The sequence below is a fragment of the Streptomyces sp. NPDC017529 genome, from assembly GCF_044329785.1.
Classification (GTDB): domain Bacteria; phylum Actinomycetota; class Actinomycetes; order Streptomycetales; family Streptomycetaceae; genus Streptomyces.
Map to the genome: position 1 here is coordinate 83,857 of NZ_JBIRJY010000002.1, position 52,430 is coordinate 136,286.

Sequence of the window (52,430 nt, forward strand, 5' to 3'; positions counted from 1 at the left end):
AGCTATCTACCCCCCCCCTGGCCCGCGCGGGGGGGGCCGGGGGGGCGGGCCCCCCCCGGGGGGGGGCCCCCCCCCCCCCCGGGGGGGGGGGGCCCCCCCCGCCGGGGCCTTGAAGATCACCGCTTGGCGTGCCGCCCGCGCCGGCCGTCGTGGGCGGGCCGTACCGGCGCCTGCACGGCGCCGACCGGGTCGTACGGCGCCTGGGCCGCGGCCTTCTTGTTCTTGCCGCGGGCGCGCAGGTACTCGATGGCGATCGGGACGACCGAGATCAGCACGATCGCGACGAGGATCAGCTCGATGTGCCGGTGGACGAACTCGATGTTGCCGAGGGCGGCGCCGAGCAGCGTGACACCGGCCCCCCACAGCGCGCCGCCGACGAGGTTGAAGGTGATGAACGAGCGGTAGTTCATCTTGCTGACGCCCGCGATGATGGGCGTGAAGGTCCGCACGACCGGCACGAAGCGGGCCAGGATCAGCGACTTCGGGCCGTGCTTCTCGAAGAACTCGTGCGCCTTCTCCACGTTCTCCTGCTTGAAGAGCCTGGAGTCCGGGCGCTTGAAGAGCGCGGGCCCGACCTTGCGGCCGAAGAGGAATCCGGCCTGGTCGCCGAGGACCGCCGCGATCACGACGAGCAGGCACACCAGCCACAGCGGCGTGTCCAGCTTGTTGGTCGTCACCAGCAGGCCGGTGGTGAACAGGAGCGAGTCGCCCGGCAGGAAGAACCCGATCAGCAGGCCGGACTCCGCGAAGACGATGATCAGCACGCCGATCAGCCCGAACGTGCCGATCAGGTAGTCCGGGTCCAGCCACTGGGGGCCGAGCGCGAGAGTATTCACGGGGTGAAAGCTCCTGGGTCGAGGGCGCCGGATCGTGCGGTGCGACGGGGATACAGGCGCAGTGTGCGGCCCAAAGCTATCAACGCCGGACGGCGGGGCTTGGTTCCAGCCGTCCGGTAACGGTCCACGGGGTCCCGGCACAGCCGCCCCGGCGGGCTCACCGTACAGCGGGTCATCGGCGAGGTCTTCGGCCTGACGGTGCGCTCGCGCCCCCTGGGCAGCCGGGTCGGGGGGCCGGCCTGAAATCGACGGTGGGCGGCGAGCTGAAGGGCCTGACGAAGACGCTCGTGGAGACCCGTAACTCTCTCCTGCCCCGTACGACTCAGCTGTCGCGGGCCGCGTTGGCGACGATCGCGTCCCGCAGGTAGCCGGCCAGCCCCGGCCGGATGGCCTCGTAGGTGGCGGTGAAGCGCTCGTCCGCGACGTACATCTCGCCGAGACAGGTGTGCAGCTCGTGCGAGCAGTCGTAGTAGCCGGACGAGATGAACCGGCGGTGCTCCTCGGCCACGTCCATCGCCTCCGCCGAGTCGGCCGGCACCCCGCGCTCCATCGTCTCCGCCATCTTGCGGTGAACGGCGTCGAGCCGCTCCGTCAGCCGCTTCCAGTCCTCCTTCGTGTACGAGGCCGTCCGGCGCTGCGATTCCTTGTACGCGTCGGTGTGCCCCCACCGCTCGCGCACTTCGTCGGCGTGCTCGTCCGGGTCGAAGTCCCCGAACACGTCGAACTTCTCCTCGGGCGTGAGGTTGATCCCCATCTTGCGTGCCTCCATGGCGTGTTCGACGGCGGCGGCCATCGCCTGGAGCTTGCCGATCCGTTCGCTCAGCAGCGCGTGCTGCCGCCGCAGGTGTTCCTGCGGATCGGCGTCCGGATCGTCCAGGAGAGCCGCCACCTCGTCGAGCGGGAAGCCGAGCTCCCGGTAGAACATGATCTGCTGGAGCCGGTCGAGATCGGCTTCGCCGTAGCGCCGGTGGCCCGCGTGGTTGCGCTCCCCCGGCACCAGCAGCCCGATCTCGTCGTAATGGTGCAAAGTGCGCACCGTCACACCGGCAAACCCGGCGACCTGTCCTACGGAGTAGCTCACTGCCCCCGCCCTCCTTCTCGGTACGCACTACACGGTGAGCCCTCACGCCACGTGAGGTGCAAGTCCGTATACCGGAAACCTCTGGGACTGATGGGACGTGAGTGACATCCTGCCGCCATGCTGGGGATAACCGATCTTCCGACCTATCTGGCGGGCCTCGCGCTCATCGTGCTGCTGCCGGGGCCGAACTCGCTGTACGTCGTCTCCGTCGCGGCCCGACGCGGCCCGCGCACCGCCTACCGCGCCGCGGCCGGCGTCCTGTGCGGCGACACGATCCTGATGACCCTGTCGGCAGGCGGCGTCGCGTCGCTCCTCCAGGCCAGCCCTCTCCTCTTCAGCATCGTGAAATTCGCCGGCGCGGGCTACCTGACCTGGCTGGCCGTGGGCATGCTGCGCGGCGCGTGGTCGCTGTGGCGCGACCGCGAGGCCGCCAAGGCCCTGCGCGCGAAGTCCGCCGAGACCCCGAAACCGGCCAAGGAACGCCCCTACCGCCGCGCCCTGGTCATCAGCCTTCTCAACCCCAAAGCCATCCTTTTCTTCATCTCTTTCTTCGTCCAGTTCGTCGATCCCCAGTACGCCCACCCCGCGCTCTCCTTCCTCGCCCTCGGCGCCTGGGCCCAGCTCTTCAGCCTCACCTACCTCTCCGTCCTGATCTTCAGCGGCACCTACCTGGCCGCCACCTTCCGCCGCCGCAAGCGCCTCACCGCCGGCCTCTCCGCCGCCGCCGGCACGGCGTTCCTGGGCTTCGCGGCGAAGCTGTCCCTGGCCGGCACCGGCTGACCCCTGGACGGGCTGCCGCGGCGGGCGGCGTCGTACGGGCATACCGGCGCCGCCCGGCCGGGCAGGTTGCCGGGCGGCGCCTGGCGGACCGGCCGGCCGGGGCCGGGCCGGTCCGTACCGGCTCAGACCGCCGCGGCCTCGATGAGGACGTACGGGTCCGGAACCGGCAGCGGGGTGAGACCGGTGATCTTGAAGCCGGCCGTGGCGCACAGTTCCTCGAAGTCGGCCCGGGTGCGCTCCCGGCCGCCCACGTTGACCAGCATGTTCAGGTCACTCAGGTAGGCCAGGCCGGGCGCGCCGGGCTGCACGGTGTCGGCGAGCACCGGCTCGATGATCAGCAGCCGCCCGTCCACGGGCAGGACGTCCCGGATGTGGCCCAGGATGGCCGCGCACTGCTCGTCGTTCCAGTCGTGGATGACGCTCTTCAGTACGTACAGGTCGCCGCCCGGCGGTGCGGCCGCGAAGAAGTCGCCGGTCTCCAGCGTCACGCGGTCGGCGACGCCCTCGGCGGCCAGCTTGGCGGCGGCCTGGGCGTGGCCCTCGGCGGTGTCGTAGATCATGCCGCGCGGTGCCGGGTGGGCCCGCAAGATGGCGGCGAGCAGGGTCCCGTCGCCGCCGCCCACGTCCACGATGGTGGAGAACCGGCCGAAGTCGTAGTGCGACGGCACGTCCTGCGCGGCGATCCTGGTGCCCTGGCCCATGGCCGTGTTGAACACCTCCGACAGCTCCGGCTCGCCCTTGAGGTGGCTGAAGAAGTCCGTACCGAAGATCGCGTCGAAGGCGGGCGCGCCGCTGCGGACGCTGTCCTCCATGCGCTCCCTGGCGCGGGTCATGACCGGCTCGCTGAAGATGCGGGCCAGCGCGGCCATGGAGTCCCGGGTGTCGCTGCGCAGCAGCGCCCCGGCGGCAGTGGCCTCGAAGACGCCCGGTTCGTGTTCGACCAGCAGGTCCAGCCCGGCCAGGGCGCGCAGCAGGCGCAGCGTGGCCTGCGGGTGGGTGCCGGACGCGGCCGCCACGTCGTCCGCCGTACGGGTGCCGTCGCCGAGCCGGTCGAAGACGCCGAGCCGGACGGCGGCGCCGACGGCGTAGGTGGCCAGCTGCCCGAACAGCAACTGGGAGACGGTGCTTCGAGCTGCGCGTGCCGTTGTCGCCCGTTCCTCGTTCGCTTCCACGTCCGCTCCTTCGGGTCGCCTAGGACGCCGTTTCCGCGCCGGTCGGACGGCCCGGAGGACGGCACGGCGGGTCCGGCGGATCCGTACCCCCGTCACCGCATAAGTTAGGTAAGCCTAAGTTCGCGGCCCGGCCCGCGCAATACCTGTACGGAACAGTTGTCAAACCCGCACCCAACCGGGCCGTTGGCGCTCCGTCCACTGTGCGCCCCGGCGGGGCGCGCCACACCTCGTCACCCGCACGAGTGGCGCTACGGTCGTTCACGGGACGCGTGGCCACGAACGCGTACACGATCCGGTACATGGGAGCAGCAATGGCCGCAGAAGCCGAGCGAGGGCGGGGAGAGCGGGCCACCCCGGAGAACTGGATGCACCGGCCGCCGGGCGGCTGGACGTATGGCCAGGTGAAGGATTCGGAGCTGCCGTTCGACTGGGAACTGCTGGATGGGAATATCGTGGTCCGAGGCATGGCCGTGTGGTGGCACAACCGCGTGCGGAACCAGCTGTACTACCAGTTGCAGAGCGCCCGGCGTGAACCGTTCGCCGTGGACTCCGAGCAGTGCGTGGTGATCGATGACCGCAACGCCCCCAAGCCCGACGTGATGGTCTTCGACAAGACGGGGCTCGATATCCGCACGGTGGAACAGATTCCCGTGGACAAGGCCGTACTCGCTGTGGAGGTGGTCTCGGAGGGCTCGCGCCTCGCCGACCGCTTCGCCAAGCCGGCCCTGTACGCCGAAGCCGGCATCGCTTCCTACTGGCGCATCGAACGTGACGAGAACGACCTGCCCATCGTGCACGAGTTCTGGCTGCATCCCGAGTCGCGGGTCTACGCCCCCAGCCCCGAGCGGCACATCCATACGGACAAGCTCGTGACGAGCATCCCGTTTCCCGTGGACATCGACCTCCGGGGACTCACGGAAGCGTAACCCTCCTCGCCTCCCCCTCCTCCCGAACTCCCCCACCGCCGGCGGAAAGAACACCGCGAGCAGCGCCAGCGGCCAGGCCACGGCGAGGAGTTCCGCGTGCTGGGCGGCCCAGCTGTCGTCCGCCCAGCGCGGGTTGCCGAAGAGTTCGCGCACCGCTCCCGCCGTCGCGGACATCGGGTTCCACTCGGCGACCGCGCCCAGCCAGCCGGGCATGGACGCCGGGGAGACGAAGGCGCTGGAGAGGAAGCCGACGGGCCAGACCAGGATCTGTACGGCCTGGACGAGTTCCGGCTTGCCCGCCACCAGGGCCAGGTGGATGCCGATCCACAGCATCGCGAAGCGCAGCAGGAGCAGCAGCCCCACCGCGTACAGCGCGTCACCGAAGCCGCCGTGCCACCGCCAGCCCATCGCCAGTCCGGCGCCGATCATCACCAGCATCATCACGGGGAAGGCCAGGCCCACGACGGCCTGGACGGGCTGCCGGGCCCAGTGCGAAAGCCCCCGGCGGGTCATGGTCCAGGAGTCCGCAACGACCCACCCGGCGGTACGGATGGCGGTACGGGGCGCCGGTGCCGTAGCTGTGCTCATACGGTCGTCTCCTCCTTGGCGGGCCGGTGGGTGAGGTGCAGGAAGACCTCGTCGAGGGTGGGGCGGCGCAGGGCGATGTCCTGCTGCGTACGAGCGTGGTCTTGCCGGCGCCGTTGGGGCCGAGGAGCGCGTGGACGGTGCCGCGGGACACCGCCAGGTCGAGGCCGTTCAGGGCGGCTTTCCCGCCGTATTCCTTGCTCAGTCCTGCTACGAGGACGGCGGGACCGGAGTCGGAGGCGGGAGGTGGCGTGGGGTCGGGCGAGGCGTTCAAGAGGCCCTCCGAAGACAGTAGACAAGTTTGGCTACTGGCTCGAAGCTCAAGCACGCAACCCCTTCCGGTCAAACGTGATCAAGCGGAGTCCGAGGTCTCCCGGCGGCCGCGCTTCGAGCCCGGTCCATCCGCCGCGAACGGGTTCTCCTGGCCCTCCGCGAGGACGCCCACGAACGGCTCCCCCTCGCCCGCGAAGACGTACGCGCCGCCCTCGATCCGGTCGATCAGCCCGCGCGTCCACTCCGCGCCGCCGTCCGCCGAGTGCACCCACATGTTCATGATCTCGCCGATGTGGCCGAGCTGCTCAGGGCCGTCCTCGGGCGTGTAGTACTCGGTGACCGAGTTCCGCCACTCCTCCAGGCCGCGCACCCGCTCCTTCAGGAGGGCCACCGCCTCCTCCCTGGGCAGGTCGACGACGAACCCGATCGCCGCGCTCAGCTCGTCCACCTTGCGGTCGTACTGGGACAGGGACTCGCGCAGCAGCTTGAAATACTCCTCCGAGCCCGCTTCGGTCAGCTCGTACTCCGTACGGGGCGGACCGCCGGCCGGGCTGGGCGCGATGTCGTGCGCGAGCATCAGCCCCTGCTTCGCCATCTGCTTCAGCGCGTGGTAGATCGACCCCGGCTTGGCGTTGGACCACTCGTGGGCGCCCCAGTATTCGAGGTCGTTGCGCACCTGGTAACCGTGCGCCCGCCCGTGCTGGCGCACGGCCCCCAGAACCAACAGCCGGATCGCCGACATCGTTTCCTCGCATCCTTCACACTCGCGCTGCGGCCAGCCTAGACCGCGCCTCTATTCAAGTTTGAATACCCGCCTCGCGCGCTTTAAGCTCCCGGTATGGCCGAGACCGTGATTCCGATCCTCCCGTGCCGCACCATCGACGAGATCCTCGACTTCTACCGGGCCCTCGGTTTCGAGGTGACCTTCTGCCAGAAGAGCCCCAACCCCGCCTGCGGTGTCCGCCTCCGCAGCATCGAGCTGCAGTTCTTCGGAATGAAGGCGCACGACCCCACCGACACGTACAGCACCTGCTACGTCCTGACCGACGACGTGGACGGCCTCTACGAGTCCTTCCGCGCCGGCCTGAAAGCAGCGCTCGGCAAGGTACCGACCCGGGGGCTGCCGCGGATCGGGGCGCTCAAGGACATGTCGTACGGCGTGCGGCAGTTCCTGATGACCGACCCCGGCGGCAACTGCATACGCATCGGCCAGCCGATCTCCGACAGCTTCGAGCACTCGGCCGTCCCCAAGGAGCGGTACGCGCGCGCCCTGCACCAGGCGACGCTGCTCGGCGAGTCCAAGGGCGACCACGCGGCAGCGGCCCGCATCATCGACCGGGCACTGGAGAAGGACGAGGCGCCGGACGCCGGCCCGACCCCGCCCCAGCTCCTGCGACTCCTCGTACTGCGGGCCGAGATGGCGGCGCAGACGGGCGGCCCGGAGGCGGCAGCGCCCTGGCTCGACCGCGCGGAAGCGGTCGAGCTGCCCGACGCGGACCGGGAAGCGGCACGCGACACGCTGCGCCGGGCGGCGGACCTGCGCGCCGAAGAGGACTGACGGAGCGGCCGCCCGGCCGAGGACCCTCCCGCATTCCCAGGCCCGCGCCACCCGGCCGAAGGTCTTTCAGGCCTGCGCGGCCCGCTCCTCGTCGACCAGGGCGAAGGCGGTCTTGCCGTCCAGGGACTCGCGGATGATGTCCGCGTGCCCCGCGTGCCGGGCGACCTCCTCGATCAGGTGCAGGACGAGCCAGCGCATCGACTGCTCGGCCTTCGGCGGGAACCAGGGCGCCTCGGGCAGCGGGAAGGTGGCGTTCAGGTCCGGCAGCCCCTTGATGAACTCCTCGGTCCGGCGCGCCGTCTCCTCCCAGGCGGCGAGTATGGACGCGACCGTCTCCGCGCCCTCCAGCTCGAAGCCGAGGTGCCAGTTGTCCATGCCGCGTACGACGGTCTGCGGCACCTGCCGAGCCGTTTCCAGCCAGTTGAGTTCGACCTCCGCGACGTGCTTGAGCAGGCCGGACAGGGACAGCTCGCTGGCGGACGGCTTGCGCGCGGCCTGCTCGTCGGTCAGCCCGAGGACGGACCGGCGCAGGCCGCCGCGCTGCGCCTCCAGGAAGGCCAGGAGCGCGCCTCGCTCGTCGCCGTGGGCTTCGGCCGATACGTGAGTGGGCATGAGGTCCGCCTTTCGCCTGGGACCGGCAGCGCTGGTGCCGCGGTCCGACACCCATGAACTTACGCAGTAAAGCGGACAGGTACGGTCCTAGATCGAAAAGGTCCGCGGCGGCCTGCCGCCGGACTCAGAACGGGAACTGCGACCGGCCGTGCTGGATGGAGATCCACTTCGTGGTGGTGAAGGACTCCACCATCGCGTCGCCGTTCAGCCGCCCGACCCCCGAGCCCTTCTCGCCGCCGAAGGGCACGATCGGCTCGTCGTGCACGGTTCCGTCGTTGATGTGGATCATTCCGGTCACGACGCGCTTGGCGAAGCGCACGCCCCGCTCGACGTCACCGGTGTGCACGGCGCCACTGAGCCCGTACGGCGACGCGTTGGTGATCCGTACCGCCTCCTCGTCGCCGTCGAACGGGACCAGCGCCACGACAGGGCCGAACATCTCCTGGTTGAGGGCGGCGGAGCCCTCCGGCAGCCCGGTCAGGACGGTCGGCGCTACCAGGGTGCCCCGGACCGTGCCGCGTACGAGCGCGGTGCCGCCGTCGGCGACGGCACGCTCCACCAGCGCCGCGATGGCCTCCGCCTGCCCTTCGTTGATCAGCGGGCCGATGTGGGTGGCCGGGTCGCTGGGGTCGCCGACCTTCAGGCTTTCCACCTTGGCCACGAACTTCTCGGTGAACTCCCGCTCCACCGCGCGGTCCACCAGCACCCGGTTGGCGGCCATGCAGACCTGGCCCTGGTGCACGAAGCGGCTGAAGACGGCGGCGTCCACCGCGTAGTCGACGTCGGCGTCGTCCAGGACGACCAGCGCGCTGTTGCCGCCCAGCTCCAGGACCGTGCGCTTGAAGTGCGAGGCGGCGACGGTGGCGACGTGCCGGCCGACCTTCTCCGAGCCGGTGAAGGAGATCACCTTGGGCACCGGGTGTTCGATGAGCGCGTCACCGATCTCCGCGATGTCGGTCACCACGACGTTGAGCAGGCCCGCCGGCAGCCCGGCCGTCTCGAAGATCTTGGCGACCAGGCCGCCGCCGCAGACCGGGGTGTTCTGATGGGGCTTGAGCACGACGGCGTTGCCGAGCGCGAGCGCGGGCGCCACCGACTTGACCGACAGCAGGAAGGGGAAGTTGAAGGGGCTGATGACGCCCACGACACCGACCGGCAGCCGGTAGAGCCGGTTCTCCTTGCCGTCCACCGGGGACGGCAGGATGCGGCCCTCGGCCCGCAGCGCCAGCTGGATCGCCTCGCGCAGGAACTCCCGCACGAGGTGCAGCTCGAAGGCCGCCTTGGTCTGGGTGCCGCCGACCTCCGCGGTGATCGCCGCGGCGATCTCCCGCTCGCGCTCGTCGATCACCCGCAGCGCGCGCTCGAACACCAGCCGGCGGGTGTACGGGTTGGTGGCCCCCCAGGCCTCCTGCGCGCGTTCGGCGGCGCGGTACGCCTGGTCGATCTCGTCGACCGTGGCCACGGTTATGGACGCCAGCTTCTCCCCGTTGAAGGGGTTGAAATCGACGATGTCCCACGAGCCGCTGCCGGACCGCCACTCGCCGTCGATGTACTGGTACGCCAACTCGTCGAAGAAGGACATGCGAAATCCCAATCTGGAGGACAGGGCGCGGTCGAAGCGCCCTAGCCGGGGGGTGCTGACTCCTGATTGGAACTCATGCTACCTACGGGTTAAGTCAGTTGGAGTAGACCACGTATCAAGTCTCTTGTCTCAGCCGGATTGGGGCTGTCCTCCTGAAGGCGGTCCATGACCCGCGCGTACTGGGCGACCTCGTCCCGCTTGTCGAGATAAAGCGCGCTGGTCAGCTGCTCCAGGTAGACGACGTCGGGCAGGCCGGGCTCCGGGAATCCGAGCGTGGTGAAGGCGCCGCTCTCGCCCGCGTGCCCGCCGAAGCTGAACGGCATCACCTGCAGGCGCACGTTCGGCCGCTCGGACAGTTCGATCAGGTGCCGCAACTGCCCCCGCATCACCTCGCGGTCGCCGTACGGGCGGCGCAGCGCCGCCTCGTCGAGCACGCAGTGGAACTGCGGCGGGCGTTCTGCCAGCAACAACTTCTGCCGCTCCAGGCGCAACGCGACGCGGCGGTCTATGTCGGCCGCACTCGCATCAGGCATCCCGCGGCGGACGACGGCGTGCGCGTACTCCTGCGTTTGCAGAAGCCCGTGCACGAACTGCACCTCGTAGGCGCGGATGAGGGAGGCGGCCCCCTCCAGCCCCACATATGTCTGAAACCAGCCGGGCAGTACGTCACCGTAACTGTGCCACCAGCCCGCCACGTTGGCCTCGCGGGCCAGGACGAGCAGCGCCTCGCGCTCCTGCGGATCGGTCACGCCGTACAGCGTGAGCAGGTCCTCGACGTCTCTCGCCTTGAAGCTGACCCGGCCCAGCTCCATCCGGCTGATCTTCGACTCGGAGGCACGGATGGAGTAGCCGGCCGCTTCGCGGGTGATCCCGCGCGATTCGCGCAACCTGCGGAGCTGCGCCCCCAGCAGGATGCGCCGCACCACAGACCCGCTCGATTCACTTGCGGACACCTTTCAGACCCTCCCGTGGCCCACCCCGTCCAACAGTGGGCCGCAGTCTGCCACGTCCGGGCTTCGTTGAGTGCTCATCCGGTTACCGATATGTGAGGTCCGTGGGGCCTCTCCACAAGAACGCGTAGGAAGAAATACGCGTGAAGTGGCACGGCCGCCCCCAAACCGGTCGCGTGCACGTGCATCTGCCCTTGCATCTGGCGTACGCATTGGGAACCATGGGCAGCGCACGCATGCACGCTCGTGAAAGATCCGCCAGACCAACGGATCCGGCTTGCCCGGCCAGGGTCAGGACGTCCGCGAATGCCAGGAGTGCCTCGCATGGGGACCAAGGTTTTGACCATGCTCCAGCCGTTATGGCAGGGCTTTCCTCCCGTCGACCCCCTGGCCGTCTCCGGTTCCGCCTCCTACTCGCTGCCGCCACGGTACGAATCGGTGCGCGGCGCCCGGCAGTTCACCCGCGAGACGCTCGACCGGTGGGAGCTGGAGGAGATCTTCGACGGCGTCGCACTGGTCGTCTCCGAACTGGTCACCAACGCGCTGCGGCACACCACCTCGGCCGATGCGGCAGGCCCGCACACGGACGACCGCGAGCCCGAGGTCCCGCTCGCCCGGCTGCACCTGATGCGGTGGTCGTCCCGGCTGGTGTGCGCGGTACGGGACTCCAGCGACGCGTCACCCGAGGCCGCAGTGGCCGACTCCTGCGCGGAGTCGGGCCGCGGGCTGCACCTGGTCGACTCCTTCAGCGACGGATGGGGCTGGCACCCCCTGGCCGGCGCCCCGCACGGAAAGATCGTGTGGGCGCAGTTCCGGCTGCCCTGACCGGCGGATGCTTCGGGGCCGCGGGGGCACGGGGCCCGGGGGCCCCGGAGCATTCGCCCGCCCCGCGCACGTCCTGCTAGCCGCCTACCAGGTGGTCGAACTCGCCGTCCTTGACGCCCAGGATCATCGCCTCGACCTCGGCCGGCGTGTAGACGAGCGCCGGGCCGTCCGGGAAACGGGAGTTGCGTACGGCGATCTCCCCGCCCGGCAGCCGCGCGAACTCCACGCAGGAGCCCTGCGAGTTGCTGTGCCGGCTCTTCTGCCAGGCCACACCGTGGAGATCCGTGGCGGCCATGCCGTTGTATGCGTGGGGCACAGGTGTCTCCCGGTGGATGCGGCGGTCAGCGGTGGCGGTGAGTGGCGCGCTGAGCGGTCGGACGTCGGTGATGTTCTGTCAGCGGCAGTCCGGACAGCGGTAACCGGTGTCAACTGCAACTGGTTGGGATCATAGCTGCGTTCATATGCCGATGCATGGTCGGATGCACGTGCACGACGGGCCGTGGCAACCTGATCACAGCTCGTCGAACACCATGCTCACGGGACGTATCACCGGACGCCAGAGTTCCCCGAAACAAGGAAACCGGTCCTCCGCAACACCTGTCGGTGCCCCGGAAGACCGGTCAGGACCCTGGGTTCCCCGTGAACAGCGGCACATCGCCGCCGACCGCCGCCGAGCGGCCCCTCACTTGGAGGAGTACGGCAGCAACGCCATCTCCCGGGCGTTCTTGATCGCACGGGCCAGCTGACGCTGCTGCTGGGCGCTCACCCGCGTCACCCGGCGGCTGCGGATCTTGCCGCGGTCCGAGATGAACTTCCGTAGCAGATCGGTGTCCTTGTAGTCGATGTAGGTGATCCCCGCCGCGTCCAGCGGATTGCGGCGCGGCGCGGGCTTCTTGCGGGGGTCGTGCCGGCGGGGCATGAAACGCTCCTGATGTCATACGGACCGGTCGCGGCCCGTTGGCGGTCTAAGAAACAGGGTCGAGAAGCTCGTCGAACGCCGGCGCCAGCCGCTTCCACGCCTGCGGCCCGCCCGCGTACTCCTCGTCCGTCAGCAGGCAGGACTCCAGCAGCGACGCCAGGCCGTCGCGGTCCAGCCCCGGCGAGGTGAAGACCAGGTGCTGCGCGCGGTCGCCGTGCTCGGCGTGCCAGTCCATGGCGGCCGCGGCGCGGCGCACCGGCGGCACCAGCTCCCAGGCGGCGTCCGGCAGCGCGGCCAGCCACGGGCCCGCGTTCTCGACACACAGGGCACCGCCCGCCGCGTCCCAGGACAGCAGCGTGTCCGGCCGGTCGGCCAGCCAGAACCGGCCGCGGCTGCGGGCCGCGGCACAGCTCAGGTCCTCCAGTGCCGCATACAGCCGTGCCGGGTGGAAGGGCCGGGTACGGTGCCAGACGAGCGTGCCGACACCGTCGGCTTCGGCCTCCTGCGGGAGCAGCGCGCACGCCGGGTGCTGCCGCGCCGCGGCCGCCTCCGCGTCGAAACCGGCGAAGGCCGCGGCGGCCAGCTCCCCCGGGGAGCGGACGTCCACGAGCCGCGCCGTCGGATGAAGTTGGGCGAGGAGCGCCAGGTCGGCCGCGTCACTCTCCTCCTCGCCCGGCACGATGGCGAGCACCGGCGGATACTCCAGCTGCCGGGCCCAAGTGTCCGCGACGGTCCGCTGGTCGGAGGCCGCGGCGGCGAGCCCCGCCTCGGCCAGGTCGTCGCCGCAGCCCAGGTACGGCAGCAGCAGCGCCGGGTCGACCGCGGTGATCACGCCGGTCAGCGCGAGCGCCTCGCCGCCACAGGCCGTGACGACCTCGGCCATGGCCTTGGGCTCCACGGAGTCCCACAGTTCGACGACGGCCAGCCGGCAGGTCCGCCCGTCGGCCAGCCGCTCCAGCTCGGGGACCAGGTCCTCGCGGAGCGCGCAGCAGGCGCAGTCGTTGACCAGCGGCGCCTCGCCCGTATCGAGGACTCCCCCGGCGTCCCGTACGGTCCGCTGAACCGTTCCTTCAGCGGCGGAGGCGAGGTCGTGGTGGAGCGCGACGCTGCCGGGCACGGCGCGCAGCAGGCGCTCCACCACGGCACGGCGGGCATCCGAGTGCAGCCCGCCGACGATCACCACGGACAGCCGGTCGGCGGCGTCGCCCCCGGGGCCGCCTCCGGGCGCCTCGTCCCGCGACGGGCCGCCCATCAGCGGGCCCCGCGCTTCCCGTAACGCCGCTCGAACCGCTCGACGCGGCCGGCGGTGTCCAGCACGCGCGCCGTCCCCGTGTAGAAGGGGTGGCTCGCCGAGGAGATCTCCACGTCGATGACCGGGTACGTGTTGCCGTCCGCCCACTCGATCGTCTTGTCGCTGGTGGCGGTCGATCGGGTCAGGAAGGCGAAGTCGGCGGCCCGGTCGCGGAAGACGACGGGCCCGTACGCGGGGTGGATTCCAGGCTTCATGACGCTGCTCAGCGCTCCTCTCGGAAGTCGACGTGCCGGCCGGCGACCGGGTCGTACTTCTTCAGCACCAGCCGGTCGGGGTCGTTACGGCGGTTCTTGCGGGTGACGTACGTGTAGCCGGTGCCGGCGGTGGACCGGAGCTTGATCACGGGTCGTAGTTCGTTGCGGGCCATGGGCGCTACTATACAGAAATGGTTTCCATTTTCATTAGGAGGTTCTGACCTTGTCCGCCCACTGCCAGCTCACCGGCCGCAAACCCGGCTTCGGCAACTCCGTCTCCCACTCACACCGCCGCACGTCCCGCCGCTTCGACCCCAACATCCAGCGCAAGCGCTACTGGCTGGCGAGCGAGGGCCGGCACGTCCGCCTCACGCTCAGCGCGAAGGGGATCAAGACCGTGGACACGATCGGGATCGAGGCGGCCGTCGCCCGCATCCGCGCACGAGGGGAAAAGGTCTGATGGCGAAGGCAAGCAAGATCGCGAAGAACGAGAAGCGGCGCGCGACGGTGGCGCGCTACGCCGCCCGGCGGGCCCTGCTGAAGTCCGTCATCCGCAACCCGCACACCCCCGAACAGGAGCGCCTCGCCGCCCGGCGCGAACTCGCCCGCCAGCCGCGCGACGCAAGCGCCACCCGCGTACGCAACCGCGACAGCGTCGACGGCCGCCCCCGCGGCTACTTCCGCGCCTTCGGCCTCTCCCGCGTCAAACTCCGCGAACAGGCGCACGCGGGGTTCCTGCCGGGGGTGCGGAAGTCGAGCTGGTAGCGCACGCCGACGGCCCGGCCCGGGGTTGGGGCCCCGGGACGGGCCGTGGCCCGCGGCTTCAGAATTCGCCGGTGTCGATGTCGAAGTCGAACGGGGCGGGAAGAGTGATCGTCTTCGAGAACGCGACCGCGGCCTCGCGGGTGTACCTCTCCCCAGCGGGTTCGGAGTAAAGGACCACCTGGCCCGCAGCCCTGTCGACCAGCAGGTAGAAGGGGATGCCGGCACGCGCGTAGCCCCGCATTTTCGGGCCGCGGTCGTTGTGGGCGGTTGACTCCGAGGTCACCTCACCGACCAGCTTCACCGGTGCCGGGCCGTGGTACTCCAACGTGTCGCCGAAGCTGCCCTTCGGGGCGATCACCAGGTCGGGGACGACCTTCCCGGCGAGGGAGGCGCCCGGCACCCTCAGGCCGAGCCCCGTACGGGTGCGGAGCTTCGAGTCCTTTCGGCGGCCGGCCACCTGGTCCGCGACTTCGGACACGATCTCCTCATGCTCACCGTTGGCAGGTGGCACCACGTGGATTTCCCCCTCGATCAGCTCCACGCGCCACCCTTCAGGGGCTACCGCGCTCAACGCTTCGAAGGCGTCCTCGATCGATGCGACCGTGTCCTCGTCACCGACCGTGTGCGGATTGCGCTCTGGGGCTGCCAATGCCACGGGACCTCCTTCGTGCGGAGCGACACTGCCACCTCAGGCGATACCACGCGGGCGTCCGGGTGACTCTTCACCCGAACGAGCGTGCCCCTCTTTCAGCTGTCGCCGCCCTCGTCGATCAGACGGCGGACTTCACGGCCCACCAGGCCGAGGCGGGCCTCGGCGACCAGGGGGACGGCGCGGCGCTGACGGCGTGCCTCCGAGGGGTCGATGTCCACCGTGACCAGTGCGGGCTCCCACTTCGGCGCCTGCGCCACCACCGTGCCGCGCGGATCCACCACGCGGGAACCGCCCCAGAAGGTGGCGCCGTGCTCGTTGCCCACGCGGTTGACGAAGACGACCCAGCACTGGAGCATGCGCGCCGTGTAGGAGAGCAGGGTGTCCCAGTACAAGCCGGTGTCCATGGCCTCCGGGTCGAGGCTGGCGGCGCTGTTGGTGGGAATGAACAAGACCTCGGCACCGTCCTGGACGGCGAGCCAGGGCAGGACCGGCTGCCAGGCGTCGTTGCAGACCAGCGTCGCGCCGCGGCCGCCGCTGGGCGATTTGGCCAGGTCGTACGCGCGCAGCGACTGGCCGGGGCTGACGTGCTTGCGCTCCTCCCAGGCCAGGTAGTTCGGGAGGTACAGCTTGCGGTGGGTGTGCACGAGGGAGCCGCCCGCGTAGTAGGCGGCCGTGTTGTAGGCGCGCAGCATCGTGTGCTCGTGGAAACCGACGAGGACGTCCGGGCCGAGCACGCTCAGGTCGCGCAGCCGCTGGTCCTGCGACTCGACCGAGGCATCCAGGGACAGCGCGCCCAGGTGGTACCCGTGCAGGCTCAGCTCGGGGAAGACGACGACGTCGGCGCCCTGCTCCGCCGACTTCTCGACCTCCTCCCGCGCGGTGGCGAGGTTCGTGTCCACCTCGCCCAGCGCGCAGTCCGTCTGCGCCAGCGCCACCCGCATGCCCGCACCTCGCTTCGTCGGCCACGTGCCCTTTGTCGCGTTCGCTCCGGTATGGGCGGTACGAAGCCATGCTGGCAGAGGTTGGAGGTACGGGCGCGGCGGGCCCGGTTCCGGCGGGCGGTCAGGCGCGGAGGAACTCCTCCATCGTGGTGACCAGCGCCACCGGGGCCTCGTGCATCGGATAGTGACCCGACCCCTCCAGCGTGACGATCTCGGCCTGCGGATACCACTGCTGCCAGGTCTGCCGCATCAGATCGGCGGTCAGCGCGAGATCGTAGGCGCCGACGACAACCCGTACGGGGACCGGATGCCGCTTGACGACGTCCACGACCGCCTCCGAAAGGTCCAGCAGCTGCCAGCTGGCCAGATAGGCGGCGTGCGCCTCCTCACGGGAGATGTCCAGCGAGTGCCGGACCATACGGTCCAGCCACACCCGGCTCGTGCGGTGGCCGGTCACCAGATCGATGATGGCGCGCCGCTTGGCCGGGTCCGTGGACGCCCCGTAGAACAGCTCGCGCGTCGCCTCGTCCATCGGGTACGAGCCGGCCGGCACGGGCGCGAGACCCAGCAGACGGTTCACCCGATGGGGCGCGCGGACCAGCACCTGCTGCGCGCCTTTCGCCCCCATCGAGTGGCCCACCAGCGAAAACCGCTCCCACCCGAGCTGGTCGGCGAGGGCCAGCGCGTCACCGGCGACCTCCGGCAGGTCGTAGCGGCCCGGGACGTACTTGCGGTCGCCGTAGCCGCGGCAGTCGAGGAAGACGTACGTGAAGGCGTCCCGGTCCAGGAAATCCAGGACGGAGCCCCAGCTGGCCGAGGTTCCGAACCAGTCGTGAAGAACGATCACCGGGTTCGGTCCGGAACCGATGGCGCGGTGCGCGATGGCCATATGGGCGACTCCCTCGTCTGCCGTGGGTGGTGGGGGCGCGTGGTAGTGCGGAGCAGGTTGGCGGGCGCATTCTCCCGCCGGTGGGGCGGGGCGGGAAGGGGCCATAACCGGCCAGCGTCTCCAGTTGACGCAAGCCCGCTGCGCGGGCGGTTTTCCCGCTCGCCTGGTTCGCGCTGGCGCGCGTTTTGCACGTTCGGCCCGGTGGGTGGCGGGGCCGGGGCCCCGCGCGACAGCGCGCACCGCGCGACCATGTCAGTGGCCGATGCAAAGCTGACCGTATGCGGTGGGTTGTCGGGGAAACAGAAGACGGTGGCGCGCGAGCGTGCGCCGTGGACGAGACGGGGCGGCCCGTGGGGGCCACGGTCCGGGCGCGGAACGTGGTGGAGGCCGTCCGCGCGCACCCCACCGCGGAGCGCTGGGTGTGGCGGAACACCCACGAGACCTACCGGAAACTGCTCGCCGCAGGCACCCGCGTCGAGCGGTGTTACGACGTAGAGGCCGCCGAGGCGCTGCTGATCGGGCACGAGGAGGGGCAGTCGGGCCAGCCGCGGTCGCTCGCCGCGGCGTGGGCGCGGCTGCACGGGCTGCCGGTGCCCGACGATCCGCCCGTGCGTGGCGCGGAGACGCAGCCGTCGCTGTTCGAGCCGGGCCCGGTTCCGCTGCCGCCGGGGGTGGACGAGTTCACGGCGCTGCTGGAGGTGTACGCCGGGCAGGTGGCGCGTACGGAGGAGACGGCGCACCCGGGCCGGATGCGGTTGCTGCTGGCCGCGGAGTCGGCCGGCATGCTCGTGGCCGCGGAGATGCGCCGGGCCGGGCTGCCGTGGCGGGCGGACGTGCACCGGGAGCTGTTGGACGAGCTGCTCGGCGAGCGGTATCCGGGTGGGTTGGAGCCGCGGCGTATGGCGGAGCTGGCCGAGGAGGTGTCGCGGGCGTTCGGGGAGGGCGTGCGGGTGCGTCCCGACCTGCCGGCGGAGATCGTCAAGGCGTTCGCCGGTGCCGGGATCGCGCTGCGTTCGACGCGTAAGTGGGAGTTGCAGGAGGTGCGGCATCCGGCGGTGGCGCCGTTGCTGGAGTACAAGCGGCTGTACCGGCTGCACACGGCGCACGGGTGGGCGTGGTTGCAGCAGTGGGTGCACGAGGGCCGGTTCCGGCCGGAGTATCTGCCCGGGGGCACCGTGTCGGGGCGGTGGACCACCAACGGCGGTGGTGCGTTGCAGATTCCGAAGGTGGTGCGCAGGGCCGTGGTGGCGGATCCGGGCTGGCGTCTGGTGGTCGCCGATGCCGAGCAGATGGAGCCGCGGGTGCTGGCGGCGGTGTCGCGGGACCGGGGGCTGATGGAGGTGGCGGGGAGCGGGCGTGACCTGTATGCGGATCTGGCGGCGCGGGCGTTCGGAGGTGATCGTTTGCAGGCGAAGTTGGCGCTGTTGGGGGCCGTTTACGGGCAGACGTCGGGGGACGCGCTGAAGCACATGGCGGATCTGCGGCGGCGGTATCCGGACGCGGTGGAGTACGTGGACGCGGCGGCGCGGGCGGGCGAGGAGGGGCGGCTCGTACGGACGTGGCTGGGGCGTACCTGTCCGCCTGTCTCCGTGGCGCCGCCCGACGAGGCGGGGCTGCCGCAGGAGGAGGTGCCGGCGTACGGCAGTACGTCGGGGGCGCGGGCGCGCGGGCGGTTCACCCGGAATTTCGTGGTGCAGGGCAGCGCCGCCGACTGGGCGCTGCTGATGTTGGCGGCGCTGCGCCGTTCGCTGGCGCCGCTCCGGGCGGAGTTGGTGTTCTTCCAGCACGACGAGGTGATCGTGCACGCTCCGGAGGAGGAGGCGGAGACGGTGGCCGGGGTTGTCGCGGAGGCGGCGGACCTGGCGGGGCGTATCGCGTTCGGTGAGACGCCGGTGCGGTTTCCGTTCAGTACGGCGGTGGTGGAGTGTTATGCGGATGCGAAGTGAGAGGGGCGGGGGTGGGGTAGGCGGGGTGGGGTGAGTGAAGGAGGGGTGCTGTGTACGTTCATCCTGAGCTGGCGCCGGTGCTGGAGCGGTTGCCTCCGCTCGCTGATCCGTATGCCGACATCGAGGGCACCCGTGCCGGGCTGCACGCGCTGGCCCGCCACTTTCCCGCGGACCGCGGGGGCGTGGTGAGCGAGCGGTTCGCGGTGTCGCGGCCGGACGGTTCCGCGCTGGCCGTCGAGGTGTACCGGCCGGCGGACGTGCCGGGGGCGTTGCCGGCGGTGGTGCATTTCCACGGTGGCGGATACACGTTCGGGCAGGCACCGCCGGGCGAGGACCGTACGGCGATCGAACTCGTCCGCGAGGTAAGGGCCGCGGTCGTCTCGGTGGAATACCGCCTCGCTCCGGAGCACCGCTGTCCCGCGGCGGCCGAGGACTGCTATCTCGCTGTGGAGTGGACCGCGGAGCAGGCCGCGGCGCTCGGTGTCGACTCCGCGCGCCTGGCGGTCAGCGGGCACTCCGCCGGGGGCGGCCTCGCCGCCGCCGTCGCCCTGATGGCCCGCGACCGGGGCGGCCCGGCCCTCGTGCACCAGGCTCTGGTCGTGCCCGACCTGGACGACTCGGTGGGTACGGGCCCGACGCCGGCGGACGCGGACCCGCGGCTTCCGGACGGGCCGTTCGTGCGGCAGGGCTGGCGGCACTACCTGCCGGAGGGGGCCGGCGCGTACCCGTACGCCGCGGCGGCCCGCGCCGCCGACCTGCGCGGCCTGCCCGCAGCCTCGGCAGTCGTCTGCGGCCTCGATCCGCTGCGGGACACCGGCCTCGCGTACGCCCGCCGGCTGGCGGACGCCGGTGTACCGGTCGCCCTGCACTACGTTCCGGGGGCCTGGCACGGCTTCGAGATGTTCGCGCCCGAGTCCCGGCTCGCGCGGGACGCGACGGCTCACTGGACCGGCCGGCTGCGTGCCGCGCTGCACGGGGAGCGGGGCTGACCGGCCAGGGCGCCAGCCGTGCGGGGAGACGGTCGCGATGCGGCCCCGCGTGATCCGGTCTGAGCATCGGGAAACGGCCGCCGCGCGCCGGGCCCGGCCGTAGCCACGCCATAGACTCGGCGGGAGCGGGACGCGTTGCAATCTCTGGGACTGCGGTACGAGTTGGCTACGGAGGGGGCACACCGGACATGAGCGGACGACGGGAACCGGGCACGGAGACGCCAGGCGGTTTCGTACGGGTGAATCCGCCCGAGCTGTCACCGCCTACCGGGTTCAGCCATGCGGTGCGGGCCGCGCCCGGCACGGTCGTCTTCCTGGCCGGGCAGACCGCGCTGGACGGGGCGGGCCGGATCGTCGGCGACGGCGTCGTCGAGCAGTTCGAACGCGCGCTGGTCAACCTCCTGACCGCGGCGGCGGCCGCCGGAGCGGGCCCCGGCGACCTCGCCAAGCTCACCGTCTTCGCCGTGGACGTGGCCGACTACCGCCGCAACGCCGCGGCCATCGGACGGGTCTGGAAGCGGCTGGTCGGCGGCGACTACCCGGCGATGGCGGTCATCGGCGCGACCCGGCTGTGGGACGAGGCGGCGTTGGTGGAGATCGAGGGGTTCGCAGTCGTCCGTTAGGGCTGCCGTCCGTTAGGTCTGTCGTCCGCCGGGCGCCCGGCCGGTACGGTCTGCCGCGCGCCGCCGGCCGGGTGCCCGGCCCTACGCCACCGGCTGTTCCCCGTGCAGTGCCACCAGGTCGGCCGCGTCCCGCTCGTCCAGTACGAGCCCGAATTCCGCCGCCAGTACGGCCGGGATACCGTCGGCCGGCACCTGGCGCACCTCACGGGACCAGTCGGCGCGGGTCAGTGTCAGCTCCGTGCCGATCAGGGTGCGGCGGAGATCGGGGCCCGGCTGCTGGACCACCATGCGGCCGGTGAACGGCGAGCGCGGGTGCGTGGAGATGTAGTAGTTGAAGACGCCGTAGTCGGCCGGGTAGCGGGCCTCGGGACCGAAGGCGTACAGGTCGAACCAGCCGTCCTCGTGCCGCGAGCGCAGCACCCAGGTGCCGTCCGTCCCCTCCCTGACCAGGCCGAACGTCCAGCCGCCCTGGCGGACCTCGACGCCGTCGCGCAGCGGCACCGGCTCCAGCAGCGCTTCGCCGCCGAAACCGACGTCGGTGATCCAGTCCTCGCCGTCCAGCCGCACCTTCAGCAGCGCGTGCGTGACCGGGCGGATCTTGGTCTCGCCCATGCGGATGCGGGCGCCCAGGCCCGAGACCGCGAAGCCGAGGCGGTCCAGGGCGGCCGCGTACAGCAGGTTCTGCTCGTAGCAGTAGCCGCCGCGGCGGCGGCCGATCATCTTCTCCTGGAGGGACTTCAGGTCGAGCAGGACCGGCCGGCCGAGGACGATCTCCAGGTTCTCGAAGCAGAACGCGGCGGCGTGCCGGGCGTGCAGTTCCCGCAGTGTGGCGAGTGTCGGCACGCGCTCGCCCTCGTACCCGATGCGTGCGAGGTACGCGTCGAGGTCCAGCTGTGCCCCGCCCCAGACGGTGTCGGCCATGGTCGTTCCTCTGCTCCTTCTGCGCCCTGGGGCGGCTTCCGTGCGTACGTCCGGCGGAGTGCCGCCCCTGTGACCCTACGAGACGGCCGGGGTCCTGCGCAGCGGGCCCGCCGCGGCCAGCACTCCGGCCAGCAGCAGGGCCGCGAGCGCCGCGACGAGTACGGGTGAGAGCGCGGCCGGCTGCCCCTCGGGCCGGGTTGCTCCCATGTAGTCGAGGAACGACAGGCCGTTGAAGACGCTGTACCAGAGCGGCAGGTACAGGGCCTGGAAGAGCCGGTGGGTACGGGAGAGCGAGCCCAGCGCCATGGCCAGGGAGGGTATGAACAGCACCCCGCCCATCCAGGCGGCCACGCCCTGCCACTCCCCCGCCATCGCCAGGCGCAGCAGCGGTACGCACCCGACGACAGCGGTGAGCGCCAGGCCCGCCGTCCATTCGGCGAGCGCGCGGCGTCTGGCTGCCGGATAACTGCCGAGCAGGGCCTGCACCCCGTTCTCGTGCCGCTGGGTGCCGAGCCGGGACCAGATCAGTACGGGCCATATCCAGGCCAGCGGCAGGACCACGCGGCCGATGCCGGAAGTCGGCACACAGAAGCCGACCAGGGATATGAGGGCCGCGCCGGTCCACCACCACCAGGCGGCTCCCTGGAGAAGGATGCGCAGTTCGCCGAGGAGGAGGCGGTGGTAGCCGGTACCGGCGGTGGGTGGAGCGGCGGTGAGGGCCAGGGTCGGGAGGGGTGTGGCGGGGGCGGGCACCGGGGCCGATGTCCCGGGCAGGGCCGGCCCCGGGGCTGGGTGCCCCGAGGCCGGCTGCGCCGCCCGGCCTGCCTTCGTGCCGCGCGCTCCCCCGCACGCCGGATCGAAGCGGCCGAACCAGAGGGCGGGCAGCAGCGCCAGTGCCGCGGCGGCGAGGACGACCGCCACCCGGCTCAGCACGAACTCCCGCTCAGGGGTGAAGCCGTGCCACACGAAGGTACGCAGCGGCTGTTCCAGGTAGGTGAAACCGAGGCTGAACTCGCCACTGAGCGCGCCGTGTTGGGCGATCAGGTCGTCCCGCATCGTGGCGACGGCGCCGTGTATCCCGATGCCACCGAGCGGGGCGTGCGGCCGCTGCCCGCCCAAAACCAGCACCATCCAGACGAAAAACCAGACGACGTTGCCCACCCCGCCGCGCAGCACCGGTGTCGATTCGAACAGCAGCGCCGCCGCCGCCGTGACGACCATCAGCGGCAGCGCGACCAGTACGAACGGCTTCAGCAGCGCCGGCGGGTCGACGGCGTACGACTCACCGCGCGCCAGTTGCATGACCAGCGCGGTCACCGCCAGCACACCCAGCATCGAGGCGAGCACCAGGACGTTGCTCAGCAGCTTGCCCGCGAAGTACCCCGTGGTGCGCAGCGGTGTGGTCGCGAGCAGCCGGCCCACGCCCGAACGCTCGTCCCTGGCCAGCGCGTTGCGTACGACGTAGAACCCGGCCAGCGGCAGCCACAGCGCCGCCGCGAGGGCGGTGGCCACGCCGACGTACGCGCTGTTGTACGTGCCGCGGAAGTCGCCTATCTGGAGGATGACCCAGTGCGAACCGGGCTGCGGCACGGCGAGGTAGCCCAGGCCGACCGCGGCCAGCAGTGTCACGGCGTACGCGGGACGGCGCACCCGGTCGCGGAAGTCGGCCAGCGCCAGGCCGCCGAGCGTGCGCGGGCTCATCGGACGCCGCCCGCGCCGACCGCCGCGAGGTAGGCGTCCTCCAGGTCGGGCGTCAGCGGCACCGCGCCCTCGTACGGCCGCGTCGGCGACAGCAGCCGGACCCGTACGCCCCCCGGCGTACGGACCATCCGGCTGACGGTGTGCCGCGCCTGCACCGCCGGTACGTCCCCCGGGGCGGCCGACACCTCCCACACCTGCCCCGCGACCTGCGCGAGCAGTTCCTCCGGGGTGCCCCGGCACAGCAGCCGGCCGCCCGCGACGACGGCGATGTCCCCGGCCACCGACTCGATGTCGGAGACGATGTGGGTGGAGAGCAGAACCACGCGCTCCATGGCCAGCCCGGCGAGCAGAGTGCGCAGCCGGGCCCGTTCCTCCGGGTCCAGCCCGGCCGTCGGCTCGTCGACGATGAGCACCTTCGGGTCGGCGAGCAGCGCCTGCGCGATGCCGACCCGGCGCAGCATGCCACCCGAATACGCGCCCAGCGGCCGCTTGCCCGCCTCGGTCAGGTTGAGCAGTTCGAGCAGTTCGCCGATGCGGGTACGGGCGCGGGCCGCGGGCACGCCCTTGGCGGCGGCGAGGTACGCCAGGAATTCGCGCGCCGTCAGGTTCGGGTAGACGCCGAAGTCCTGCGGGAGGTAGCCGAGGGCGGCGCGCAGCGGCTCGGGGCGCCGCACCGCGTCCTGGCCGTCGAAGAGCAGCTGCCCCGCGGTGGGCCGGGTGAGCGTCGCGGCGATGCGCATCAGGGACGACTTGCCCGCGCCATTGGGCCCGAGCAGGCCCAGCAGGCCGGGACCCAGCCGGAGGGTCAGGCCGTCCACCGCCTGCTTGCCGCCGCGGTAGACCTTGCTGACGCCGAGGAGTTCGAGGGTGGTCATGAGCGGGCCTGTCCCTTGTCGCGTGGCCGGTCCTGGCCCCGCAGATCCGTCTTGGCTCCGTCGCGCAGCACGGTCACACCGCGCGGCACCTCGACCTTGAAGCGGGCGTCACAGATCGCCAGCCCGCTGCACCCGGCCTCCAAGTCGAGCGTGTCCCCCTTGAGTTCCCATCGCAGGCGCTTCTTCCCGCTCTTCGCGTCGAACCAGCGGGTGACCCTGATGTCCTTGCGGTCGGTGACGACCAGGTCAGCCGGTATCTCGTGGGTCTTCACGTCCAGCGTCCGCCCGTCGAAGGCGAAGGTCTTCACCGCCGGCTCGGCACTCTTGGCGTCCACGGAGCAGCCGGTGAGCGCTATGCCCAGGGGGACGACGGCACAGGCCGCCGCGATACGGACCATGGCCGTACGGCCGCCCGCCCTGAGCGGGGCCGCGCTGCTGCTGCGGGTATGTGTCCTGCGAGAGACCACCGGAATCGATCCTCCGAAGTGCGGGTTGGCTGCACATGTCGAGGATCGGCGTTCACGGGTCGGGCCACATCTGCCGTTCGGCAGATATTGCGGCAGGGATTGCGGCAGAGATCGGGGTGGGTATCGCGGCGGATTCTGTGGGAGCGCCGGAGAAGGGGTCAGGTGGCCGGGAGGACGGCGCTGACCCGCCAGCCGGGCCCGTACCGGCCGCACGCCAGAGTGCCGCCGAGCGCCTCCACACGGGCGGTGAGCGCCGCGAGGCCGGTGCCGCCGCCGTTCCTGGCGGGCAGGCCCAGTGGGCCCGAGGGGCGCCCGCCGCCGTCGTCGGTGACCGTCACCGAGACCGCCGGCTCGCCGTCGGCCGGAGCCCGCACGACCTCCACGTCCACCCGTCCGGCGCCGGCCGCGTGCCGGCGGATGTTGGTCAGGGCCTCCAGCACCACGCGGTGCACGGCGTCCTCGATGGCGCGGGGCAGCGTGCCCGGCAGGCTGTCGTCCATGCCGAGGGTGACGCGGACGCCGGTGCCGTTCGTACGGCTCCCGACGGCCTCGCCGCCGTCTCCTCCGCCCGCCCGTCCGCCGCCGGTCGCGGCGAACCGTTCGACCATCCCGGCCAGGTCCGCCAGCCCGTGGAGGCGGGTCGGCGGCAGCTCGCCCTCGTCGGCGGCCTCCGGGCGTCCCCGCCCCTCCGCGGCCGTGCGCCGGTCACCGGCCCCGCGGCTCTCCGGGGCGCGCAGCGTCCGTACCGTACGGTCCATCGAATCCAGGGCGCGCAGCCCCGCCTCCTCCAACCGTGCCAGCAGCTCCGCCGTCTGCTCCCTGTCGTACTCCGCGACCCGCGCGGCCTGCACCTCCAAGACGATGCCCGTCACCTCGTGCGCGACGAAGTCGTGCAGGTCACCGGCGACTTCGAGGCGCTGGTCACGCATCGCCCGCGCCACCGCACGGGCTCGGCGGTCGTCCTGCGCGCGCAGGTACAGGCCGGTTCCGGCCGCGCCCACGGCGAGGAACAGCGCCAGCGCGCTCACCACGACGACCGCGCCGCCCTTCACGGACGGCTCGGCGTTCAGGAAGCGCAGCGGCAGCAGGACGAAGGCGGCCACCGCCAGGAAGCCGCCGACCGCGGCCTGCCGGGCCGGTTCCCGGCGGATCTGCCGCCCCGCCAGCACCAGCAGTGCCGGGATCTCCGCCGTCTCCCACAGCGCCGCATAGTCCTTCGGCCCGCGGTAGAAGAAGTCGGCGGCCAGGGACAAGGCGGCGACCGTGGTCACGGCGGTGGTGAGCGTGATCCGCCCCCACGGCCAGCGCATCGGCGCGGCGAACGCCGCCACGGCGGCCGGCACCGCCGTGACGAAGGCGTCGAACGCGAGCCCTTCCCTGCCGAGCGGCAGCGGAAGCAGGACCAGCAGCGCCAGGGCCGCGCACCAGCTCAGCCGACGGGCCGTTACGGGAGGGGCGCCCGCGTCCGGAACCGTTACGGGAGGGGTGCCCGCGTCCGGAGCCGTCGCGCTCCCTGCCCCCTTCACCACTGGGTTCGCTCCCGCCCCGCGTACCCCATCTCCCAGGCGTGCACCGCGATTCCGACGCGGTTCCGTACGCCCAGCTTGCGCTGGATGCTGGCTACGTGGGTCTTGACCGTGCCCGCCGAGATGAACAGCTCGCGGGCGATGTCGGCGTTGGTCAAACCCGCGGCGACCTGTCCGGCGATCTCGGTCTCGCGCTCGGTCAGCGCCTCCAGGGCGCGCGGCGCGGCGGGCCGGGCGACGGTGACGTGCTTGAGCAGCCGGACCGTGATCGAGGGGCTGATCAGGCTGTCCCCCGCGACGGCCGCGCGGACCGCTTCCACCAGCAGGCTCGGACCGGAACGTTTCAGCAGGAAGCCGCAGGCGCCGTGCCGCAGGGCGGGGTAGACGTACTCGTCGAGGTCGAAGGTGGTCACGACGACGACCCTGACCTTGGGCAGGGCGTCGTCCCCCGGCTCCGCCGGGCCGGTGCCGGCCAGTCGGCGGGTGACCTCCAGGCCGTCCATCCGCGGCATGCGGATGTCGACGAGCGCCACGTCGGGCCGCAGCGTACGGGCCGCCTCCAGGGCCGCCACGCCGTCGGCCGCCTCGCCCACGACTTCGATGTCCGGCTGGCTCTCCAGTATCCGCCGCAGTCCCCGGCGGACCATCTCCTGATCGTCCGCGATCAGCACCCGTATCGTCACGACCGGCCATCCTGTCATGGCAGCGGCGGGCGGGCCGGAAAGCGGCTCGTGCGCCTCGGCGCACGGCTGTGGCCGGGCCCTTCCTCAGGCGCGGCCCTCAGGAACGGCGTTCAGGAGCAGCCCTCAGACGCAGCCGCTCAACCGCATGCCCCCGGTACGAATGCCCTCAGACGATGACCCCGTCGAACCCGTAAGCGGAGGCGATACTCAGGTGGTTCCGCAGCGGCACGTCCCAGGCGAAGACCTCCAGCCGGTGGCCGTGCGCGCCGCGCAGCCGGTGGACGGCGGCCACGTACCGGGCATCCACCTTGGACAGCTGGGGGTTGATCTGGTCGACGTAGCGCGCGTACGACGGCAGGGTGTTCAGCGGCGGGTTCCCCAAGAACCCCGTCCGCACCGCGGGCACCAGCCCGTGCACCGTCCGCACGCTGCTCGCGCCGAAGCTCTGCACCACCAGCCGGCGGCGTACGTGGTGCCGGTCCAGCCAGCCCGCCGCCGACAGTTCCTTGACGATGCGCGCCTCGATGCCGGGGTACAGCTGCGGATTCTTGATCTCCAGCAGGAGCCGCAGGTCGTGCTCGTCCATCCGGCGCAGGAACTCGCGCAGCGTCGGGACGCGTTCGCGCGCGAAGCCCTTGCCGAACCAGCTTCCGGCGTCCAGCCGCGCGATCTCGGCGGCCGTGAAGTCGCGTACCCGCCAAGGCGCGCGCTGGGGGAACACCCGCTTGACGTTGGTGGTACGCGTGAGCGTGGCGTCGTGCATCACCACCAGCTTGCCGTCGCGGGTCTGCTGCACGTCGTTCTCGACCCACTTGAAGCCCTGCCGCTCGGCCGCGTCCACCGCGGCGAGCGTGTTCTCCGGCGCCGCCCGCGAGGCGCCGCGGTGCGCCACGACGACCGGGCCGACGAGCCAGGGGAACCGCACGGCGCCGGCCAGGGGGGCCGTCGCCAGGCCGACCGGCGAGGCGGCGTGCGCGGTGCCCGTGCAGGCCGGCCCCGCGGCCGCGACCAGCAGGGCGCACCCGGCGGCCGCCGCGATACGGAACGATCTCTGGTTCATCGAGGGGCCTCCCGGGGCACGCCCACCGCAGACTGCAACGACTGGAGAGCCTTGCCCCGATATGCCCTTAAGCATTCAGTGGTGCCGCCATGCGGGGGCCAACACGCCGGGGAGCGCACGCCCCGGCGCGCGGCGGTACGGCGGGCCCCGAAAGCGGCCGGGCCGCCGCCACCCCGTTCCTCCGGTCAGCGCAGCAGCTCCGGCCCCACCCCGGCGACGCTCGCGCAGCCCGCCAGCCCCATCGTCAGGTCGAGGTCCGCGAGCAGCCCGCGTACGACGTGCCGCACCCCGGCCTCGCCGCCGAGGGCCAGGCCGTAGACGTACGGGCGGCCGAGCAGCACCGCTCGCGCGCCCAGGGCCAGCGCCTTCAGCACGTCCGCGCCGCTGCGGACGCCGGAGTCGAACAGCACCTCCGTCTCGCCGCCGACCTCGGCCACCACGTCGGCCAGCGCGTCGAGCGCCGCCACCGCCCCGTCCACCTGGCGCCCGCCGTGGTTGGAGACCACGATGCCGTCCATGCCCGCCTCGACGGCCCGGCGCGCGTCCTGGGGGTGCACGATGCCCTTGAGGGCGATCGGCCCGTCCCAGTGCTCGCGCAGGAAACGCAGCCGGTCCCAGGTGTGCGCCCGCCCGCTGAACATCGGCAGCCACTTCAGGACGGCGGCCCGCGGGTCCTCTTCGACGGACCGCTCCAGGCGGGAGCGGAAGACCGGGTCGGAGAACGGGACGGCCACGCCGTTGCCGCGGATGAACGGCAGATACGCCTGGTCCAGGTCGCGCGGGCGCCAGGCGAGCTGCCAGGTGTCCAGCGTGACGACCAGGGCCGTGTACCCCGCCGCGCGGGCGCGGTCCAGGAAGCTGACGGTCACCTCGTCGTCGTGCGGCCAGTACAGCTGGAACCAGCGCTGCCCGTCCCCGTTGGCCTCGGCGACCTCCTCGATCGTGTGCGAGGCGGCGGTGCTCAGCACCATCGGCACCCCGGCCGCCGCGGCCGCGCGGGCGGTGGCCCGCTCGCCGTCCGGGTGCACGATGGTCTGTACGCCGATGGGGGCGAGCAGCACCGGGGCGGCCAGTTCACTGCCGAGCACGGTGGTGCGCAGGTCGCGCTCGGTGGCGTCGCGCAGCATCCGGGGGACGATGCGGTGCGCGTCGAACGCGGCGCGGTTGGCCCGCGCGGTGGCGCCGGTGCCGGCCGCGCCCGCGACGTACCCGTAGGGCCGCGGGCCCATCCGGTCGCGGGCGGCGTCCTCCAGGGCGGCGAGGTCGGTGGTGAACGGCGGGGTCTGGTCCTCCAGGCCCTTCAGGTAGATCTCGTACTGGTAGTCCGCGAAACCACGCCGGGGCGCCGTCATGTGCTGTCCTGCCTTCCCGTTGCCGCTGTTCCCGCGCCGTACGAAGCGGCGCCGCAGCCCAACGCGCAGGGCCCGTCGGCCCGTACGGCACGAGGAAGGTCAACGCCGAACGCCGGCGCGGGCATTCTCCCACCCGCACCCCGGCTCCCCAAGGGCATCACAGGCCCCGCGGACCTGCTTCTCAGCCCTCGGTCACCAGCCGGTACGCCCCCTCGTCCGCACCGTCCGCGCCCGGCCGCACCAGCCCGCCGGTCGGCGCCGCGAAGTGGCTGCCGAGCACCAACGCGTCGGTTCTGGCTGCCTCGTCGAGCAGCCGCCTGCGCGTTCTGACGGCTTCCTCGGGGTCGATGTCGACACTGCTGCACAGCTCCGGGTGGGCCAGCTGCACGGGATGGTGCACGCAGTCCCCGGTGATGAGGGCCGACTCGCCCCGGCTGTGCAGCGCGACCGCGCTCTGCCCCGGCGTGTGGCCGGGCGCCGGTACGAGGGTGAGCCCCGGGACGACCTCGGTGCCGGGCGCGGTGACGTCGATCAGGTCCAGCAGGCCGTGCTCCCGTACGGGTTCGACCGAGTCGCGGAACATCTGGCGGCGGCTCTCCTCCATGTCGACGCCGGACCAGTAGGCGTACTCCGCGCGTGCGGTCAGGTACCGGGCGCGGGGGAACGTCGGCACCCAGCCGCCGCCTTCGGAGCGCCGGGTGTTCCAGCCGACGTGGTCCGCGTGGAGGTGGGTGTTGATCACGTAGTCGACGCTCTCGGGCGGGAATCCGGCAGCTGCGAGTCGTTGCAGGTACGGCGTGTCGAGCTGGTGCCAGGCCGCGTTCGCGCGGGTCTTGCCGTTGCCGATGCCGGTGTCGACCAGCACGCGCAGCCCGCCGATCTCCAGGGCGAAGGTGTGCACGGCGGCCCTGAGGGTGCCGTCGGGGGTGGCGAACGACGGTTGCAGCCACGGCACTTCGGCGACGAGGCCGGGGGTGGCCCCGGGGAGCAGCCACGCGCCGGTCTCGGGCGGCAGCACCAGTTCGTCGATCCGGTGCACGACGATGTCACCGATCTGCCAGGCGGTCGCGGAACGGCTGGGCATAGGGACCTCCGTACGGGCCGGGCACGGAAACTGCCGCACCGGCAAAAGCGAAACATTTGCGTTTAGCGACCCTAGCCCCCTACGCTCACCAAACGCAAAGCCTTAGCTTTTGTTGTCGCAGGGGCGCCCCTCCCGCCCCAGGAAGCCCCCCAGCCCCACCACCTCGTACGGAGACCCTGTGCCCAGCCACGACCCCACCCCGCCCGCCCCCTCCGCGCCATCCCTGACCCCCGAGGACATCGCCCGCCTCGCCCTCCGGGCCGAACTGCCGCTCCCCGCAGGCCGGCTGCCCGACGTCACGGCCACCGTGAACGCCATCGACACCGTCCTCGGCACCCTGCGCCGCCTGCCCCTGGGCGACACCTTCCCCGCCACCGCCTTCACCCCCGCGCCCGCCCCCACCCCTAGGACGACCCCGTGAACTCCGCCTACCGGCTCACCCTCACCGAAGCCGCCCGCCTCATCGCGGACCGCTCCCTCTCCCCCGTCGAACTCACCACCTCCCTCCTCGACCGCATCGCCGCCGTGGACCCCAAGTCCGGCGCCTACGTGACGGTGACCGCCGAGGCCGCGCTGCGTGCCGCCCGCGAAGCCGAACGGGAGATCGCCGCCGGGCGCCACCGCGGCCCGCTGCACGGCGTCCCCGTGGCGCTGAAGGACCTGATCGACGTCGCCGGCGTACCGACCACGGCGAGCTCCCGGGTACGGGCCGGACACGTGGCCGTCGCGGACGCCGCCGTGACGGAGCGGCTGCGCGCCGCCGGCGCGGTGCTGATCGGCAAGACCCACACCCACGAGTTCGCCTTCGGCCTGATCACCCCGCAGACCCGTAACGCCTGGTCGCCCGAGCACGTGGCCGGCGGCTCCAGCGGCGGTTCCGCGGCCGCCGTCGCCGCCGGCACGGCCACCTTCGCGCTCGGCACCGACACCGGCGGCTCGATCCGCGTGCCCGCCGCCCTCAACCACGTCGTCGGCCTGAAACCGACGTACGGCCTGATCCCCCGGCACGGCGTGACCTCCCTGGCGTGGTCACTGGACCATGTGGGCCCGCTCACCCGTACGGCAGGCGACGCCGCGCTGGTCCTCCAGGCGCTCGCCGGGCACGACCCGCGCGACCCGGCGTCCCTCGACCACCCCCGCGAGGACTACACCCGCAACCTCGGCGCCTCCGTGTCAGGACTGCGCATCGGCATCCCCACGGCCTACTACTTCGACCGCGTACAGCCCCAGGTGGCGGCCGCGGTCCGCGCCGCCGTCGGCGCGCTCACCGCGCTCGGCGCCACCGCCGTGCCCGTACACGTACCGATGACGGAGTACGTCCATGCCGCCCAGTGGGGCTTGATGGTGCCGGAGGCCGCGGCGTACCACCAGGACACGCTGCGGGCCGCTCCCGAGCTGTACTCCGAGGACGTACGGACCCTCCTGGAGGCGGGCGAGTTCGTCCCCGCCACCGACTACATCCGCGCGCAGCGCACCCGCACCCTCATGCACCAGGCGTGGCTGTCCCTCTTCGACGGTACGGACGGCGCCGACGGCATCGACGCGATCGCCGCACCGACCGTCCCCGCCACCGCCGCCCGCTCCGGCCAGCCGTCCTTCACCTGGCCCGACGGCTCCACGGAACCGGTCTCCGACGCCTACGTACGCCTCTCCGCCCCCGCCAACCTCACCGGCTTCCCGGCCCTCTCCCTGCCCGTCGGCCTCGACGACCAGGGCCTGCCCATCGGCATGCAGCTGATCGGCCGCCCCCTGTCCGAACCGACCCTCTTCCAGCTCGCCCACGCCTATGAGACCACCGGCCACCACGCGCCCGCGCTGGCTCCCCTGTAACGAGCCCGGAACCCGCCGACACGCTCCTGATGACATGCTCGGGCCGCCGTGCGGCGCTCAGCCGCCCACGGCCAGGCCCGCCAGCAACCTGTCCACCAGCCCCCGCGCGTACTCCGCGCCCACCGGCCCGCCCGACGGCAGCGGCCCCTGGCGGAACAGGATCCGGTACATCATCGGCGCCACCACGTGATCCATGACCTCTTCCAGCCCCGGCACCGCCTCGCCCCTGCCGGCGGCCCGCTCCAGAACGATCCGCACATGGTCGGCCGCGTAGTCCGAACACTGCCCGGCATTGCCGCCGTCCGGGTCCCCCGCCAGCGCGTCACGGATGTACGCACGTCCGGGCGGGGACGCCATCTCCTCGACGAACGCCTCGGCCCAGGCGGCGAGATCGGCACGGAGCGACCCGTGATCCTCCGGCGGCCCCTCGGGCCGCAGCCGCTCCACCGCCACGTCGGACAGCAGTTCCTGAAGGTCGCCCCACCGCCGGTACACGGTCGACGGCGTCACCCCGGCGCGTGCCGCGATCACTGGCACCGTCAGCCCGTCGCGTCCGCGTTCGGTGATCAGCTCCCGCACGGCCCGGTGCACCGACTCCTGCACCCGCGCGCTGCGCCCTCCGGGGCGGGCCGCCTTCTTGCTTCCCTTGGCCGCTGCCCCGGAACTCTCGCTCGCACTGCCACTCACCCTTCCACCTTAACGCGAAAAAATTGCGTCAGTGCGGTCAGTACTGAACCCGGTCGGCGCCACTTGAGGTCCGCGAGGAGCGCGTCGAGCGCCTCTTTGAGCGCGCCCGCGTTCGCAGAGTCGAACCAGGTCGTGCGGATTCGCTCATTGATCCCGTTCGGCGTCTCGCGGTCGGCCGCGAGCCGGGGCAGCGGCCGGGGTCCGTCACCCAGCGCCCGCCCGAGATCCCGGAACAAGCTGCGGACGTACCGCTGGGCGTCCCCGGCAGGAACGCCATGATCATGCCGCTGTCCACATCAGCCGGCCGAGCAGGACGAAAGCACATCAGCGTCCTGGAAGCCGCCGGCTACGTGAAAGTCACCAAGGGCTACGTGGGCAAACGCCCCCGTACCTGGCTCTCCATCACCGCCGACGGCCGCCAAGCCTTCACCGACCACTGCGAAGCCCTGCGCGCCATCGCGACCGGGCAACTGGACGCGCAGGATCGGTAGCCCCATGACCGGGCTGGTGTCACCGTGCGAGGGCGCAGCAGAAGGCTGCCGTGCAAGCGGCGTACTGCGTGATCATGAAGGCCCGGTACGGGAGCCGGCTGCGGCTGCGGGGCTCGCTGGAGGACGTGGTGACGGTCAGGACGGCCGTGGCCAGGGCGCCGCACAGAAGGAGGAGCGCGGAGGGGAGGAGGACCGGGACGGCGGTGGCGGCGGCGGTGTAGGCCGCGCCGAGGACGAGGGGGTTGGTCGCGCAGATCATCCGGGCGCGCCGCTCGCCCCACCGGACGAGCACCGTACGCCGGCCGGCCGCGGCGTCTCCCACCAGGTCGGACAGGTCTTTCACCATGGCGCCGACCGCCCCCATCCACAGGGTCATCACGGTGCCGAAGACCAGCACCGGCAGGGTGGCACGGTTCCCACCGCCGGCACAGGCCCAGCCCGCGGCGAAGGTCAGGCCGCCGAGCGCCAGGATGCAGAGCACGGCGGTGGAGGTGCGGCGTTTCAGGGCTATGCCAGGTGCCGAATAGGCGTAGCCCGAGAGGAATTGGGCAGCGACGAGCGCGGTGAGGCAAGGCACCGGGCCGAGTGCCGCGAGGAGCAGGGCCAGGACGGCCAGGCCCCAGGCGATCACCTTGGCCCGCTCCGGGGAGAGGCGGCCGTTGTCGCCGGCCCCGCCAGCAGGAATGCCGTCGAGAAGCGCAGCAGAAAGATGATCTGCACGGAGGGCCTGGCCTCGGTGAGGCACAGGAGGAGAGATAGAGGTATTGACTGGGATTTTTCGGGTGTTCTCGTAGTTGGCACGGGAAAAAGATCTTATGGGTTCACGGCGTGCCTTCGTCCGTAGGTGTCGCCGGAGCCACCCCGGACTCGCTCAAGGTTTGCCCTGGTCAGGCCTTGTTTCGGGCTTTCGGTCGGCGTTTCAGTCCTTGATTTCGCAGATGGCGGCGCCGGAGGAGAGGGAGGCGCCGAGTTCGGCGGTCAGGTTTTTGATGGTGCCGGAGCGGTGGGCGTTGAGCGGTTGTTCCATTTTCATGGCTTCCAGGACGACGACGAGGTCGCCTTCGGCGACCTGCTGGCCTTCCTCGACGGCGATCTTGACGATGGTGCCCTGCATGGGGGAGGCGAGGGTGTCGCCGGAGGCGGCGGAGCCGGACTTCTTGGCGGCCTTGCGCTTGGGCTTGGCGCCGCCGGCGACCGCGGCGCGGGCCAGCGGCATGCCCAGCGAGGCGGGCAGGGAGACTTCCAGGCGTTTGCCGCCGACCTCGACGACGACCGTCTCGCGGGTGTCGGCTTGGGCTTCGTCGGTGCCGGGTGCGGCGAACGGCTGGATGTCGTTGGCGAACTCCGTCTCGATCCAGCGGGTGTGCACGGTGAACGGCTCGGTGGAGCCGGTCAGTTCGGGGGCGAAGGCGGGGTCTTGGACGACGGTGCGGTGGAAGGGCAGGGCGGTGGCCATGCCGTCGACGGTGAATTCGCCCAGGGCGCGGGCGGCGCGCTGGAGGGCCTGTTGGCGGGTGGCGCCGGTGACGATGAGCTTGGCCAGCAGCGAGTCCCAGGCGGGGCCGATGACGCTGCCGGCTTCCACGCCGGCGTCCAGGCGCACGCCGGGGCCGGTGGGGGCGTCGAAGGTGGTGACGGTGCCGGGGGCGGGCAGGAAGTTGCGGCCGGGTTCTTCGCCGTTGATGCGGAATTCGAAGGAGTGGCCGCGGACCGGCGGGTCGTCGTAGCCGAGTGCTTCGCCGTCGGCGATGCGGAACATCTCGCGGACCAGGTCCAGGCCGGTGACCTCTTCGGTGACCGGGTGTTCGACCTGCAGGCGGGTGTTGACTTCCAGGAAGGAGATGGTGCCGTCCTGGCCGACGAGGAATTCGCAGGTGCCGGCGCCCTGGTAGCCGGCTTCCTTGAGGATGGCCTTGGAGGCGCGGTAGAGCTCGGCGTTCTGCTCTTCGGTCAGGAAGGGGGCGGGGGCCTCCTCCACCAGCTTTTGGTGGCGGCGCTGGAGCGAGCAGTCGCGGGTGGAGACGACGACGACGTTGCCGTGCTGGTCGGCCAGGCACTGGGTTTCCACGTGCCGGGGCCGGTCGAGGTAGCGCTCGACGAAGCATTCGCCGCGGCCGAAGGCGGCGACGGCCTCGCGGACGGCGGAGTCGTAGAGTTCGGGGACCTCTTCGAGGGTGCGGGCGACCTTCAGGCCGCGGCCGCCGCCGCCGAAGGCGGCCCCGTCCATCGCCGAGTGCATCCGCCGGGCCCACCGCAACGCCGGGATCACCCCGGACGAGGTGGACTACATCTGCGCGCACGGCACCGGCACCGCCGCCAACGACTCCGCCGAAGTCGCCTCGGTACGAGAGGCGTTCGGCGAGCGCGTACCGCCGATCAGCTCCGTCAAGTCGATGCTCGGCCACACCATGGGCGCGGCCGCCGCGTTCGGCGCGGTGGTGTGCTGCGCCGCACTGCACGAGGGCTTCCTGCCGGCGAGTACGACCGTACGGACCGTGGACCCGGCTCTCGGCGACGGCCTGGACTGCGTACCGGTCGACTCGCGGGACCACAAGCCGCGGGTGGTGGAGAACCACGGCTTCGCCTTCGGCGGGAACAACGCCGTAATGATCTTCGGAGACGCCGTCGTATGAACACCATGACAGCCACGACCACCCCGGCGGCGCCCGCGCTGCCCGCCGTGCCCGCGGTGGACATCGTCCACTGCGCGGTCTTCAGCGCGGCGGGCCAGGGCCTGGAGCCGCTGGCGGCGGCGCTGTCCGGGCGGTCCGCCGGAGCGTCGGCGGACCCGGCCACGCTGCCCGGGGCCGAACTGGCGGGCGCCCGGCACTCGCTCCCGGTGGAGACCAGGCCGGTGGCGGGCCCGCAGCCGGCCGAGATCCTGGGACGCAAGGGGCTCAGGGGACTGACCAGGACCGACCAGCTCGCCGTGGCAGCCTGCACGGTGACGCTGGACGCGCTCGCCGGGCAAGGCGCCGGACTGCCCGTCGACCAGACGGGGTGGTGCTCGGCAGCTCCGTCGGCAGCGCCCGCGCCTGGGGCGAGTTCACCCGGGACACCTTCGTCCAGGAGGCGCCCTACTTCGTCAACCCCTCCCACTTCCCCGGCACGCTGATGAACGCCGCGGCAGGCCGTGCGGCCATCCGGCACGGACTCACCGGCGTCAACGCCACGGTCTCCGGCGGCCCGCTGGCCGCCCTGCACGCCTTCCGCTACGCCCCTAACACCCTGCTGGGCGGCCATGCCCAGCGGCTGCTGACGGCGCCGTGGAGGAACTGTCGGCACAGAACGCCTGGGCCTGGCACCGGTCCGGGGCGCTCAAGCCCGGCATACCGCTGGGCGAGGGCGGCGCGGTCTTCGCCCTGCAACCCGCCGGCACGACGGACACGGGCGTCCGCCCGCTCGCCCGGCTGCTGGCCTGCGACACCGGCTTCGCCGACCCCGCCAGGGGACCGCTCCACGCGGCCCGGCGGCTCGCGGACTGCGTACGGGCCGCGCTGCTGCGCAGCCGGGTGGCGTACGAGGACGTGGCCGTCGTGGCGCCCGGCGCGGCGGGACGGCGCGGCTGGGGCGCGGTCGAGGAACGGGCCCTGCGCACCGCCTTCGCCGGTGGCGCCGAGCCGTGCCGGCTCGCCGTCCAGCCCGTGATCGGCGAGACCAACGGGGCCGGCGGCGCACTTCAGCTGGCCGCCGTGCTGGCCCGCTGGCAGGACCCCGCCACCGGTACCGAAGGGGAGCGCGCCGCGGTGCTCACCTCGCTCGGTGCCGACGGGAGCGTCGGCTGCGCCGTCGTCGTACGCCCCGACGCCGGCTGACCGGCCACATCAAGGAGAGTTCGGATGTCCCTGACACAACAGTTCCCCGCCGGTGAGGGCGGCGCACCGCGCCCGGTCGCGCTGCTCTTCCCCGGGCAGGGCTCCCAGCACGGATGGCCGCCGGCCTCTACCGCCACGACCCGGTCTTCACCGAGTCCGCCGACGCCGTCCTGGACCTGCTGGGCGACGCCGGGCACGCGGTGCGCGCCGACTGGCTCAGCGAAGCCCCCGACGCGAGCATCGACGCCCCGGGCCGTGCCCAGCCGCTGCTCTTCGCCGTGGAGTACGCGCTCGGCCGGATGGTGCAGAGCTGGGGCGCGGGCCCCGCCGCGGTGCTCGGGCACAGCGCCGGGGAACTGGTCGGCGCGGTGCTCGCCGGGGTCATCGACCTGGCCGATGCCGTTCGGATGGTGGACGAGCGCGTCGGCTGCCTGCGCGACGCCCCGGCCGGCGGCATGATCGCGGTGGTCGGCGGCGCGGAGGAGCTGAGCCCCTACCTGACGGGCGATGTGGCGATCGCGGCGGTCAACTCCAAGCGCCAGACCATGCTGGCCGGTACGACCGGCCACCTGGCGGACGTGAGCGACAAGCTCCGGGCCGGCGGCTACTCCGTCGCCCCCGTGCCGGCCACCGTGCCGTTCCAGTCCTCCGCGCCCGCCCTCGGCGCCCTCCCCCGCCAGCGACCGCAGACAGTCCGCGACGATCGCGCGGGCCTGCCGCTCACACCCCTGCCACAGCTTCGCGTCCAGCACGAGCGGATTGGACACCGCCCGCAACGCCTCGGCATACGCGGCGATGACGGGCTCCACGACCCCCTCGCCCCCGACGCCGAGCGCCACACCCGGCGCCATGCCTCCGGACACCATCGCGTCGCTACTCCCCCTGTCGCCGGCACGGTGCACAGGTACGTCCAGGCCTCGTCGGCACGCCGAGCCTGCCCTGATCCACACCTGAATGATCGATCATACGTATGCCGACCTCGCGCCGCGGAGCGTCCCCGCGGGGGCGGGGCCGCGGCCCCGACACTTCCACCGAACACAAAAGCCCAGGTCACACGTGGTGTGACCTGGGCTTCACGCTGAGCCGCCTAAGGGAATCGAACCCTTGACCTACGCATTACGAGTGCGTCGCTCTGGCCGACTGAGCTAAGGCGGCGTGGTGCGGAGCCCAGTCTACACATCGGTTAGGGGTGGTCCGGACCGGGTTTGCGGGGGTCAGGAGCAGTGCTTGCCGGCGGGTGGGGGTGTGCCTTCCAGGAGGTAGGTGTTGATGGCGGTGTCGACGCAGTCGCTGCCGCGGCCGTAGGCGGTGTGGCCGTCGCCCTCGTAGGTGAGGAGGGTGGCGGAGGAGAGCTGGGAGGCGAGGGAGCGGGCCCAGGGGTACGGGGTGGCGGGGTCGCGGGTGGTGCCGACGACGAGGATCGGGGCGGCTCCGTCGGCGGTGATGCGGTGGGGGGCGCCGGTGGGCTTGACCGGCCAGTAGGCGCAGTTCAGGGCGGCCCAGGCGAAGCTCTCGCCGAAGACGGGGGACGCCTTGCGGAAGGCGGGCAGGGCGGCGCGCACCTCGTCGGGGCCGGTGAAGGAGCCGGGGAAGTCGAGGCAGTTCACGGCCGGGTTGGCGAACATCTGGTTGGCGTACGTGCCGTCCGGGTCGCGTTCGTAGTAGGCGTCGGAGAGGCCGAGCAGGCCGCGGCCGTCGCCCTTCTGGGCCTGGGCCAGGTATGCGCGCAGGACGGGCCAGGCCCCCTCGTCGTACATGGCGGCCGTCACACCGCTGGTGGCGAGGGACTCGGTGAGGGGGCGGGGGCCGCCGGTCGGCGCGGGGTGGGCGTCGAGCTTCTTGAAGAGGGCGCTCAGGCGGCGGCCTGCCTCTTCGGGGCCGCCGGTGCCCAGCGGGCAGTCCCGCTTCTTGGCGCAGTCCTCGGCGAACGCGGTGAAGGCCGTGTCGAAGCCGGCGGTCTGGTCGCGGTTCATCGTGCGGGCGGACAGCGAGGGGTCCGTGGCGCCGTCGAGGACGAGGCGGCCGACACGGGAGGGGAAGAGGCCGGCGTAGGTCGCGCCGAGGAAGGTGCCGTAGGAGGCACCGACGTAGGTGAGCTTTTCGTCGCCGAGGGCGGCGCGCAGGACGTCCATGTCGCGGGCCGACTCGGCGGTCGACACGTGGCCGAGGCGGGCCCCGGAGCGGGTGCGGCAGCCTTGGGCGAAGCCGCGCAGGGCGCTGGTGAGGCGGTCGACCTCGGCGTCCGAGTCGGGGGTCTGGTCGATACGGGTGTAGTCGTCCATCTGGGCGTTGGACAGGCAGGTGACCGGTTCGCTGCGGGCCACGCCGCGGGGGTCGACGGCCACCATGTCGTAGCGCGCGCGGACCGCGTCGGGCTGCGGCGCGTACTGCTGGAGGTAGCCGATCGCCGAGGCGCCGGGGCCGCCCGGGTTGACGAGCAGGGAGCCGATGCGGCTGCCGGGCCCGGTGGCCTTCTTGCGGGAGACGGCCAGCTTCAGATCGGTGGCGGCGCTCGGGGCGTCGTAGTCGAGGGGCACCCTCATCGTCGCGCATTCGAAGCCGACGATGTCGCACTCGCCCCAGGCCAGCCGCTGGTCGTAGTACGGGCGGAGGGTGGCGGGGACGGTGGCCGGGAGGGGTTTGAGGGTGGCGGTCGCCGCGTCGCGGCCGGCGTCGCCCGGCCCCGTACGGCTGTTCGTCGGCTGTCCGGTGGACGCGGCGGGCGACCGGCCGCCCGACGAGCAGCCGGAGACGAGCAGGGCGGCGGCCGTGAGGGCGGTACCGGCGGTGCGGAGCAGGCGGCTGGTGGCACGGCTGGTGGCCATGGGCGGTCCCTCGGTCCCTGAGTCGGCAGCAGGCAGCGGCGAGCGGCAGTGGCAGGCGGCGGGCGGCAGTGGTGGGACGGAGCGTATCGGGGCCGGGACGGTGCGTGGAGCCCCGTGCGCTCGTACGGGTGAGAGGGGGAAGGGAGAGGGTGGGCTCGCTCAGCCTTTTCGGAGTGCTGCCGTCATTGCCTCCACCGCCAGGAGGGGTGCCACGTTGCGGTCGAGGGCCTGGCGGCAGGCGATGACGGCTTCTATGCGGCGCAGCGTGCGCTCCGGGGTGGAGGAGGACGCGATGCGCTGGATGCTGTCGCGGGCCTCGTCGTTGGCGAGGGGGACGGTGGCGCCCAGTTGGACGGCCAGGACGTCGCGGTAGAAGCCGGTGAGGTCGGTCAGGGCCAGGTCGAGGCTGTCGCGCTGGGTGCGGGTGGAGCGGCGCTTCTGCTTGTCCTGGAGCTCCTTCATGGCGCCGGCCGTGCCGCGCGGCATCCGGCCGCCCGTGCCCGCCGCGGCGCCGAGCGCGGCGCGCAGCTCTTCCGTCTCCTTGGCGTCGACGTCCTCGGCCACCTGCTTGGCGTCCTCCGTCGCGGCGTCGATCAGCTCCTGGGCGCCCTTGAGGCAGCCGCCGATGTCGTCGACGCGCAGGGGCAGTTTGAGTACGGCGTTGCGGCGGGCGCGGGCCCGCTCGTCGGTGGCCAGGCGGCGGGCGCGGCCGATGTGCCCCTGGGTGGCCCGGGCGGCGGCGGCCGCGGCGGCCGGGTCGATGCCGTCCCTGCGGACCAGGACGTCGGCGACGGCGGCGACCGGCGGCGTGCGCAGGGTCACGTGCCGGCAGCGGGAGCGGATGGTGGGCAGCACGTCCTCGATGGAGGGGGCGCACAGCAGCCAGACCGTACGCGGAGCGGGCTCCTCGACGGCCTTGAGGAGGACGTTGCCCGCGCCTTCGGTGAGGCGGTCGGCGTCTTCCAGGACGATGACCTGCCAGCGGCCGCCGGACGGGGACATGGAGGAGCGGCGGACCAGGTCGCGGGTCTCCTTCACGCCGATCGAGAGCAGGTCCGTACGGACGATCTCCACGTCGGCGTGGGTGCCCACCAGGCTCGTGTGGCAGCCGTCGCAGAAGCCGCAGCCGGGGGCGCCGCCGAGCGCGCGGTCCGGGCTGACGCACTGGAGGGCGGCGGCGAAGGCGCGTGCGGCGGTGGCCCTGCCGGAGCCGGGCGGACCGGTGAACAGCCAGGCGTGCGTCATCTTGGAGGCACCGGACTGCGCTATCGGGTCCGCGCCGGACGCGGCCGCGCCCTCGGCGGTGACCAGCGCGTCCGCGTCGCGTGCGGCAGCGGCCAGCTGCTCCGTCAGGCGCTCCTGCCCGACCACGTCGTCCCACACAGCCATCTCGCTGCCCGCCGTTCCTGTCCGTCCTGCCCGTGCCGTACCGCCACCCGCGACGACCGTCCACCCCTGCCGTCGCGCTGCGGCCCGCGCTCGTTCCATTGTGGGGCCTGCCACCGACAGCGCGGCCGCCCCTGGCAACGGGCCGGGCCCCGGCCGCCGCGTTGCGTCCGCTGCTGCCGGGGCCCGCTCGTTCGTCACACCCGCCGTTTCACCGGCTCACCGGCCTCATCCCCGGCGCCCGCGCCCCCGCCCCCGCCGCTCCTCGTCCGCACGCGGCCCGAGCAGTTCGTCGGCCAGCGTCGGCAGGTCGTCGAGCGGGGTCTCCTCCGCCCACTCCGGGCGGGGGCGGCCGCGCGGCGCGGGGTCGGCGGGCTGCCCGGTGGCCGGGTCGATCTGCGGCAGTTCGCGGGTGCGCTCCACGCCGGACTCGCCGCGCGTCTCCGTACGGCGGGTGTCCTCGTCCTTGCGGAACATCCACGGCGGCACCCGGTCCGCCGGGTCGTCGTCGCGGCGCGCCTGCTCCCGCTCCCGCCATCCCTGGCCGGGCTCGGGCCGTACCGGCGGCAGTACGGCCGTCTCGTCGGCGGCGCCCGGCGCGTCCTGGTGCTGCGGCAGCACGGCGGTCTCCTCGGCGTCCGAGGACCAGGCCGGCGCCGTACGGGACGCGGTCGGGTCCGTACGGCCGTGCCGCTCCAGCCCGGCCATCGGCGTCTCGGTCGTCGGCGCCTCCGCGGCCTCCGCCGCCCTCGCCGCCTCTTCCTCGGCCTTGCGCGCGGCCTCTTCCTCGGCCTTGGCCGCCGCTTCCGCCTCGGCCTTGGCCTTGGCTTCCGCCTCGGCCGCGGCTGCCAGGCGCGCCTGTTCGGCCCGCAGCAGTGCCTCCTCGGCCTTGCGCTGCTTCTCCAGCCGGCGCTCCTCGGCCTCCTTGCGGAGCCGGGCCTCCTCCTCGGCCTGCTTGCGCAGCCGTTCCTGCTCGGCCTGCCGCGCGCGCTCCTCGGCCTCGCGCCGCTTGCGCTCCTCCTCGGCGGCCCGGCGGGCCTCCTCGGCGCGCTGCCGCGCTTCCTCCGCCTGGCGGGCCTCCTCGCGGGCCTTGGCCTCTTCGATCTCGCGGCGCTTGCGCTCTTCCTCCTCGGCGCGCAGCTTGGCGAGCTGTTCCTGCCGCTCGCGCTCCTTGCGCTCCTCCTCGGCCTTGCGCGCGGCCTCTTCCTCGGCCTTGCGCCGGGCCTCCTCCTCGGCGGCCTTGCGGGCCTCTTCCTGGGCCTTGACCTCGGCCTCGGACATCGGCAGGACCTGGTCGAGCCGGTGGCGTACGACGGTGGTGACGGCCTCCGGCTCCTGGCCGGCGTCCACGACCAGGTAGCGCGCCGGGTCGGCGGCGGCCAGCGTCAGGAAGCCGGACCGTACCCGCTGGTGGAACTCGGCGGGCTCGGACTCCATCCGGTCCGGGGCCTCGGTGAAGCGCTCGCGGGCGGTCTCCGGGGAGACGTCCAGGAGCACGGTCAGGTGCGGTACGAGCCCGTCGGTCGCCCAGCGGGAGATGCGGGCGATCTCGGTGGGGGCGAGGTCGCGGCCCGCGCCCTGGTAGGCGACGGACGAGTCGATGTACCGGTCGGTGATGACGACGGCGCCGCGCTCCAGGGCCGGGCGGATCACGCTGTTGACGTGCTCGGCGCGGTCGGCGGCGAACATCAGCGCCTCGGCGCGGTCCGACAGGCCCGAGGTGGACACGTCGAGGATGATCGAACGCAACCGCTTGCCGATGGCGGTGGCGCCCGGCTCGCGGGTCACCACGACCTCGTGGCCCTTGCCGCGGATCCACTCCGCCAGCGCCTGGACCTGCGTCGACTTGCCCGCGCCGTCGCCGCCCTCCAGGGCGATGAAGAAGCCGGTGGGGGCCGGCGCCTGGTCCGGGTCGCCGCCGCGCAGGGCTTCGCGCAGGTCGCGCCCGAGGGGGACGCCCTGCCGGTCGTCCACCTTGCCGAGCACCCACGCGGCGACCGGCAGCAGCAGCGCGCCGACCAGCATCAGGGTGAAGGCCGCGCCGCCGTGCGAGAACACGTTCTTGTCGCCCGCCAGGTGGTGCGGGCCGATGGCGCCGGCCAGCAGCGGCGCGACGATGACGGCCAGCGCGACGACCAGCCGGACGACGGCGTGCAGGTGCTCGGTCGTACGGGCCGAGCGGGGCTCTTCGGTCTCCTGGTCCAGGAGCGTGTGGCCGGTGTTGGCCGCGACGCCCGCCGCCACCCCGGCCAGCAGCATCAGCAGCACGACCGTCGTGGTGTCCGGAACCAGCCCGGCGGCCAGCAGGGCCAGGCCCGTGACGGCGACGGCGAGGGCCAGCAGGCGGCGCCGGGACAGTGCGGGCAGCACCTTGCGCGCGCCGCGGATGCCGGCGACGGGGCCCGCGCTCAGGCCCAGCACCAGCAGCCCGAAGGCGACCGGGCCGCCTCCGAGGTCACCGGCGTGCAGGACCGCGACCGAGACGGCGGCGGCGATCGCGCCGGCCACCGCGGCACAGGCCAGGACCAGCAGCGGTACGGCGTTCGTGCGGCCCCGGTCGACTCCCGTGCCGGTCTTGGGGCGGCGCAGCCCCTCCAGGGGGGAGCGCGGGCGCGGCGTCTGCGTACCGGGAAGTTCGAGGAAGTACAGGATCGAGACGGAGGCGGCGAAGAGGCCGGAGGCCACGTACGAGGCGAGCGCGGCCTGGTGGTCGGCGAACCAGTCGACGCCGTTGGCCAGCAGCTTGCCGATCAGCGTGACGACGACCAGCCCCGCGGCGGCCAGCGGCAGCGAGACGAAGGCCGTGCGCAGCGAGAGGCGGCGCAGCGCGTCCAGGTTGTCCGGCAGCGGACGGACCGACGTGCCTTCGGCGGGGGGCGCGGGCAGCAGTCCGGGCGCCGCGCTCTCCCGCGCGACGGTCCACAGGCGCTCGGCCACGCCGGCGACGAAGACCGTCACCAGCAGCCAGACCAGCGCGCTGTCCGGCGTCCAGTCGATCCACAGGGGAGCCACGACCAGCAGCGCCAGCCGTACGCCGTCCGCTCCGATCATGGTCCAGCGGCGGTCCAGCGGGCCCGACGGCGCGGTCAGCGCGGACAGCGGCCCCAGCAGCACCGCCCCGAAGAGCAGCGTCGCCAGCATCCGGGCCGCGAAGACGGCGGCGACGGCCAGGGCCGCGCCCCGATAACCGCCGCCGAAGGCCGCCTGGCCGCCGAAGGGTACGTACAGCGCCGCTTGCAGCGAGAGCAGTACGAGCACCAGCAGGGCAAGGGCATCGCCGATCGCCCCGACGAGCTGCGCGCTCCACAACCGCTTCAGTGGGGGGAAGCGGAGCAGAGCTCGCACGGCGCGCTCGCGGGAGTCCGCGGCGAGGGCGCCGGATGTGGGGGTCACGACCGTTGGGAGCTCGGCACGCGTCATCCCGCCAGCCTATCGGCCGGATATGACAGGTCCAGCTTCCACCCGAACACATGGGCGGGCCGGTTCAGTCCTCCAGCAGTATGTCGTCGAAGATTTCGATCACCACGATGACGAGCAGACCGTGTGCGACGACGTATTCGATGAGGAGTCCCGGGGCCACCTGGGCCTTGCGGTCGTCCTCATGCGTGCCGATGTGCGCCGTGGCCTTGTGGTACGGGTCGAGCGCGAGCTTGGCCAACCCGCGTTCGAGCATGTCCCGCCGCTCCGGCGCCATGGCGTCAGCGGTCGCCTTCGCCTCGACGGTGTAGGTGACGCGGTACGTCAACGCGTTCCCCCTCAGCTCTCCACGCTCTCGGCCGCCGCCTTCTTCGCAGCCGTGGCCGTGGCTGTCGTCTTCTTCGCTGCGGTCGTCTTCTTGGCCGTCGTGGTCTTCTTCGCGGCCGTGGTCTTCTTGGCCGCGGTCTTCTTGGCGGGGGCCTTCTTGGCGGCGGTCTTCTTCGCCGTCGTCTTCTTGGCCGGGGCCTTCTTGGCGGTCTTCTTCGCCGGGCCCTTCGCGCGCTTCTCGGCGAGCAGCTCGTACCCGCGCTCCGGCGTGATCGTCTCGACGTCGTCGTCCCGCCGCAGCGTCGCGTTGGTCTCACCGTCGGTGACGTACGGGCCGAAGCGGCCGTCCTTGACGACCACCGGGCGCTCGCTGACCGGGTCGGTGCCCAGCTCCTTCAGCGGCGGCTTGGCGGCGGCGCGGCCGCGCTGCTTGGGCTGCGCGTAGATGGCGAGAGCCTGCTCCAGCGTGATGTCGAAGATCTGGTTCTCGCTCTCCAGGGAGCGCGAGTCCGTGCCCTTCTTCAGGTACGGGCCGTAGCGGCCGTTCTGCGCGGTGATCTCGACGCCCTCGGGGTCCTTGCCGACGACGCGCGGCAGCGACATCAGCTTGAGCGCGTCCTGGAGGGTGACGGTGTCCAGGGACATCGACTTGAAGAGCGAGGCGGTGCGCGGCTTGACCGCGTTCTTGCCGGTCTTCGGGGTGCCCTCGGGCAGGATCTCGGTGACGTACGGGCCGTAGCGGCCGTCCTTGGCGACGATCTGGTTGCCGCTGTCCGGGTCCATGCCCAGCTCGAAGTCGCCGCTGGGCTTGGCGAGCAGTTCCTCCGCGTACTCGACGGTCAGCTCGTCGGGCGCCAGGTCCTCCGGCACGTCGGCGCGCTGGTGGCCCTCGGAGTCCTTCTCGCCGCGCTCCACGTACGGGCCGTAGCGGCCCACCCGCAGCATGATGCCGTCGCCGACCGGGAAGGAGGAGATCTCCCGGGCGTCGATCGCGCCGAGGTCGGTGACCAGCTCCTTCAGGCCGCCGAGGTGGTCGCCGTCGCCGTTGCCGGCCTCGGAGGCGGCGCCGGCCGCCTCGCCCTCGCCGAAGTAGAAGCGGCGCAGCCACGGCACGGACTGGGCCTCGCCGCGGGCGATGCGGTCGAGGTCGTCCTCCATCTTGGCGGTGAAGTCGTAGTCGACGAGGCGGCCGAAGTGCTTCTCCAGGAGGTTGACCACGGCGAAGCTCAGGAAGGACGGCACCAGGGCGGTGCCCTTCTTGAAGACGTAGCCGCGGTCCAGGATCGTGCCGATGATCGACGCGTACGTCGAGGGGCGGCCGATCTCGCGCTCTTCCAGCTCCTTGACCAGCGTGGCTTCGGTGTAGCGGGCCGGGGGCTTGGTGGCGTGGCCGTCGGCGGTGATCTCCCGCGCGGACAGCGCGTCGCCCTCCGCGACCTGCGGCAGCCGCCGCTCGCGGTCGTCCAGCTCGGCGTTCGGGTCGTCGGCGCCTTCCACGTAGGCCTTCATGAAGCCGTGGAAGGTGATGGTCTTGCCGGAGGCGCTGAACTCGGCGTCCCGGCCGTCGGCCGCCCGGCCGCCGATCTTGACGGTGACGGAGTTGCCGGTCGCGTCCTTCATCTGGGAGGCGACGGTGCGCTTCCAGATCAGCTCGTACAGCTTGAACTGGTCGCCGGTCAGCCCGGTCTCCGCCGGGGTGCGGAAACGATCGCCCGAAGGCCGGATCGCCTCGTGCGCCTCCTGCGCGTTCTTGACCTTGCCGGCGTACGAGCGCGGCTTGTCCGGCAGGTACGAGGCGCCGTACAGCTGCGTCACCTGCGCGCGGGCCGCGGAGATCGCGGTGTCCGAGAGCGTCGTGGAGTCCGTACGCATGTAGGTGATGAAGCCGTTCTCGTACAGCTTCTGCGCCACCTGCATGGTGGACTTCGCGCCGAAGCCCAGCTTGCGGCTGGCCTCCTGCTGGAGCGTGGTCGTACGGAACGGGGCGTACGGGGAGCGGCGGTACGGCTTGGACTCGACCGACCGGACCGCGAAGTCGGTGTTCTCCAGGGCGGCGGCCAGCGCGCGGGCGTTGGCCTCGTCCAGGTGCAGGACGTCGCTGTTCTTGAGCTGTCCGTTGGGGCCGAAGTCGCGGCCCTGGGCGACGCGGCGGCCGTCGACCGTGGACAGACGCGCGGTCAGGGTGGAGGGGTCGCTGACGTCGCCCACCCGGCCCGTGGAGAAGGTGCCGGTCAGGTCCCAGTACTCGGCGGAACGGAAGGCGATGCGCTCGCGCTCCCGCTCGACGACGAGGCGGGTGGCCACCGACTGCACACGGCCGGCCGACAGGCGCGGCATGACCTTCTTCCACAGGACCGGCGAGACCTCGTAGCCGTAGAGGCGGTCGAGGATGCGGCGGGTCTCCTGCGCGTCGACCAGCTTCTGGTTCAGCTCGCGCGGGTTGGCGACGGCGGCGCGGATCGCGTCCTTGGTGATCTCGTGGAAGACCATCCGGTGGACCGGGACCTTGGGCTTGAGGATCTCCTGGAGGTGCCAGGCGATGGCCTCGCCCTCGCGGTCCTCATCGGTGGCGAGGAAGAGTTCGTCGGACTCGGCCAGCAGCTCCTTGAGCTTCTTGACCTGGTCCTTCTTGTCACTGTTGACGACGTAGATCGGCTGGAAGTCGGCGTCGACGTTCACACCCAGACGTGCCCAGGGCTCGCCCTTGTACTTCGCCGGGACCTCCGCCGCGCCGTTCGGGAGGTCGCGGATGTGCCCGACGCTGGCCTCGACCACGTAGCCAGGGCCGAGGTAGCCCTTGATCGTCTTCGCCTTGGCAGGCGACTCGACGATGACGAGTCGGCGGCCGCCGCCCTGTGCGGTCTCGCTGGTCGGGGACAACTTCGCTCTTCTCTCCGGTCGACGCTGGGGGTAACCCCCCGGGCCGGAGCTCTGGGGGACACTGCGGTGACGCTTGACGCTGCGGAGTGTGACGGTACATCCCGCCCTCGTGTCAAACGGAAAAACCCCGCAACGCCACTCGAACGGTAACCCGACTACATGCCTTCATGCCGCCCGGACCGGACACGGACCGGTGACCGGACCCGGCGCTTTCCGGACAGGCGGTGCCCCGGGAAGGTGCGACAGGGCTCCTGACGGCCGGGCGGCGCTGGCAGGATGGACAGTGGCCGTATCCGTTCTCGTCACGCACTCTCGGGGGTATCCGCACCGATGTCGAACCAGCACCCGGGCCCGCCGCACGAACAGCCCGCCGCCGGCTCGTACGGCCAACCCGGTTCCGGTCCCCACGAGCAGGCCGGCCCCAACCCGTACGCGCAGCCGGGCCCCGCGTACGGCCAGGCCGGTCCGTACGGGCAGGGCGGGCAGCCGGGGGAGCCCGGCTACGGCTATCCGCACGCGGGCGGCGCGCCGCAGGGCGGCTTCCCGCCGGGAGCCGCGGGCGCCCCGATGGCGCTGTCCCTCGGGGACATCGCCGTGACGGGTGACACGATCATGACCCCGGCCGGTCCGATGCCCCTGAAGGGCGCCGTCTGGACCGCCACCGACATGTCGCGCACCGAGGAGCGCATCCCCACCCACGCCATCGTGCTGGCCGTCGTCTTCTTCCTCTTCTGCCTGCTGGGACTGCTGTTCCTGCTGATGAAGGAGCGCACGACAGTCGGGCATGTCCAGGTGACGGTGAACAGCGGTGGGCGCTATCACTCCACCATGATTCCGGTGCAATCGCCCGAGCAGGTCATGTACGTGCTGAATCAGGTCAACTACGCCAGGTCGCTGAGCGTGTGACCGCCCCGTGAACGTCTCCGCCTCCCCCGCCGCCGTCCGGACCGCCACGCTCCGCCGCGCCGCGATCGCCCTGGGCGCCTGCGCCCTCGGCGCGGCCTATCTGTGGAACACCAACCCGCACGAACCCGGGCACCTCCTGCTGCCGTGCCCGTTCCGCTGGGCGACCGGGCTGCTCTGCCCGGCCTGCGGCGGGACACGGATGGCGTACGACCTGATGCACGGGGACCTCGCCGCGGCCTTCCACGACAACGCCGTCCTGCTGACGCTGGGCGTGCCGGCCGCCGCGTACATGGTGGGCCGGTGGCTGTACGCGGGGCTGCGCGGCCGCCGCTTCCGGGCCCGCCTGGGGGCGCGCGGCAACGCCGTCGTCCTCGGCACCGCCGCCGCCTGGATGCTCGTGCGCAATCTCACGGGCTGAGAGCCCGTGTCATAGGCGCTGGGACACACGGTCACAGGCGCCGGGACACACGCGGCCGGGCGCGCCACGGAGGGCGCGCCCGGCGGTCGTGCGTGTCGAGAGGGCCGTACGGTCCGCCTCAGCGCACCGTGACGCTGATCACCGGCGAGATCGCGCCACCGCCGGCCATGCGCAGCTGGTTGACGCCCTTGATGCCCAGCTTGACGCGGAGCGAGTACGCGCCGGTCTTGTTGACGGCGACGCTCGCGGGCAGCGAGACCCACTTGGCGCCCTGCTTCTGCTGGACGGTGACCTTGGTGCCGGCCTTGATGCCCGTGGAGGTGCCGGAGATGCGGAACTCCTTCCAGGCCCCCACCGTGCCGGTGCTCGCCTTGGCGGTGAGCGTCGCCTTCTGCGGGGCCTTGGCGGCGGCGCTGTGGGCTGCCGGGGACGCGGGAGCGGCGGAGGCCGCGGCAGCGGTTCCGGCGACGAGCGCGGCGCTGAGAACACCTGCGGCGGCGAGGCGGTATGCACGGTTCATGACGTGTTCCTCCCTGTTGGGCCGGTTGATGGCCTTCACACAGGAACACGGGCACATGGCCGCGTCGGTTGCTTCCCGCAAGGATGAGATTTTCTTACGTGCCGGAAGTGAACGCCGTTACACGGCCGTGCAGTTGATCGCGCAACGAAACGGCCGGGCTGTGCGGCCGGACAGCGCGGACGCACAGCCGTACGCCCCCGTGCGCTCCCGGCCCACGCCCCGCCGCATCGCTCACCACCCCCGCCCCGCTCGTCAGGGCTTCGCGACCGGCTCCAGGAATCCCTGCCCGACCAGCATCCGGATGGCCTCCGGCGTCCGGTCGCGCAGCAACACCGGGTCCTCGCCCACCAGTTGCGCGATCGCGTCCAGGATCCGCCCGGCCGGCAGCGACCCGTCACACACCCCGGCGAAGCCCGCGCCGACCGTGTCCACCTTCGTGGCCCGCCGCATGCCGCGGTTCTGCCGCAGCACCACGTGCTCCGGGTCCTCCGCGCCGGGCAGCCCGACCTGCTCCTGCACGACCTCGTCGGCGAGCCGGAAATGCCCGGCCAGCAGGGCCGCGTCGTCCGTGGCGCGCAGGTAGTCCTGGCGCTCGAAGTGGGCGACGACCGCGGCCCCCAGCGGCTGTTCGACCGGGTGCGGCCACTCCTCGACCGTGATCGACGGCTCCTCCGAACCGGACTTGCGCAGCGTGATCCACCCGAAGCCGACGGCCTTGGTCCTGCGGGCCGCGAACTCCTCCAGCCAGGCGTCGTACCGCGCCGCGTACTCCTCGGGCCCCGTACGGTGGTCGCCGCCGTCCCGCAGCCACAGCTCCGCGTACTGCGTCACATCCTGCACCTCGCGCTGCACGATCCACGCGTCACAGCCGCGCGGCACCCACGAACGCAGCCGGTCGTGCCAGTCCTCGCCCTCCACGTGCTGCCAGTTGGCGAGGAGCTGGCAGTAGCCGCCCTCGTTCAGGTGGGCGGCCGCCTGCTGGACGAGGGTGCGGCACAGGTCGTCGCCGCCCATGCCGCCGTCCCGGTAGGTCAGCCGCGCGCCCGGCGAGATCACGAAGGGCGGGTTGGACACGATCAGGTCGTACGTCTCGTCCCCCACCGGCTCGAACAGCGACCCTTCCCGCAGGTCGGCGGCGGGTGCGCCGGACAGCGCCAGGGTCAGGGCGGCGATCCGCAGCGCCCGCGGGTTCAGATCCGTGGCCGTCACGCCGGTCGCGTACGCGGAGGCGTGCAGCGCCTGGATGCCGGAGCCGGTGCCCAGGTCGAGGACCTTCGGGACGGGAGTGCGGACCGTGATGCCGGCGAGCGTCGTGGACGCGCCGCCGACGCCCAGCACCAGCTGCGAGCGGTCCACGCCCGCGGCCTCCTCGGCTGCCCGGATGCCGCCCGCGCCGCCGACCGCGCACCCCAGGTCGGAGACGATCCACCAGTCCTGCCCCTCGGGGCCGCCGTACGGGCGCACGTCCACGCTCGCCCGCACCTCGTCGCCGTCGCGCAGCAGCCAGCCGTCGGCGAGGCAGTCCGCCACCGGCAGCGCGGCGGCGGCCCGGTCGTAGGCCACCGGGCGCTGGAGCAGGAAGAGCCGCACCAGGGTGGGCAGCGGGCCCTCGCCCCTGGTCGCGCGCAGCGCCGGGACGGTCTCGCTGCGGGCCAGGGCGGCGTAGGCGGGCGCGCCGAGCAGTTCCAGCAGGCCGTCGGCGGTGAAGGCGGCGGCGAGCAGTGCCTCGCGGAGCCGGTCGGTGCGGGCTGCGGAGTCGGGGTCTCGAAGGTCTGCGGTGGGGAGGTGCGTACTCACGCTCCCATTGTCAGGGCAACCACTGACAAACGGCCACGGCCCGGCACCGCCGACCCGCCCGGGCGCGGCGCCGGGCCGTGCCGGGCGCCGCGGGGGCCGGACCGTGGCCGAGCCGGCTGACGGCATGTCGGTCGCACCTCCGGCGCACCTGACGGCGTGTCGGCCCGTACCGGGGTGCGTACCGGCCGGCGGCTACTTCTTCGGCGAGGCCGACCCGCCGCCCTCGGTGGCCTTCTGGTTCTGGCAGCCGGGCTGCCTGGCGATCGCCCCGCCGACGTCGCCGGACTCCAGCTTCTTGAACGCCTGTTCGCTCTTCTTGTTGAGCTTGTTGATGCCGTCGGACAGCGTCCGCAGGCCGTCGGCGAACTTGGCCTTGTCGCCGGTGTCCAGGCCGTCGACCTGCTTCTTGAGGTCGGCGTAGCCCTTCGAGAGGTCGTTGAGCTCCTTGACCGCGTTCTTCTGGGTGTCCCCCGCGCCGTCGGCGGGCGGCGCGCCCGCCTGGTCGAGGGACTTCGCCAGCGACGCGTAGGCGTCGGAGATCTGCTGGAACGCCTTGGAGTCGGTCTCCTGGACCTTCTTGGAGTCGGTGTTGCCGCTGTCGGCCGTCTGCATGGACGTGTTGGCGTCCTGGATCTTCTTGAACTGTGCCTGGGCGGGGTCGCAGAACTTCTTGGCCCAGTCGTCGAGCTTTTTGTTGCCGTCGTCGCTGCAGCCGGTCAGCGCGAGCATCAGTGCCGCGCCGCCGGACAGCGCGGCCACAAGCGTCTTCTTCACCGGATTGGTCCCTTCCATGGCTCTCGGCCCCGGAACATACACGTCCGAAGGGCCCGCACCATGAGCCGGGCGGCCCGTACGACCCGCATTGCAGCCATTTGCACCAAGCCCCGGGCCACGGCCTGCCACATAGCGAGGCGGGGGGGGGGGGGGCGGCCCCCCCCCCCCCCCCCCCCCCCCCCGGGGGGGGGGGCGCCCCCCCCCGCGCCCCCCCCCCCCCCCCCGCCCACCCCCCCCCCGGGGGGTGCCCCACCGCGGGGGGCCGGGGGCGGGACGAC

52 protein-coding genes, 1 tRNA gene and 5 pseudogenes are annotated in these 52,430 nt (G+C 72.4%); 19 read left to right on the forward strand and 39 right to left on the reverse strand.

Features of this window, described 5'->3' with window-relative positions:
• Nucleotides 1-116 precede the first annotated feature (116 nt).
• On the reverse strand, nt 117-836 hold the full coding sequence (locus tag ACH4K4_RS03945) for a DedA family protein (protein ID WP_398164626.1): 720 nt from the start codon (nt 834-836) through the stop codon (nt 117-119).
• 174 nt (nt 837-1,010) lie between these two features.
• Here ACH4K4_RS03945 and ACH4K4_RS03950 point away from each other — a divergent pair.
• Nucleotides 1,011-1,174: pseudogene (locus ACH4K4_RS03950) on the forward strand (heavy metal-binding domain-containing protein); the annotation flags it as partial.
• Here the strand turns inward: ACH4K4_RS03950 and ACH4K4_RS03955 are convergent.
• Complete coding sequence (locus ACH4K4_RS03955) at nt 1,159-1,917, reverse strand: MerR family transcriptional regulator (RefSeq protein ID WP_398164627.1); 759 nt, start codon at nt 1,915-1,917, stop codon at nt 1,159-1,161. The pseudogene ACH4K4_RS03950 and the gene ACH4K4_RS03955 sit on opposite strands and share 16 nt — an antisense overlap.
• Nucleotides 1,918-2,034: 117 nt before the next feature.
• On the opposite strand from ACH4K4_RS03955, the gene leuE reads away from it, so the two are divergent.
• Complete coding sequence (gene leuE, locus ACH4K4_RS03960; RefSeq protein ID WP_398164629.1) at nt 2,035-2,697, forward strand: leucine efflux protein LeuE; 663 nt, start codon at nt 2,035-2,037, stop codon at nt 2,695-2,697.
• 122 nt (nt 2,698-2,819) lie between these two features.
• On the opposite strand, the gene ACH4K4_RS03965 is transcribed toward leuE, so the two are convergent.
• Nucleotides 2,820-3,869: a methyltransferase gene (locus tag ACH4K4_RS03965; RefSeq protein ID WP_398164630.1), complete on the reverse strand. Its 1,050-nt coding sequence runs from the start codon at nt 3,867-3,869 to the stop codon at nt 2,820-2,822.
• A 299-nt stretch (nt 3,870-4,168) separates the two neighbouring features.
• On the opposite strand from ACH4K4_RS03965, the gene ACH4K4_RS03970 reads away from it, so the two are divergent.
• Nucleotides 4,169-4,795 (forward strand): Uma2 family endonuclease, encoded by a 627-nt coding sequence (locus ACH4K4_RS03970; protein ID WP_398164631.1) that lies wholly within the window; start codon nt 4,169-4,171, stop codon nt 4,793-4,795.
• 9 nt (nt 4,796-4,804) lie between these two features.
• On the opposite strand, the pseudogene ACH4K4_RS03975 reads toward ACH4K4_RS03970, so the two are convergent.
• From ACH4K4_RS03975 to ACH4K4_RS03985, 3 genes and pseudogenes are all read right to left on the reverse strand, one after another.
• Nucleotides 4,805-5,383, reverse strand: a pseudogene (locus ACH4K4_RS03975) (ABC transporter permease); the annotation flags it as partial.
• A gap of 85 nt (nt 5,384-5,468) precedes the next feature.
• Nucleotides 5,469-5,585 (reverse strand): annotated as a pseudogene (locus ACH4K4_RS03980) (ATP-binding cassette domain-containing protein); the annotation flags it as partial.
• Nucleotides 5,586-5,732: 147 nt separating this feature from the next.
• Nucleotides 5,733-6,395, reverse strand: coding sequence for a PadR family transcriptional regulator (locus tag ACH4K4_RS03985; RefSeq protein ID WP_398164632.1), 663 nt, complete (start codon nt 6,393-6,395; stop codon nt 5,733-5,735).
• A gap of 96 nt (nt 6,396-6,491) precedes the next feature.
• Between ACH4K4_RS03985 and ACH4K4_RS03990 the strand changes: the two genes are divergently transcribed.
• The gene (locus tag ACH4K4_RS03990; RefSeq protein WP_398164633.1) at nt 6,492-7,211 is read left to right on the forward strand and encodes a bleomycin resistance protein; all 720 of its coding nucleotides are present in this window, start codon (nt 6,492-6,494) and stop codon (nt 7,209-7,211) included.
• A 66-nt stretch (nt 7,212-7,277) separates the two neighbouring features.
• Here the strand turns inward: ACH4K4_RS03990 and ACH4K4_RS03995 are convergent, their stop codons facing one another.
• The 3 genes from ACH4K4_RS03995 to ACH4K4_RS04005 all read right to left on the reverse strand — a co-directional run bounded on the left by ACH4K4_RS03995 (nt 7,278) and on the right by ACH4K4_RS04005 (nt 10,358).
• Nucleotides 7,278-7,823: a DinB family protein gene (locus ACH4K4_RS03995; protein WP_398164635.1), complete on the reverse strand. Its 546-nt coding sequence runs from the start codon at nt 7,821-7,823 to the stop codon at nt 7,278-7,280.
• A gap of 124 nt (nt 7,824-7,947) precedes the next feature.
• Nucleotides 7,948-9,405 carry an aldehyde dehydrogenase family protein gene (locus ACH4K4_RS04000; RefSeq protein WP_398164636.1) on the reverse strand — a complete coding sequence of 486 codons (1,458 nt, stop codon included), beginning with the start codon at nt 9,403-9,405 and terminating at the stop codon, nt 7,948-7,950.
• Between the two features lie 89 nt (nt 9,406-9,494).
• Nucleotides 9,495-10,358 (reverse strand): helix-turn-helix transcriptional regulator, encoded by an 864-nt coding sequence (locus ACH4K4_RS04005; protein ID WP_360138474.1) that lies wholly within the window; start codon nt 10,356-10,358, stop codon nt 9,495-9,497.
• Nucleotides 10,359-10,679: 321 nt separating this feature from the next.
• On the opposite strand from ACH4K4_RS04005, the gene ACH4K4_RS04010 reads away from it, so the two are divergent.
• The gene (locus ACH4K4_RS04010; protein ID WP_398164638.1) at nt 10,680-11,180 is read left to right on the forward strand and encodes an ATP-binding protein; all 501 of its coding nucleotides are present in this window, start codon (nt 10,680-10,682) and stop codon (nt 11,178-11,180) included.
• A 76-nt stretch (nt 11,181-11,256) separates the two neighbouring features.
• Here ACH4K4_RS04010 and ACH4K4_RS04015 read toward each other — a convergent pair whose 3' ends face one another.
• From ACH4K4_RS04015 to rpmG, 5 genes are all read right to left on the reverse strand, one after another.
• Nucleotides 11,257-11,496, reverse strand: a complete 240-nt coding sequence (locus ACH4K4_RS04015; protein ID WP_398164639.1) for a DUF397 domain-containing protein — start codon at nt 11,494-11,496, stop codon at nt 11,257-11,259.
• A 366-nt stretch (nt 11,497-11,862) separates the two neighbouring features.
• Nucleotides 11,863-12,099 (reverse strand): 30S ribosomal protein S18, encoded by a 237-nt coding sequence (rpsR, locus tag ACH4K4_RS04020; protein ID WP_398164641.1) that lies wholly within the window; start codon nt 12,097-12,099, stop codon nt 11,863-11,865.
• Nucleotides 12,100-12,145: 46 nt separating this feature from the next.
• Nucleotides 12,146-13,351 carry a GTP-binding protein gene (locus ACH4K4_RS04025; RefSeq protein WP_398164643.1) on the reverse strand — a complete coding sequence of 402 codons (1,206 nt, stop codon included), beginning with the start codon at nt 13,349-13,351 and terminating at the stop codon, nt 12,146-12,148.
• Nucleotides 13,351-13,605: a type B 50S ribosomal protein L31 gene (locus ACH4K4_RS04030; protein WP_398164644.1), complete on the reverse strand. Its 255-nt coding sequence runs from the start codon at nt 13,603-13,605 to the stop codon at nt 13,351-13,353. Before ACH4K4_RS04030 ends, ACH4K4_RS04025 begins: the two co-directional genes overlap by 1 nt.
• Before the next feature lie 8 nt (nt 13,606-13,613).
• Nucleotides 13,614-13,778, reverse strand: a complete 165-nt coding sequence (rpmG, locus tag ACH4K4_RS04035) for a 50S ribosomal protein L33 (protein WP_030019254.1) — start codon at nt 13,776-13,778, stop codon at nt 13,614-13,616.
• 50 nt (nt 13,779-13,828) lie between these two features.
• Between rpmG and rpmB the strand changes: the two genes are divergently transcribed.
• Both rpmB and rpsN read left to right on the forward strand, forming a co-directional pair.
• Nucleotides 13,829-14,065 carry a 50S ribosomal protein L28 gene (rpmB, locus tag ACH4K4_RS04040; protein WP_398164646.1) on the forward strand — a complete coding sequence of 79 codons (237 nt, stop codon included), beginning with the start codon at nt 13,829-13,831 and terminating at the stop codon, nt 14,063-14,065.
• Nucleotides 14,065-14,370, forward strand: a complete 306-nt coding sequence (rpsN, locus tag ACH4K4_RS04045; protein WP_398164648.1) for a 30S ribosomal protein S14 — start codon at nt 14,065-14,067, stop codon at nt 14,368-14,370. The genes rpmB and rpsN overlap by 1 nt, the downstream gene beginning before the upstream one ends.
• A gap of 58 nt (nt 14,371-14,428) precedes the next feature.
• Here rpsN and ACH4K4_RS04050 read toward each other — a convergent pair whose 3' ends face one another.
• From ACH4K4_RS04050 to ACH4K4_RS04060, 3 genes are all read right to left on the reverse strand, one after another.
• Nucleotides 14,429-15,025, reverse strand: coding sequence for a Uma2 family endonuclease (locus ACH4K4_RS04050; RefSeq protein ID WP_398164650.1), 597 nt, complete (start codon nt 15,023-15,025; stop codon nt 14,429-14,431).
• A gap of 92 nt (nt 15,026-15,117) precedes the next feature.
• A complete protein-coding gene (locus ACH4K4_RS04055; protein ID WP_398164652.1) occupies nt 15,118-15,963 on the reverse strand; it encodes a nitrilase-related carbon-nitrogen hydrolase in 846 nt (281 codons plus the stop codon).
• A gap of 121 nt (nt 15,964-16,084) precedes the next feature.
• The gene (locus ACH4K4_RS04060) at nt 16,085-16,852 is read right to left on the reverse strand and encodes an alpha/beta fold hydrolase (protein WP_398164653.1); all 768 of its coding nucleotides are present in this window, start codon (nt 16,850-16,852) and stop codon (nt 16,085-16,087) included.
• Nucleotides 16,853-17,130: 278 nt separating this feature from the next.
• On the opposite strand from ACH4K4_RS04060, the gene ACH4K4_RS04065 reads away from it, so the two are divergent.
• From ACH4K4_RS04065 to ACH4K4_RS04075, 3 genes are all read left to right on the forward strand, one after another.
• On the forward strand, nt 17,131-18,798 hold the full coding sequence (locus ACH4K4_RS04065; RefSeq protein ID WP_398164655.1) for a bifunctional 3'-5' exonuclease/DNA polymerase: 1,668 nt from the start codon (nt 17,131-17,133) through the stop codon (nt 18,796-18,798).
• A 50-nt stretch (nt 18,799-18,848) separates the two neighbouring features.
• On the forward strand, nt 18,849-19,787 hold the full coding sequence (locus ACH4K4_RS04070) for an alpha/beta hydrolase (RefSeq protein WP_398164656.1): 939 nt from the start codon (nt 18,849-18,851) through the stop codon (nt 19,785-19,787).
• A gap of 188 nt (nt 19,788-19,975) precedes the next feature.
• Nucleotides 19,976-20,410 (forward strand): RidA family protein, encoded by a 435-nt coding sequence (locus ACH4K4_RS04075; RefSeq protein ID WP_398164658.1) that lies wholly within the window; start codon nt 19,976-19,978, stop codon nt 20,408-20,410.
• Nucleotides 20,411-20,491: 81 nt separating this feature from the next.
• Here the strand turns inward: ACH4K4_RS04075 and ACH4K4_RS04080 are convergent, their stop codons facing one another.
• From ACH4K4_RS04080 to ACH4K4_RS04120, 9 genes are all read right to left on the reverse strand, one after another.
• Nucleotides 20,492-21,331, reverse strand: coding sequence for an arylamine N-acetyltransferase (locus ACH4K4_RS04080; protein WP_398164659.1), 840 nt, complete (start codon nt 21,329-21,331; stop codon nt 20,492-20,494).
• A gap of 75 nt (nt 21,332-21,406) precedes the next feature.
• Entirely contained in the window at nt 21,407-23,032 is a 1,626-nt protein-coding gene (locus ACH4K4_RS04085) for a hypothetical protein (RefSeq protein ID WP_398164660.1), read from the reverse strand.
• Nucleotides 23,029-23,907, reverse strand: a complete 879-nt coding sequence (locus ACH4K4_RS04090; protein WP_398164662.1) for an ATP-binding cassette domain-containing protein — start codon at nt 23,905-23,907, stop codon at nt 23,029-23,031. The genes ACH4K4_RS04085 and ACH4K4_RS04090 overlap by 4 nt, the downstream gene beginning before the upstream one ends.
• A complete protein-coding gene (locus ACH4K4_RS04095; RefSeq protein ID WP_398164663.1) occupies nt 23,904-24,374 on the reverse strand; it encodes a hypothetical protein in 471 nt (156 codons plus the stop codon). The genes ACH4K4_RS04090 and ACH4K4_RS04095 overlap by 4 nt, the downstream gene beginning before the upstream one ends.
• Nucleotides 24,375-24,532: 158 nt before the next feature.
• Nucleotides 24,533-25,903 carry a sensor histidine kinase gene (locus ACH4K4_RS04100; protein ID WP_398164665.1) on the reverse strand — a complete coding sequence of 457 codons (1,371 nt, stop codon included), beginning with the start codon at nt 25,901-25,903 and terminating at the stop codon, nt 24,533-24,535.
• Nucleotides 25,897-26,583, reverse strand: coding sequence for a response regulator (locus ACH4K4_RS04105; RefSeq protein ID WP_398164666.1), 687 nt, complete (start codon nt 26,581-26,583; stop codon nt 25,897-25,899). The genes ACH4K4_RS04100 and ACH4K4_RS04105 overlap by 7 nt, the downstream gene beginning before the upstream one ends.
• 166 nt (nt 26,584-26,749) lie before the next feature.
• Nucleotides 26,750-27,643, reverse strand: a complete 894-nt coding sequence (locus ACH4K4_RS04110) for a glycerophosphodiester phosphodiesterase (protein WP_398164668.1) — start codon at nt 27,641-27,643, stop codon at nt 26,750-26,752.
• A gap of 185 nt (nt 27,644-27,828) precedes the next feature.
• A complete protein-coding gene (locus tag ACH4K4_RS04115) occupies nt 27,829-28,995 on the reverse strand; it encodes an alpha-hydroxy-acid oxidizing protein (RefSeq protein WP_398164670.1) in 1,167 nt (388 codons plus the stop codon).
• A gap of 181 nt (nt 28,996-29,176) precedes the next feature.
• Nucleotides 29,177-30,079, reverse strand: coding sequence for an MBL fold metallo-hydrolase (locus ACH4K4_RS04120; RefSeq protein WP_398164671.1), 903 nt, complete (start codon nt 30,077-30,079; stop codon nt 29,177-29,179).
• Between the two features lie 178 nt (nt 30,080-30,257).
• Between ACH4K4_RS04120 and ACH4K4_RS04125 the strand changes: the two genes are divergently transcribed.
• Both ACH4K4_RS04125 and ACH4K4_RS04130 read left to right on the forward strand, forming a co-directional pair.
• A complete protein-coding gene (locus ACH4K4_RS04125; RefSeq protein ID WP_398164673.1) occupies nt 30,258-30,500 on the forward strand; it encodes a hypothetical protein in 243 nt (80 codons plus the stop codon).
• Nucleotides 30,497-31,909 (forward strand): amidase, encoded by a 1,413-nt coding sequence (locus ACH4K4_RS04130; protein ID WP_398164674.1) that lies wholly within the window; start codon nt 30,497-30,499, stop codon nt 31,907-31,909. The genes ACH4K4_RS04125 and ACH4K4_RS04130 overlap by 4 nt, the downstream gene beginning before the upstream one ends.
• 57 nt (nt 31,910-31,966) lie before the next feature.
• Here the strand turns inward: ACH4K4_RS04130 and ACH4K4_RS04135 are convergent, their stop codons facing one another.
• Both ACH4K4_RS04135 and ACH4K4_RS04140 read right to left on the reverse strand, forming a co-directional pair.
• Nucleotides 31,967-32,596, reverse strand: a complete 630-nt coding sequence (locus ACH4K4_RS04135; RefSeq protein ID WP_398164676.1) for a TetR/AcrR family transcriptional regulator — start codon at nt 32,594-32,596, stop codon at nt 31,967-31,969.
• A complete protein-coding gene (locus ACH4K4_RS04140; protein WP_398164677.1) occupies nt 32,593-32,832 on the reverse strand; it encodes a hypothetical protein in 240 nt (79 codons plus the stop codon). The genes ACH4K4_RS04135 and ACH4K4_RS04140 overlap by 4 nt, the downstream gene beginning before the upstream one ends.
• Before the next feature lie 90 nt (nt 32,833-32,922).
• On the opposite strand from ACH4K4_RS04140, the pseudogene ACH4K4_RS04145 reads away from it, so the two are divergent.
• Nucleotides 32,923-33,087: pseudogene (locus tag ACH4K4_RS04145) on the forward strand (transcriptional regulator); the annotation flags it as partial.
• Between the two features lie 19 nt (nt 33,088-33,106).
• On the opposite strand, the gene ACH4K4_RS04150 reads toward ACH4K4_RS04145, so the two are convergent.
• A complete protein-coding gene (locus ACH4K4_RS04150; RefSeq protein WP_398164678.1) occupies nt 33,107-33,832 on the reverse strand; it encodes a UbiA family prenyltransferase in 726 nt (241 codons plus the stop codon).
• Between the two features lie 174 nt (nt 33,833-34,006).
• Nucleotides 34,007-35,305 (reverse strand): annotated as a pseudogene (locus tag ACH4K4_RS04155) (biotin/lipoyl-containing protein); the annotation flags it as partial.
• Between ACH4K4_RS04155 and ACH4K4_RS04160 the strand changes: the two are divergent.
• The 4 genes from ACH4K4_RS04160 (at nt 35,262) to ACH4K4_RS04175 (ending at nt 37,984) form a co-directional block, all read left to right on the forward strand.
• Nucleotides 35,262-35,720 carry a hypothetical protein gene (locus ACH4K4_RS04160; protein WP_398164679.1) on the forward strand — a complete coding sequence of 153 codons (459 nt, stop codon included), beginning with the start codon at nt 35,262-35,264 and terminating at the stop codon, nt 35,718-35,720. The pseudogene ACH4K4_RS04155 and the gene ACH4K4_RS04160 overlap by 44 nt on opposite strands.
• Nucleotides 35,717-36,202: a hypothetical protein gene (locus tag ACH4K4_RS04165; protein ID WP_398164681.1), complete on the forward strand. Its 486-nt coding sequence runs from the start codon at nt 35,717-35,719 to the stop codon at nt 36,200-36,202. Before ACH4K4_RS04160 ends, ACH4K4_RS04165 begins: the two co-directional genes overlap by 4 nt.
• Before the next feature lie 151 nt (nt 36,203-36,353).
• Entirely contained in the window at nt 36,354-36,902 is a 549-nt protein-coding gene (locus ACH4K4_RS04170) for a hypothetical protein (protein ID WP_398164682.1), read from the forward strand.
• A 113-nt stretch (nt 36,903-37,015) separates the two neighbouring features.
• Nucleotides 37,016-37,984, forward strand: a complete 969-nt coding sequence (locus ACH4K4_RS04175) for an acyltransferase domain-containing protein (protein ID WP_398164683.1) — start codon at nt 37,016-37,018, stop codon at nt 37,982-37,984.
• On the opposite strand, the gene ACH4K4_RS04180 is transcribed toward ACH4K4_RS04175, so the two are convergent.
• The 6 genes from ACH4K4_RS04180 to topA all read right to left on the reverse strand — a co-directional run bounded on the left by ACH4K4_RS04180 (nt 37,984) and on the right by topA (nt 47,737).
• Nucleotides 37,984-38,057 (reverse strand) — tRNA-Thr (locus tag ACH4K4_RS04180). The two genes, ACH4K4_RS04175 and ACH4K4_RS04180, sit on opposite strands and share 1 nt — an antisense overlap.
• Before the next feature lie 59 nt (nt 38,058-38,116).
• The gene (locus tag ACH4K4_RS04185) at nt 38,117-39,727 is read right to left on the reverse strand and encodes an alpha/beta hydrolase (protein ID WP_398164684.1); all 1,611 of its coding nucleotides are present in this window, start codon (nt 39,725-39,727) and stop codon (nt 38,117-38,119) included.
• 159 nt (nt 39,728-39,886) lie between these two features.
• Nucleotides 39,887-41,116 (reverse strand): DNA polymerase III subunit delta', encoded by a 1,230-nt coding sequence (locus ACH4K4_RS04190; protein ID WP_398164685.1) that lies wholly within the window; start codon nt 41,114-41,116, stop codon nt 39,887-39,889.
• Nucleotides 41,117-41,341: 225 nt separating this feature from the next.
• A complete protein-coding gene (gene tmk, locus ACH4K4_RS04195) occupies nt 41,342-44,533 on the reverse strand; it encodes a dTMP kinase (RefSeq protein WP_398164687.1) in 3,192 nt (1,063 codons plus the stop codon).
• A 64-nt stretch (nt 44,534-44,597) separates the two neighbouring features.
• Nucleotides 44,598-44,858 carry a hypothetical protein gene (locus tag ACH4K4_RS04200; RefSeq protein WP_050502304.1) on the reverse strand — a complete coding sequence of 87 codons (261 nt, stop codon included), beginning with the start codon at nt 44,856-44,858 and terminating at the stop codon, nt 44,598-44,600.
• 11 nt (nt 44,859-44,869) lie between these two features.
• Entirely contained in the window at nt 44,870-47,737 is a 2,868-nt protein-coding gene (topA, locus tag ACH4K4_RS04205) for a type I DNA topoisomerase (RefSeq protein WP_398164688.1), read from the reverse strand.
• Between the two features lie 330 nt (nt 47,738-48,067).
• Between topA and ACH4K4_RS04210 the strand changes: the two genes are divergently transcribed.
• Both ACH4K4_RS04210 and ACH4K4_RS04215 read left to right on the forward strand, forming a co-directional pair.
• On the forward strand, nt 48,068-48,643 hold the full coding sequence (locus ACH4K4_RS04210; protein ID WP_398164689.1) for a hypothetical protein: 576 nt from the start codon (nt 48,068-48,070) through the stop codon (nt 48,641-48,643).
• 7 nt (nt 48,644-48,650) lie between these two features.
• Nucleotides 48,651-49,061 (forward strand): DUF2752 domain-containing protein, encoded by a 411-nt coding sequence (locus tag ACH4K4_RS04215; protein ID WP_398164691.1) that lies wholly within the window; start codon nt 48,651-48,653, stop codon nt 49,059-49,061.
• A 118-nt stretch (nt 49,062-49,179) separates the two neighbouring features.
• Here the strand turns inward: ACH4K4_RS04215 and ACH4K4_RS04220 are convergent, their stop codons facing one another.
• The 3 genes from ACH4K4_RS04220 to ACH4K4_RS04230 form a co-directional block, all read right to left on the reverse strand.
• On the reverse strand, nt 49,180-49,581 hold the full coding sequence (locus ACH4K4_RS04220; RefSeq protein WP_398164693.1) for a hypothetical protein: 402 nt from the start codon (nt 49,579-49,581) through the stop codon (nt 49,180-49,182).
• Nucleotides 49,582-49,833: 252 nt separating this feature from the next.
• The gene (locus tag ACH4K4_RS04225; RefSeq protein WP_398164694.1) at nt 49,834-51,378 is read right to left on the reverse strand and encodes a methyltransferase; all 1,545 of its coding nucleotides are present in this window, start codon (nt 51,376-51,378) and stop codon (nt 49,834-49,836) included.
• A 192-nt stretch (nt 51,379-51,570) separates the two neighbouring features.
• The gene (locus ACH4K4_RS04230; RefSeq protein WP_360130745.1) at nt 51,571-52,152 is read right to left on the reverse strand and encodes a small secreted protein; all 582 of its coding nucleotides are present in this window, start codon (nt 52,150-52,152) and stop codon (nt 51,571-51,573) included.
• Nucleotides 52,153-52,430: the final 278 nt, after the last annotated feature.

What these genes read in the sequence shown, in the direction of transcription:
- ACH4K4_RS04120 (WP_398164671.1), bottom strand. Translation starts at nt 30,079, where the DNA reads ATGCCCAGCCGTTCCGCGACCGCCTGGCAGATCGGTGACATCGTCGTG.
- ACH4K4_RS04025 (WP_398164643.1), bottom strand. Translation starts at nt 13,351, where the DNA reads ATGGGCGGCCCGTCGCGGGACGAGGCGCCCGGAGGCGGCCCCGGGGGC.
- ACH4K4_RS04075 (WP_398164658.1), top strand. Translation starts at nt 19,976, where the DNA reads ATGAGCGGACGACGGGAACCGGGCACGGAGACGCCAGGCGGTTTCGTA.
- leuE (WP_398164629.1), top strand. Translation starts at nt 2,035, where the DNA reads ATGCTGGGGATAACCGATCTTCCGACCTATCTGGCGGGCCTCGCGCTC.
- ACH4K4_RS04065 (WP_398164655.1), top strand. Translation starts at nt 17,131, where the DNA reads ATGCGGTGGGTTGTCGGGGAAACAGAAGACGGTGGCGCGCGAGCGTGC.
- ACH4K4_RS04090 (WP_398164662.1), bottom strand. Translation starts at nt 23,907, where the DNA reads ATGACCACCCTCGAACTCCTCGGCGTCAGCAAGGTCTACCGCGGCGGC.
- ACH4K4_RS04055 (WP_398164652.1), bottom strand. Translation starts at nt 15,963, where the DNA reads ATGCGGGTGGCGCTGGCGCAGACGGACTGCGCGCTGGGCGAGGTGGAC.
- ACH4K4_RS04210 (WP_398164689.1), top strand. Translation starts at nt 48,068, where the DNA reads ATGTCGAACCAGCACCCGGGCCCGCCGCACGAACAGCCCGCCGCCGGC.
- ACH4K4_RS04085 (WP_398164660.1), bottom strand. Translation starts at nt 23,032, where the DNA reads ATGAGCCCGCGCACGCTCGGCGGCCTGGCGCTGGCCGACTTCCGCGAC.
- rpsR (WP_398164641.1), bottom strand. Translation starts at nt 12,099, where the DNA reads ATGCCCCGCCGGCACGACCCCCGCAAGAAGCCCGCGCCGCGCCGCAAT.
- ACH4K4_RS04060 (WP_398164653.1), bottom strand. Translation starts at nt 16,852, where the DNA reads ATGGCCATCGCGCACCGCGCCATCGGTTCCGGACCGAACCCGGTGATC.
- ACH4K4_RS03985 (WP_398164632.1), bottom strand. Translation starts at nt 6,395, where the DNA reads ATGTCGGCGATCCGGCTGTTGGTTCTGGGGGCCGTGCGCCAGCACGGG.
- ACH4K4_RS04220 (WP_398164693.1), bottom strand. Translation starts at nt 49,581, where the DNA reads ATGAACCGTGCATACCGCCTCGCCGCCGCAGGTGTTCTCAGCGCCGCG.
- ACH4K4_RS04110 (WP_398164668.1), bottom strand. Translation starts at nt 27,643, where the DNA reads ATGAACCAGAGATCGTTCCGTATCGCGGCGGCCGCCGGGTGCGCCCTG.
- rpmG (WP_030019254.1), bottom strand. Translation starts at nt 13,778, where the DNA reads ATGGCCCGCAACGAACTACGACCCGTGATCAAGCTCCGGTCCACCGCC.
- rpsN (WP_398164648.1), top strand. Translation starts at nt 14,065, where the DNA reads ATGGCGAAGGCAAGCAAGATCGCGAAGAACGAGAAGCGGCGCGCGACG.
- ACH4K4_RS04185 (WP_398164684.1), bottom strand. Translation starts at nt 39,727, where the DNA reads ATGGCCACCAGCCGTGCCACCAGCCGCCTGCTCCGCACCGCCGGTACC.
- ACH4K4_RS04115 (WP_398164670.1), bottom strand. Translation starts at nt 28,995, where the DNA reads ATGACGGCGCCCCGGCGTGGTTTCGCGGACTACCAGTACGAGATCTAC.
- ACH4K4_RS04190 (WP_398164685.1), bottom strand. Translation starts at nt 41,116, where the DNA reads ATGGCTGTGTGGGACGACGTGGTCGGGCAGGAGCGCCTGACGGAGCAG.
- ACH4K4_RS04080 (WP_398164659.1), bottom strand. Translation starts at nt 21,331, where the DNA reads ATGGCCGACACCGTCTGGGGCGGGGCACAGCTGGACCTCGACGCGTAC.
- tmk (WP_398164687.1), bottom strand. Translation starts at nt 44,533, where the DNA reads ATGACGCGTGCCGAGCTCCCAACGGTCGTGACCCCCACATCCGGCGCC.
- ACH4K4_RS03970 (WP_398164631.1), top strand. Translation starts at nt 4,169, where the DNA reads ATGGGAGCAGCAATGGCCGCAGAAGCCGAGCGAGGGCGGGGAGAGCGG.
- ACH4K4_RS03995 (WP_398164635.1), bottom strand. Translation starts at nt 7,823, where the DNA reads ATGCCCACTCACGTATCGGCCGAAGCCCACGGCGACGAGCGAGGCGCG.
- ACH4K4_RS03990 (WP_398164633.1), top strand. Translation starts at nt 6,492, where the DNA reads ATGGCCGAGACCGTGATTCCGATCCTCCCGTGCCGCACCATCGACGAG.
- ACH4K4_RS04165 (WP_398164681.1), top strand. Translation starts at nt 35,717, where the DNA reads ATGAACACCATGACAGCCACGACCACCCCGGCGGCGCCCGCGCTGCCC.
- ACH4K4_RS04175 (WP_398164683.1), top strand. Translation starts at nt 37,016, where the DNA reads ATGGCCGCCGGCCTCTACCGCCACGACCCGGTCTTCACCGAGTCCGCC.
- ACH4K4_RS04000 (WP_398164636.1), bottom strand. Translation starts at nt 9,405, where the DNA reads ATGTCCTTCTTCGACGAGTTGGCGTACCAGTACATCGACGGCGAGTGG.
- ACH4K4_RS04030 (WP_398164644.1), bottom strand. Translation starts at nt 13,605, where the DNA reads ATGAAGCCTGGAATCCACCCCGCGTACGGGCCCGTCGTCTTCCGCGAC.
- ACH4K4_RS04010 (WP_398164638.1), top strand. Translation starts at nt 10,680, where the DNA reads ATGGGGACCAAGGTTTTGACCATGCTCCAGCCGTTATGGCAGGGCTTT.